We start from the raw sequence: 50,714 nt of genomic DNA, 5'->3' as shown, positions 1-50,714 counted from the left end.
TGAACGATTTCTCGTTCGTGCTTACTCACTCGTTGTTCAGTTTTCAAAGATCAATTTCTTTCGTTCACTGCCGTGTTACCGAAGCAGCGAGAAGTAATATACCACAGCTCGTTCAGCAATTGCAAGCACTTTTTTCTTGTCAATTTCTGTCGCTCTCTGTCGGAAATCTATAGTAACATAGATTGCTGTTTGAATGCAAGTTCCATTTAATGACTCATGGCGATTTGCCGCTTCAAAGCAACGAGGAATAATGTAACACGTAGAGAAACCAATTACAACCCTTTTGGAAATGTTCCACAATTGCAACTGTTTTGAATTGTTCCTACAGAAATTCCAAATGAAGAAACCTCAGGCTGCACCTTTGGCCTTAGATAAAACCCTTTTTTGTACATAAAGTAGAAATGGATGTTGGGTATAAAAGGACTACTTACTGTTCGTGGGTGTACAAGGAGCTTTTAGCGTTCTAGCAGCTGAATCCCCTAAGGGGCTTCACCAATGTTCGAGGAGAACTATTGTTCAACAGTCTAAAATAATTGCGAAAGTGCAGGTATTTTGTTAAATCTTGTTTCGGAAGTGGGAAAGCCTGCTAATATGCAGGAAATCTTAACTTTTCCATCCTGAAATTAAAAAAAGGCCTAAAAGCCTGCACAATTGCAGGAATTTAAGAATATGAGCTTTTTAAAGAAAAAATGCCTGCGCAATTGCAGGTATATCTTATATCAGAACCAAAGAATTCTAGTGTGTTAAAAAAGACCTCTCAGCTGCCGACTACGGCGCATGAGGTCTGGATTGAGGGCTGAAAAAGCTTTTTCCGACTCCTCAGCTAGGTCTCGTCGACGCGTGCTTCGCCGGAGCGCTTAAAAAGTTCACCCTAACGAATTAGCTCGGTGGAGAACTTAAACATTCTGCCCTGCAAGTTAAAATTTTCATTCGTCAGTGGTGCCGCAACGCGGCATGGAAGTCTTATCTGTCAAAAAAAGGATGCAGTCATCTGCATCCTTTTGAAGCTTATAAGAATTCCATTGTATAACAGCCATCTATCAACGAATCAACGCGTAGATTGAAAGAATTCGATACGCTCTCCGTCTAAACCATTAAAGAAGAAGTATCTGGAGCCATTCGGAAGGGGCGTAATCTCAGCATCCAACTGTTCGACTCCCAATCCTTTGATTCTTGTAAATTCCGCTTCAATATTATCCACAGTAAAAGCCAAATGATGAACTTTGCCTTCTTGCGGTAAACCCGCGTTATAACCCTCTATTAATTCAACTTCAGTTTCATTCAATGCTTCAAAGCCAAGAAAACCGAGTTTGATCACACCATTTGTATGCAGCAAGGTACTCTTGTGCTTAAGTCCAATCACATCTTCATAGAAACGAATCGATGCTTCCAAGTTCGCTACCATCACACCGACATGCTCCATTTTCAAAACTGCCATCTGTACATAACCTCCTCCATTCATCTCCTTCTATTGTAACGAAAAGAACATGAGAGGACTAGACCGATTTTAAGAGATACGAAGCGTTTCCATTTCACCATCCAACGAGAAGAGTGTTATTTCTTTATTCGTAATATTGACCAAACCAATATCATCAAAAACTTTTCTCACCTGAGCATTGGATAAATGCTTCACTATAGTTTGGGCCGCTATCTGCAAATGATCCTGATACATAGATTCAAAAAACATGAGAACTTCTTTTTCCCCGACAAGGATTTTTGCGTGCATCTTCCCATCAACACCCCCAATATCAATTGATTCAATTGTATATTTTGGAATCTAGGAAAGTGTCAGAACTTTATTAGGTTTATGTTAGGTTCGTAGATTTCGCCTTAGAAACAAAGTCAGTGTATACTAGAGTTGAAAGAAGATGAAGTAGGGGAGTACAAATATGAGATTACTAAAGCTTCTTCAAATCTATGAAGTGGATGGGATTACACCCAAGCATCGATCGGAACGATTCAATTTTGATGAAATTCAAGGGCAAACATTTCGTGAAATGAACCCTACTGAAGTTGGGTGCCCAATGATTCTATCAGGCGTCCATCACTATATACCTTTCAAAACAACTAGAGTTCAAGCAATAGATCGGGATGGAATGGATTTCCGGGTACTGACACGCAATACCATCTATCATTTTGAAGTTTACACGGAACGTCAAGCCACGTAGCCTTTGGAAGGTTACTGGCTTTTTTTGTAGATAAGAAAGTATAAGTTTTATTACACTTCGCGTCATCAGTCTTGACAAACGCGCTCGTCCCCGAAGGACGACGGAGTCGTTTATCCTTGGTTCTTTCATAATAATTTCTTCACTTCTCAAAATCTACCATTTCCCCTTATACTAATAGATGGGTTTATTAACCGCGGTTCTATTAATTTGAAGGAGGAATTTTTAACGCATGAAAAAAACATTGACTACCCGCCTTACTGCTCTCGCTCTTGTTACCGTTCTTACTAGCTCTTTCGCTAGCAGATTAGCATTTGCCGAAACAGCAGCACCCTCTTCTCCCGTTTCAATGAAATCAGATATGCGTCTTGCCATTGATAACGGCGCTGTTGAGGGCTACGGAGATACGGACTACCGTGGTGGAAATGCCGCTACTCGTGCTGAAGTGGTAACCATGATTAACCGTGCTGCCAAGCTGAAAAGTGCAGATCTTGGTTCTGTCACGTTCACGGATCTTGCGAATTGGCAAAAACAAGCGTTTGCGAACGCCGTTGCAGCTAAACTCATTAGCGGCTTTGCTGACGGTACATTTCACCCGAATGCCGCCGTTACTCGTCAAGAGCTTGCTGAGTTGATCGTTAAAGTCGTAACTGGCGGCCAACTGCCAAAAGTGAACGAGAATGTGTTGAACTACTTCAAAGATTCCTCATCCATCGCTAAAGAATCCCGCCCTTATGTCGCTTATGCCGTTATCAGCGGAATTTTCACACCTACCCTTGACGGTAACTTCAACCCTTCTGCGGAAGTAACGCGTGATGAAGTAGCCAAGGCGCTTAAACCTATTTTATTTAAAGTGGTTGATATTTTAACAACGAACGATATTCACGGCAAAATCGAAGTCGGCTTCGATAAAAAGCGCAATCAAGGTCAAGGCGGCATCGAAACACTCGGCGGTATCGTGACCGATTTCCGTGCTGTCAATCCAAAAGGAACGGTCGTTGTTGACGGCGGTGACGCATGGCAAGGTACGCTGATCTCCAATACGACGAATGGTCAATCCGTGATGGATACGATGGCGCAAGTGCAATATGATGCCGCGGCTATCGGAAACCATGAGTTCGACTTCGGTCGCGACGTTCTGATCGACAATATTAAGAAAGCTAAATTTCCTATTCTCGGGGCTAATATTATTGATGATAAAACGGGTAAACGCGTTAACTGGACACAGCCTTATGTCATCGTTGAAAAAGATGGCCTGAAAATCGGTATCATCGGCTTCGCAACGCCACAAACTACAACAACTACGAAATCAACAAACATTGAAGGCCTTTCCTTTGTAAATCCAGTTCCAATGGCTAAAGAATTGTCTGCTGAGCTTCGTGCTAAAGGTGTAGACATCATTATGGTTACCTCTCACCTACCTGGTGAGCAAAACCAAAAGTCTGCTGAAATCATTAGCGAGCTTGCTGATCTTGCAAAAGGCACTGGGAATGGTACCCTTGATGCGATTGTTGGCGGTCATTCCCACATGCGTGTTGCCGGTATCGTGAATGGCATTCCTGTTGTTGAGGCACAAAGCTGGCTATATGCGGTTGGGCATATTCAACTGTTTGTAGACAAATCCACGAAGCAAGTCGTATCCTCGAATGCAAGCTTGCTTGAAACATATACGAACCTGACGACAGCCGACGCGAAGATTCACCAAACGGTTGAAGATTATAAAGCCAAAATTTCGGCGAAATCCGGAGAAGTTGAAGTTGTTGCTGCAGAACCGCTAACTCGTAAATCTTTCCGTTTTGCTGTCAATGGCGGAGTTGATCGTGACGGAGCTTCCCAATTAGGAAACAGTATCACTGATGCTATGCGTGCTTCCGAGAAATCCGACATCGCCTTCACTAATATTGGCGGTATTCGCGCTGATGTAGACAAAGGTGAGCTGACGTACGGCAAAATGTTTGAAGTATTCCCTTTCGGCAATTACAACGTTACGGGTACAATGACTGCTGCACAAATCAAAAAAGCACTCGAAGTTACGGACAAGTATACCAATCTTCCGGCTATTCAATTCTCAGGTTTGAAAGTAGAATGGGACAGCACGAAGCCACTCGGTGAGAAATATTCCAAGATCACCTTGGTAGATGGCACTCCAATCTATGTCGATGGCAAGTTGAATACAGATCGCACATTCAAAGTAACAACCAATGATTTCATGGCAACTGGCAGTGGCGATGGCTTTACGGTATTTGGTGAAGTGAAGGATTGGAAAGACGGCGCAATCATGCTGGACGCTTGGGTGAAGTACGCCAATTCCCTAAAAGCTGCTGGTAAAGAACTGTCTGTTAAGGACGATGGTCGCGATGTGCGTTTGGATTTGAAGAAATAAAAAAAGGACCTTTGACCGCATCCAAAATGGATAGGGTCAAAGGTCTTTCTATTTGGTCAGCCATACACGCATCAGGGACAGCAATTGGCTTAAATTAAGCGGCTTGCTAATATAATCGGAGGCTCCCGCTTGCAAGCAAATGTCCCTATCCTGTTTCATTGCCTTGGCAGTCAATGCAATAATCGGCACTTTCTCAAAACGGGCATCTTTCCTAATCATTCGCATGGCTTCGTAGCCATCCATAACAGGCATCATGATATCCATTAGTATGAGGTCGATACCTTGATCTTTTTTCATGATATCCAAACATTCTTGACCATTATGAGCAACACTAACCAGTATGCCTTCTTTCTCAAAAGCATTGCTTAGAGCGAACACATTCCGAACGTCATCATCGACGACAAGTACTTTTCTTCCGCTGAAATTGTTCCTCTCTGCTGGATCAGCAGCCTTCTTATAGGCATCCCTAAGCAGAAAGTCACTTATCATCGGGGAAGACGCAGCTGCAGCTTCCTTCTGCATAGATTCAGTCTCGTTAAAGAATTGCTCTAATGATGGAACATAAAGCGTGAAGGCACTTCCAACTCCCTCTTCGCTTTGCATGATAACCCGGCCACCAAGAAGACGAGCTAATTCACGGCTTATTGATAACCCAAGGCCTGTCCCTCCGTATTTACGATTCGTTGTTCCATCCGCCTGGCGAAACGGTTCAAAGATCAATTGCTGCTTCTCAGGAGATATCCCAATCCCTGTATCTTTTACGGATATAGCCAGAACTTGTTTATGTTTAGCCAAAGGTAGAAACTCTCTAATCTGCTCCCCGCTGCACATACTCAAATTCACCTGAACGGAGCCCTTATGTGTAAATTTAAAGGCATTCGAGAGTAAATTTTTAATAATTTGGGATAATCGTTGTTCATCTGTATAGAAAATGTCTGGCACCTGTGAATCGCGTACGATGCTGAAAGTGAGATTTTGCTGTTCGGCCACCTTATCAAATTGACTTCGCAATATATCTGGAAGCTCTGATACATTCATTTCACAGACATGAATATCTAATTTGCCAGCTTCGACCTTGGATAGATCAAGAATATCGTTAATCAGATGCAGAAGATCATTCCCTGAAGAATGAATAACACGGGCATACTCTTGCTCTTCTTTGGTCAACGAGCCCTGCTTATTTTCTTGGAGCATTTGGGAAAGGATAAGCACACTATTTAATGGGGTACGGAGTTCATGTGACATATTTGCCAAAAATTCCGATTTATATTGAGAACTTTGCTGCAGCTGAATCGCATGTTCTTCAAAAGATGCTTTAATATTCTCTAGTTCCCGTGACCTTTCTTCGGCATATCGATTCTGTTCCTCTAACTGTTCATTCGTCATGTGCAGTTCTTCTTGTTGCGTTTGAAGCTCTTCCGTCATGATCTGGTATTCTTTTAGAAGCCGCTCAACTTCAACACGCGTTTGCACACTATGTACAATTGTACCTAATACTTCGAGAATATCTTCAAGCAGCTCGAGCTGCAGCGGAGTAAATTTATCAAAGGAGGCCAGCTCCATGACAGCAATAACTTCATTGTTATGTAAAATGGGTACGATTAGAACACTTTGAGCCTTCGCCGCTCCGAGTCCTGACGATAGGGTAATGTAATTATCAGGTACTTTGGTTAGGTGAAACATCCGCTTCTCTACCGCACATTGACCGACTAGTCCTTCACCCAATTGGAAGTGACGAACCCCAATGCTATCACTCCCTCCCACAGCCGCATAAGAAGCCAACTTAACCATAGAATCCTGGCCTTCATAAGAAGAACGAAGATAAAGAAGACCGAAAGAAGCATCAAACAGCTCAGCCGCTTTACTAATAAAGGACTTACCAAGTGTTTCCAGATCTGAAATCCCTTGAAGCATATGAACGACTTCCGTTAATTTTCGCTGCTGCCATTCCATCTCTTCTTGATTCTCAAGCAGAACATTCGTTGCTTCCGCAAGATCTTTCACCTCGTCATTCATGGTAACTTGTATACGTTTAGAACGATCTCTCTTCGATGAGCTTAAATGCATTATACTTCTTGTTACTTGTTTAATCGTCCCTACGATAGATCGGGAAATTAATAATGAAGCTGCCATAGAAAATATAACGACAAGCGTTAACATGACGAATAAAGACTTGGTAAGCATTTGATTCTGTGCATCTAAGTGCGCCGCTCTTTCCTTCGTAAGTCCCATTTCGACGCTGCGAAAGCGATCCAATTGTGAGCGTACATCATCAATGATTTGCTTCCCTAGTAAAAAATTATCATCAAAATACGCTTCGTTATTATTTCTCTTCGAAGATAGAGAGTTTCCTACGCTCTGCTGCAGCCACCGTTCGATTGACGCCTTAATGGAAGAAAGATTTTGCTCCTGTATAGGATTATCTCGAGTTAGCTGGCTGAGACGGCTGTAGGATTCCCTCCATTTCGACTCTCCTACATTGTATGGTTCTAAATAGCTGAGAACACCCGTAAGTAAATAGCCCCGCTGACCGCTTTCCATATCCATCACATATTTTTCGATACGATTCGTTTCATTATGGACAGCAAAATCATGCTCGATGATATAATTTCTATCTTTCTGCATAGAGATCACCTGAGAATTAACTAATACAAATGAAATGGTTAAACAGACAATGATGAACATATACCCAATCATAATCTTAGAACGGATACCGAATCTATTTTTCCCCATCTTGCTGCAGTCCCTTCCCTTAGTAAGAATTTTCTTTATACGGGTATTATACTATGTTCTCCAAAAAATGGGATATGGAGATTATATGTACTTTACTACTTTACCGAGTTAATGTACTATTATAGTAACGCGTTAAAATAATCTAATTTAAATGAAATAGGAGTGATTATGATGAGTCGGACAATTTCACACATTCGCCCTCGCAGCGTCCTTTCACGCATGAAACCTTACTCTCCCGGGAAACCCATTTGGGAAGTTCAACGAGAATTAGGTATCGAAAAGGTCACCAAGCTTGCTTCTAATGAAAATCCTATCGGCCCTTCACCACTGGCACTAACAGCCATTCAATCTTATCTGACAGATATCCATCGTTACCCCGACGCCGACACAGTTGATCTTAGGGGAGCAATTGCGGAGAAATTACAGTTTTCTTCGGATGAAGTCCTCATAACTAATGGGGCTGATGAACTCATCACGCTAATCTCGGAGACATTCTTGGAACCAGAGGATGAGATTATTGTTCCTTCTCCAACGTTTAGCGAATATGAATTCGGGGCTAATTTAATGGGCACTCGTGTTGTGCAAGTACCGCTTCGCGAAGATTACCGTTATGATGTTGACGATATTCTCGCTGCTGTAACGGAACAAACCAAGCTGCTTTATATTTGCTCACCTAACAATCCAACAGGCACTTATATGAAGAAACAGGATTTACATCGGCTTATGGATGAGCTCCCTTCTTATGTTCTCGTTATTTTTGACGGAGCTTATAGTCATTTTGTAACGGCGGATGATTATAGTGATGGATTGGAGCTTGTACGTTTGGGCTACCCCATCGTCGTCACACAAACCTTTTCCAAAATATACGGATTGGCTGGCATACGTGTTGGGTATGGCATCGCGGCCGCAAGTATTTTGCATAGTATCCGTCAGGTCAAAGAACCATTCAATGTGAATGCACTAGCACAAGTTGGCGCTGCTGCGGCGATTAAGGATGATCAGCATCTTAATGCGACACGTGAAATGAATGCTCGCGGGAGAGAGCAGTTATATGAAAGCTTGCAGGGAATGGAATTGCATTTCACACGCAGCATGAGTAATTTCCTATTGGTTGAGCTTGGACCGGACGCTAAAAACATCTATGAGAAGCTGATGAATAAAGGAATTATTATTCGTTATGGCGGAGCTTGGAACCTTCCTAATCATGTGCGGATTTCAGTTGGGACGTCGGAAGATCATACCATATTAATCGAGGCGCTTAGCGAAATCTTCATTAAGCAAACCTGATTTAATCACCATAGCTCAAAATTGCCTTGAACGGATAAGCCGAAACCTACCGCCAATTGTTTGGGTCCAATCAAATATGCTACAATACTAACAATGATTGTCTCATGGGGGTAAGCGAAGCGATGTTGAAGGAATTTAAAGATTTTGCTTTCAAAGGGAACATGGTAGATTTGGCTGTTGGGGTTATTATCGGAGGAGCTTTTGGGAAAGTCATTACTTCGATTGTAAATGATTTAATTATGCCGATTGTTGGACTGCTAATTGGCAAAGTGAAGTTCAATGATCTCTTTATTTCATTAAATGGCGTTCATTACGATACCCTTAAAGAAGCGGTTGAAAAAAGTGCGCCTACCTTTAATTACGGACAATTCATTTCGACCTTCCTAGACTTCCTAATTGTTGCTTTTGTCATTTTCCTTGTTATCCGACAGCTTAGCAAGTTCCGCAAGAAGGAAGAGCCGAAAGAAAAAGCGGCAACAACCAAATCTTGTCCGCACTGCTTGTCCGAAATTCCCGTACAAGCTACACGTTGTAAGTTCTGTACTTCAGAGCTGTCATCAAGTACTGCTGTGTCCGGCAGTATTCAATAGGTATGGCAAAAGCCCGAATCATGTTGACGATTCGGGCTTTTTTGTGCGCAGATCGGCGATCTCGCCTTGCGTGAAAGCATTAGCTCGCAGCAGGTCGAGCAGCTGCCTGGCAGTCGCTTCGGGCGATTGCAGCTCACCCTGCTCTTTGAGCTGGACGAACCGGCTCACCTGCGGGAAGTCCACTTCCGCAGCAGCGCGGATCTCCCGTTGCATATCCGTGTCAACCACACCCGGTGCGATGGAGTAAATCTCCACCGGGTGCGGTTGGTTCATTTGCTCGACGCCCACGCAGCGCGTCAGCATATCGAGCCCGGCCTTGGCGGTGCAGTAGGCACCCCAGCCGGGGTAGGGCTTCTTCCCCGCGCCCGAGGAGATGCCTACGACCCGCTTCTTGATCGGCCACGCCTGCGTGAGCCGAATGAAGCTGTTCGTCAGCAGCGCGGGCGCGATGAGATTGACCTGCAGGCTGCGCTGCAGGTCGTCAGGGTCTGCTCGGCCGATCGATGTCATCGGCTCGAGCATGCCGGCATTGTTGATGAGCGTGATGGAATCCGCTCCATCCGCCGTGCTGAGGATTCGCTCCATGAGCGAATCCAGGCCTTGCATGTCCGCCAAGTCGTAAGCGTGGAAGGTAAGTGTACCTTCCGCGCGCAGCGCCTCTTGGCGCAAAGCTTCACTTTCGCTGCGGGAAATACAGTGAATCGCAGCGCCCTGCTGCAGAAGCTGCTGGATGATCGCAGCGCCGAGTCCTTTTGAACCGCCTGTGATAATATACGTTTCCATTTACAACACCATCCCGTTGAAATTCGTCCTATACTTTAAAGATACCATTCTTCGGGAATGATGTCTTGACGTTTGAGCATGGGGAACGTACTTTTCTCTTTGCTATCACTTGCTCGTTTAGAAACCAATCCGCTATCTTCTCCTCTCTAAAGATGAAATAGGGGCTGTCGATTAATTGTGGACAGTTTTAAAGTGCACGGACACATGCAGAGAATGTATATGATTTTTCGGATATATATACAGAATCAGGGCTCAAATCACGTTTTGTATATGAAATTTCGAATAGAATCGACTGATTCTTTATGTGTGCCGCTCATTATGTATGGTTTTTCGCATACATTTTGTGGTCTCCCGCAGAATTTCCGAAGTTATGAACAGTTAATCGACAGGACCAAATATACTGTTACAGACACGATTCCACTTCCTCTCGCGACTGTAACGATGAAAAATATCTTTACAGCTTATGCACTGGGATTACGTGCAATGGAGTCATCCCGAAACCGTTTCGTAACAAGAACTTGCTACTGTTTCGATGGATAATTTCCAATAGAAGGCTCCTAAAGCGGTTAAAAAGAACTCTTCAAAAAAAGAACCCGCTGCCTGATCGCAACGAATTCTTCTCGCATTAAGCCGCTAGTTGAGCACGCCCAAACTACTTATTTCATCTTCCATCTCTCGTCTTAATGAAAGCTTATCATGCTCCTCCATAAATGCGGCATCTACGCCATTCATGATCAGCTTCACCAGCTCCGGTGTCGTAAAGCCAAAGCGGTCTTTGAGCACTCGGTATTCATTCGTAATATTCGTACCGGATACGCTAGGGTTATCTGTATTAATCGTTACGACCAGCCCTTGCTCCAAATATTCGCGAATCGGATACGTTTCCCATCCGGAAACGGCCTTCGTTTGGATGTTGCTGATCGGGCACATTTCGAGCGGGATACGGCGATCTTTGACCATTTCCAAAATAGCTTTGTTCTCCTTCAATCGAACACCATGCCCAATGCGAACAGCGCCGAGGTTCGTAACGGCTTCAAACACGTTCTTCGCTCCCGCTGCTTCTCCAGCATGGATGGTGACAGGAATACCTAGTCTTCCTGACTCCGCAAAAACCTCCCGGAAACATTCCGGCGGATACGACGCCTCATCACCGGCTAAGTCGACAGCGACTATGCCTTTCCCTACATACTTAGCAGCCGCTTCGATCACTTCTAGGTTGCTTTCGCAAGAATGATTTCTCATGCAGATCGCAATGACGCCGACTCTCACACCGAAATCCCGCTGCCCCCGCTTCATTCCCTCTACCACATAATGAATCGTTTCCTCAACCGTCAAACCGTTGTTCCTATGCAGCTGCGGTGCGAAACGAACTTCCACATATCTGCAATTATGCTCAGCAGACTGTTCGACGACTTCATAAGCAACCCGCTCCAAGGCTTCAGCAGATTGTAAAAACCGTGTGGTAAAATCAAACTTGCTTAGATATTCAATGAGACTTCCGCACTCCTCATCTACGCGCATATGTGGAATGAGTCCATCCTTATCATAAACAGGCAGTTCAATACCTTGCCTTCGAGCGAGATCCAGAATCGTCTCTGGCTTCACACTGCCATCCAAGTGCAAGTGAAGATCAACCTTGGGTAATCTCGTTAATAGATCGTTAGCCCGCATGTTATTCATCTTCCATCTCTCCTTCTTCTTTCGATATCGTAACGCACTTTTAAAGAATTTTAATAACTTTACTCGAATGTCATGATTATGTCAATATACATGACAATTATTCGTTTTATTAATATATGCGTCAGCTATAGTGACATTTCATAATTTTCCGGAAATAAAAAAAGATCCGCACAAGGATCTTTCTCCCCCTCTGTGGATCTCCAATTTCATTTCTCCTTACGATGAATCACTTTCAACGCTTCCCGCACGCTTAGCGGCGAAAGCTCCGTACTTGCAACGAATGACTGTACTGCCGCGGGGTCTGTCTTCGAATACTCACGAAGCGCCCAGCCAATTGCTTTGCGGATGAAGAATTCCTTCGAATCTGCCGTGTGCCTGATACAGCTAAACAGTAGCGGTACATCCGTCTGTTGTTTATATTTTAGTTGGAACAATATCGCGGTTCTCTGCAGCCACATATGATCCGAAGCTAGCCACTTATCCACATGGGATTGAATCAATTCAGGAAACCTCTGCAAGTGAAAGCCGATTAAGTGATCAGCGATCATATCCACGGTGTCCCACCACGATTTGGTCACGACGAAATGCTCCAAGACATCGATATGCTCCCGCTCTGCTGTTTTTCGCAGCCCAATAAGGACCAATAATGCTGTATAGGCAAACTCGCGCTCCGGCAACTCCCAGAGCTCTTTGGCAATTCTGACTCCCTCCTCACCCTTGGGGAAGCCATGTTCCTTCATGAATTGCTTGGTCAATGCTACTCGTTCTGGATTTCGGATCCCGAGAAATGGGAAATGATTTTTCATGTAGGCTTCCATACTTGACGCATTTGCTGTGTTGCGGTGAGCGCTTAACCAAGCCTCTAGCTTGTCCGTATAAGGGGATGCCATCGGTTGCGTGCCTCCTTTTTAACCTATCAACTATATGCTTTATTGTAGCAATTCCAAAGTAATTCGGGTATGCTTATAGCAGAATTTTTGATAGAGACTACTAATCGGATCGGAGAGAACTACATGACTTATAAACTAGTTGCCGCTGACTTAGATGATACGCTGCTGCGTGATGATCTAACCATCTCACAAGAGACTATTGAGGCTATGCACCAGGCTGTTGCCAAAGGCGTAACCGTAACGATTGCAACGGGAAGAAGCTTCCCATCCGCCGCCAAGATTGCTAACCAGATCGGACTCAATGTTCCGATTATCACTTATCAAGGAGCTTTAATCAAAAATCTACTTGATGAAGAAGTCCTCTACGAGCGTACAGTTCCAGTGGAAAGCGCCCGCCTTCTGCTCGATTTCTGCGAAAAGCGCAACCTTCATCTACAGCTTTACCATGGGGATCAGCTTTATGCAGGTGAAGATAACGACAAGATTAAAGCCTACGTACGTCTTTCCAAGACGCCTTATATCATTGGGGATCTGCGCCAATGGATTGATATCCCTCAGCCTAAGATGCTTATTGTCGATACGCCGGAAGTTTGCGACCAGCTGCGCGAAGAGCTGCTGCCCCTGCTAGGTGACAAGCTGCACATTACGAAATCCAAACCGCACTACTTGGAATTCATGCATAAGGAAGGTACCAAAGGACATGCGATCACTTTCCTTGCTGAGCACATCGGCTGCTCTTTAGATGAAGTTATTGGTCTGGGCGATGCTTGGAATGACCGTGAAATGCTAGAGGTCGCTGGACTTGGCGTTGCCATGGACAATGCGCTGCCGCAGCTCAAGGAGCTGGCGAACTACGTGACGAAGAGCAATAACGACGATGGCGTCAGACATGTTATTGAAAAGTTTATTTTGAATGCGTAAGAGTTGACAAGGATAAACGACTCCGTCGTCTTTCATGGACGAGCGCGTTTGTCCAGGTAGATGCGAAGCAAAAGTATAAAACTTATACTTTCTTATCTACTAGAATTAAACCGATTTCATCTGCATGGTTCACATGCGCTGGAGTCGGTTTTTTATTTCCGATCGCATGTTTTTTGGACATATCCTGTCCCTCCGGCTTATATATTACAATAGAATCAGACAATCTCCGGAGGTGCTTCACATGGAAAATTTCCCATTAACGCTGCGCTCTCTCTTTGAACGTTCACAAACCTTGTTCCCCAAAAAAGAAGTTGTTTCACGTACAAGCACTTGCATCCATCGGTATACGTACGCCGATTTCGGGAGACGAGCAAAGCAGTTATCCAGCTCCTTGCAAGCATTAGGTGTGAAGCCCGGAGATCGGATTGCCACTTTTGCCTGGAATCACCATTGGCATCTAGAGGCTTATTTCGCCATTCCCTGCATGGAGGCTGTGCTGCACACGGTCAACATCCGCCTCCCTGCTGAACATATTGCGTATATCCTTAATCATGCGGAAGATCGTTTTCTCTTCGTGGATGAAACCTTACTCCCTATTATCGAGAAGATTCAGGATCAACTTACGACGATAGAAGGCTATATTTTGATGACGGACAAAAAGGAAATGCCGCCTACTTCTTTACATCCCGTCTATTTATATGAGAACATGATAGAGGGCGGAGACCCGCACTATACATATGCTTCCGACATAAATGAAAGCGCTCCCGCAGGCATTTGCTATACATCTGCGACAACCGGCAATCCCAAAGGTGTGGTGTATTCCCATCGCGGGATCTACCTGCATTCTCTCTCCATTGGTCTGACGGATACACTAGGACTTTCTGAACTTGACACCGTTCTGCCTATTGTGCCGATGTTTCACGTTAATGCTTGGGGGCTCCCATTCGCGTCTGTCTGGTTCGGCAGCAAGCAAGTGCTTCCGGGACCTTCGCCGACACCGGACATCCTGCTTCGTTTGATCGCAGATGAGAAAGTGACGATTGCCGCTGGTGTTCCTACGGTATGGACGGCCGCACTTAAGGTGCAGGAATTACTGCAAGTGGATTTATCATCCCTTCGTGCAGTGGTCTGTGGTGGATCTGCTGCCCCGCGCAGTCTGATTGAAAGCTACGAGCAAGGGCTCAAGGTTCCATTCTATCATGCCTATGGGATGACAGAGACGTGTCCTCTCGTTACCGTTGCCCGCCTCAAAAGCTATCAAGAAGATGCCTCTTACGATGAACAGTACGATGCGCGGGCTACTCAGGGCTTGCTTGTGCCAGGGCTTGATATGAAAATCGTTGGACCTCGGGGTGAAGTAGCTTGGGATGGGAAGGAAATGGGCGAAATCCTACTGCGCGGGCCATGGGTAGCTACGGAATACTACAAAGATGCCCGAACGCAGGAATCGTTTCAGGACGGTTGGTTTTACAGCGGAGATATCGCGGTTATTGATGCTGAGGGATTTGTGAAGCTCGTGGATAGAGCCAAGGATTTGGTCAAAAGCGGTGGGGAATGGATTTCGTCTCTCGACTTAGAAAACGCCTTAATGGCGCACCCGAATGTATTCGAGGCTTGTGTTATCGGCGTGCCGCATCCCAAATGGGATGAACGGCCTCTCGCCTTCGTCGTCCTGAAAGACACTGCGTTACAGACTGATGACAATAAAGAAGATTTACTCACCTTTTTAACAAACAAATTCACGAAGTGGTGGATTCCGGACGATGTTGCGTTCCTCCACGAAATACCTAAATCGTCGGTCGGTAAATTTATGAAACGCGAGCTTCGCGAGCAGTATCAAACTTATTTTACAGGAGACTAGATAGCCATGAGCAATTTCGAATTAGAGGGCTTCCGCTTTTATACACCAACGAAAGTTCGTTTCTGTGAAACCGATGCGAACGGACACTTGAGTCATCTTTCTTCCGTCATTTACATGGAGCAAGCCCGCTGTGAGTATATGAATGGTTTGGGGTTATTTTTTGCAAATGCGGATGGTAAGCTGGCTGATAAAACCTTCTTTCTCGTCAGCCAAAGCGTCGAATACAAGTCGCAAGCGCATTTTAACGATGAGCTCGATATTTATATGAAAGTGAGCCGGATCGGCACTTCATCGATTGAAACGCAGTATGCCATTGTTAAACGGGAGAATAAGCAGCTCGTGAGCTTCGCTGCCAGCACTGGCGTTTATGTCGATGTTCATACACAAAAAGGCACCCCGCTTCCCGAAGATTTAGCAAGCCGTATCGAGCAATTCGAAGCTTCGTTCCTAGGGCAGCGGCAATAGAGCAGCATTCACAGCATTAATTATTAGCAGCGTAAATTGACGATGGAGGGCGCGATGGATATGTTCGAAGCAACCTTGCTGAAAGATAAAGTCATTCTTATTACAGGTGGCGGTACCGGTTTGGGCCGGGCTATGGGCGAGAAATTTCTGACGTTAGGCGCTAAACTCGCGATTACCAGCCGACGCGAAGAAGTGTTAGCTAAAGCAGCAGCCGAAATGGGTATTGTTGGCAGGGAAGTCTTCTACAAAAGCTGTGACGTACGTGACCCGCTTCAAATTGCCGAGATGGTGGCCGCTGTGGAACAACACTATGGCCGCATTGATGTATTGCTTAATAATGCAGCAGGCAATTTCGCCAGCCCGACCGAACATTTATCTCCGCGCGCCGTGGATGCGGTGTTGAATATCGTCCTTCACGGGACGTTCTACACCACGTTAGAAGTAGGCAAAAGATGGATCGAGCAAGGCGTCGGCGGTACGATGCTGAACATCGTCACCTCTTACGCCTCCACCGGCTCGGCCTTCGTTGTACCGTCGGCTGCGGCCAAGGCCGGCGTGCTTGCGCTGACGCGCTCACTTGCCGTCGAGTGGGCGCGGCACGGCATCCGGCAAGTCGCGATCGCGCCGGGGCTCTTCCCGACCGACGGCGCGTGGAGCCGACTGGCTCCGACGCCTGAGCTGTCGGAGAAGCTGTTGAACCGCGTGCCGCTGCGTCGGGTCGGTGAGAAGGATGAGCTCGCGAACCTCGCGGCTTATCTGATTTCCGACTACGCCGCCTATATTAACGGCGAAGTGGTCACGATCGACGGCGGCGAATGGCTGCAGGGCGCCGGTCAGTTCAACGACCTGCTCGAGGTGACCGAGGAGCAGTGGGTCGGGCTTGCGGAGATGACGCGCAAGGGCAAGTCATGAGTGGTTTAATCATTACTCACTTGCGTAATGTTGTATTTCGTACAACATTACGCACGTTATTTCACGTTTTCCCCGCAAATGTTGCAAAAAATACAACATTTTTAGCCAAAAAGCACCTTTTTAGCATGAAAAAGGCTAAATTGTTGCACGTAATGCAACATCTTCTGCTTTTTAGGGAAGAAATCAAGTAAATTGTTGTACGAAGTACAACTTGCCTTCCTAATTTCCCTACCTGTTTACCTGCACCTGCACCTGTTTACCTGCATCAACCTACTTACTCTCCTCTCCTCACTTCGCTTCACTTCTCTCTTCTCCTAACTTCACTTCTCTTCTCTTCTCTTCTCTTCTCTTCTCTTCTCTTCTCTTCTCTTCTCTTCTCTTCTCTTCTCTTCTCTTCTCTTCCTTACCCCCTATTCACTCTACCATCTTACCCATTTATTGGCTTTTCACTCGCTTTCCTATTTCCCTATTAACCTTTACCACACCTCTACCACACCTCTACCTCTACCTCTACCTCTACTACTTCACCATCTCACTTATTAACCTTTTCCTATTTTCTATTTAAATGCTTTCCTACTTCAACCGACCAGCATATACTTGGGGATTTCAAGTGAAATATTTTGCAGGTTATTCTCACGGTCGCCTTAATCACGCAGGGGTCCTTTATGCTTCGTTCAAGCCGACAAGATTCGAACAAACCAAATTCCTACCGCAGGATTTGGCTTTATACAGCGCCTTATCTGCTTCTTCTTTGATATTATCATTGGTATCAGGGTACGTAGCAACGCCCACAGATACTGTAATCTGTATGATCTTCCCCTCATTAAGCAGAAAATCATTGTTTTTGACAGCCATTCTAATTCGCTCCCCAATGATTAAAGCATGTTTATGAGGACAATCGTATAACAAGATAGCGAACTCTTCCCCTCCTATACGTGAGACGATATCGAAAGATCGAGAGACATCTTTTAGCAATTTCCCCAATTGTTTTAACACGGTATCACCATTAGGATGACCGTAGGTATCGTTCACTTTTTTGAAATGGTCAATATCAATAATCATCAAAGTCAAGGCTTCGTTCTTATCCTTTGCTTCTAGGAGTAAAGAATTGAATGCCTCATCAAAAGTACGATGATTATTGAGCTCTGTCAGAAAATCAAACGTAGCTGCCTTTTCAATCATTTGGAAATGGGTTTTCGCTTTAATCAGAAATTGTATCAAATAAGCTGTGAAAATGCCGCCTAAAGTCATCATGATCAAGTATATGAGGGATGGAATCGTACCCTTTGTACCCAGATTGATATGAAAAATGATGATCGTAAAAAGGTTGTTAACCAATAGTGAATACGTCCACTTTTTCCAATAGCTCAGGTTTCTTGTACAAATCCACCCAAGCAGGATCGAAATTATAAGAGTGTTTGAAGCAGCGAACATGGTAGCAGGACTTAGCGTACCAAAAGCCAATAAACGCATAAGGGACATAATGATCCCAGTGATAACGGCAGAGTAAACGCCACCGAATAGCGCCGCTATCGTAATGGCCAGATGTCTAAAATCTAAAATCGTACCGTTCAGCTTAACCGTGAATTCCATTAGTACAATGCCTAATACGCCAGTTAAAACGCCTATATGAATTTTTGTATACAGAGTGGTAGGCGTACCTAAGTTCCAATCCTTATAAATCACTTGGCTGGCCAAAAACAAATAAGCCGTGACGATAGAGAAGTTGGCAATCAAAGCCTCTAATGTTTCAAAAGATACGTCATTCATGCTATCCACCCCCTATAATCGTAGCATAATTTTGTTAGCAAACTATGAGGACGAGCTTGTGGGATGTCATAAACACAAAGAAAAATCGTCACCCTTAGGACTCTTTTCGGAATCCAAGGATGGCGATTTATTGATATGTGAATCAGTGAAATGTTATCCTTTGACAGTGCCAGCCGTCATTCCCTTCATAATCTGCTCCTGGAACAGCAAGAACACGATGATGGTTGGCAGTACGGCAATGGCAAGTGCAGCCATCGTCGTCTCATGGGGAATCCCTCCTTCGGTCTTGCAATGATCATTTTCACATCGTACCATGCGCATCGCCAGAAAATCATACTTTTTTTTAGTTCAACAAACTTTTTGTTTGACATTCAAATGGTTTGTGTTACCATTTTTCTCAGAATAACCTTATAAAGGGAGATGACAGGCATGGAATCAATTCAAGATGAATTCGGGTTTTTGACCGAACTTGTGACAGGACTTGCCGCCCAATTCGGAGATAACTGTGAAGTCGTGCTGCATGACCTGACAGGTCCTTACGACAGCTCCATCGTCGCGATTGCGAATGGCCACATCACAGGACGCAAAGTCGGAGATCCCGGAACGAATCTGGGTCTGGAGCTGCTGCGGGGTAATCATGTAAACGGCAACAAGTTTAACTACTTAACGCAAACCAAAGATGGACGCATTCTGCGCTCCAGTTCGATGTATATGAAAAATAAAGCAGGCGCTATCATAGGCTCGCTGTGCATTAACTACGATATCACAGAGCTGATGATCGCAGAGAAAACGCTGCAAACGCTTATACGTCCTGGGGAACAAACAGAAGTAAAGGAATCGTTCGTTACGAGTGTAAGTGATCTGCTCGATGCCCTTATTCAAGAAGCACAAGAGCAAGTAGGCAAACCCGTGGCCGTTATGACCAAGGAAGATAAAATGCGCATGATTCAGCTTCTGGATGCCAAAGGTGCTTTTCTGATTAAAAAAGGCGGCGAGAAGATTTGCACGTATTTGAATATTTCAAAGTATACCCTATATAGCCACTTAGAAGAAGGCAAAAGTGCCGTGAAAGAGAGTGTGGAGGGATGATGAACACGTTGGAGAATTTGGAGACATTGGAAACAACAGAAACATTAGAGACACCTTGCCTGCTTATTGACGCAGAACGCATGGATCGTAACATTCAAGCTATGGCTGATATTATCAGCCAAAATCATGTGAAGCTGCGTCCGCATGCGAAGACGCATAAGCTCCCTTCCATTGCACTTCAACAAATTGCGGCTGGCGCTGTCGGTATCACGGTAGCGAAAGTGTCCGAAGCAGAGGTTATGGCAGCGGGTGGCGTTGCCAATATTTTCATCGCTTACCCGCTTGTAACCGTAAGCAAGATTGAAAGAGCTATTCACTTAAGCGAGCAAATCGAGCTGATCGTCGGTGTCGATAGCTTAGCAGGCGCACAGCAATTAGAAAAGTGCGCTAGCCGACTTGGCCATTCGCTGCAAGTCCGGCTAGAAATCGATACCGGCTTTCGCAGAACGGGCGTACTCTACGAGCAGGCCCCCGCGCTCGCCGCGGAGATCGCTCGCATGCCGCACTTGCGGCTGACCGGCATCTATACGTTTCGCGGCTCCCTGCTTGCAGGCAAGCCTACCCTCGACGTGGCTGCAGCCGGTCAAGAAGAAGGCACGCTGATGGTGCAGCTGGCCGAGCGTCTTAGAGCGCAGGGCATCGCTATCACGGACGTTAGCGTCGGATCCACACCGACGGCCGCTTCCGCCGCTGCGGTAGAAGGCGTGACGGAGGTCCGCCCAGGCACCTACGTGTACTACGACCTGATGCAAGCCCGCTTAGGCCTCTGCGGCATCGAAGACTGCGCTGGCAGCGTGCTTGTCACCATCGTTAGCCGCCCGTCGGCGGATCTCGCGATCATCGATGGCGGCAGCAAAACCTTCGCTACCGATGTGCAGCCGGATACAAACCCGCTTCAGCTGCGGGGCTTCGGACACATCCTGGATCTAGAAGACGCGCTTCTCGTACGCATGTCCGAAGAGCATGGCATGCTTGAACTTGGACCTCTCGCTCAAGCGGCCAACCTACAGGTAGGCGACAAGCTGCGTATTATTCCTAATCACATTTGCAGCACCGTCAATCTGCATAATCAGGTTATAATGCAGCGCGGCGATACGTACGAGCGCCTTCCGGTGCTTGCACGCGGTATGTTGGAGTAAAAATCAGGCAGCATTACTGCCGATTTAGAGATCGCCGATTCATTTACCCAATCTTGTTCTACATTTGGGTGTTTTAAGTTGAATCCATCGTCATTTATGCTCACTTGAGGCTGCCGGATGGATGAACGGAAGAATGGATGACTGAGTGAGTGAGTGAGTGAGTGAGTGAGTGAGTGAGTGGAGGAATGGATGACTGAATCCCTATTCGCGGAAGAATGATGTTGTAGAAAATGCAACAATTGCTGCCTAGATCCCGCCTTTTCCCCTTAGATGTTGCATCATGTACAACAATTGAGCGCTATACAGGTCATTTCGCGACAAATGAGTTCGAATTGTTGTACAAACTACAACTTCTACATGCCAAATGGCCTTTGGGAGTGGGAATTGTTGCAGAAAATACAACATTGGTTACTACGAATGATCACTTTCATGTACTAGTTGCTGAATGAGTTATAACCGAAAACTGGCGTCCATGGATTATGACTAAAGAGGCATAACGAATGAATCGGCAGTCTCGATTCGATTTCATCATCATTTGACTTGGAGGTCAACACGATGTCCCAAATTGAACAACGTCTACAAGAGCTAGGCATCACGCTTCCCCCAACCCCAGAACCGCGTTTCACCTATATTCCTTGCAATCAGACAGGGAATCTCATTTATTTATCCGGTCAGGATTGCCGTATTAACGGTGAACTTATGTATGAAGGGAAAGTTGGCCGCGAAGTCACCATCGAGCAAGGACAGGCGGCAGCCCGTCAAACCATTATCAATTGCTTGGCAGTTATGAAGGGCTATCTTGGGGACTTGGACCGTGTTGTTAAAATCGTGAAGATGCTCGGTTTCGTCAACAGCGCCCCGGGCTTTGGCGATCAGCCCTATGTCATCAACGGCGCTTCTGACTTGTTAGTGGCTGTGTTCGGTGAGCAGGGCAAGCATGCTCGCTCAGCGATTGGTACGAGCGATCTGCCTTTTCACACACCGGTGGAAATTGAACTTATTGTGGAAGTGCGAGACTAGTCTCGAGCACAAAAAAATAAGGACCCGAGGCGCTGCCTCAGGTCCTTGTTTTATACTTAAAGCTACTCAGACCCTTTATAACCAGTGTGCTCGCGGAACGTAGATGCCTTATTTTAGAACAAAATCACTTATTTCACGTTTTCGCGGAACGACGATCCGTTATTTCACGTTTTCGAGGCAAAAACCCGTTAAACGGCCAAATAGAGCACTCACATTCCGTTAGAATCAAATTGCAGCACACTTTGACCGAAATAGCGGATCGTCGTTCCTCACCAAACCCCGGTTAGTAGCTTATATATCCGAATTCGCTCATGATAACTAGTAACTTCGTCTTCACCAGATGTTGAGCAGGTTCTTCCATGTCTTGCAATCACCCAAAGATGATCCACCAACTCATTACAGGCTCAAAAGGAAAGTAGCCAAACAACTAGTGTTCACTAGGATTGAAGACATTCTTGACTATTTACCTGCCCTCGCACCCGACTTTTACCACCTTCTTCACAATGGAGCACGTCACTGATCTATGACAGCCCAATTCCGAGCCACCGGCACCAGCACCGACACCGACCCTTACCAGTTCCTGCCTAATGCCATCAATGTGCTCGGAACGTAGATACCTTATTCTCGAACAAAACGACTTATTTCGTGTTTTCGCGGAACAACGATCCGTTATTTCACGTTTTCGAGGCGAAAAACCCACTAAACGGCAAATTAGTGCACTCACGTTCCGTTAGAATCAAATTGCAGCACACTTTAACCAAAATAGCGGATCGTCGTTCCCCGCCAAACTCAGATTAGCAGCTTATACGCCCGAATTCGCTCATGATTGCTCATAGTAACTCGCTTATCCCACTCAACTGCGAAACTTCCCCTAATTTCGGACTTATATTCTTCAATTTAGGCCCGCGACACCGCTAACAGCTTCTTTGCTATTATACGCCTCACACACGGAATCTTCCGATTAAGGTTTGCAAATCAGCAGCCATGCTGTTCAGCACGGTCGCCGAGGAGAATATCTCCTCCATGCTCGCGTACTGACCCTCGATGTTGGAAGATACATTCCTTGCTCCCGCAGCAGTCTGTCCGGCGACTTCATCGATCGCGCGAATCACATCCACGGCTGCGCGTGTTTTCTCGGAAATAGCGGCCGAACTTCCCGCCACTTCCTCGATCTGCTTCGCAACTTCGTCCATCGCTTCGCGAATACGTTTGAAGGTATCCCGCGCTACGCCGACCACCTCAAGCCCCGTCTGCACCTCTCGGCTCCCAGCTTCGGTGGAACTGATAACCTCTCTTGTTTCATCCTGAATACTGGAAACAAGATGAGCGACCTCCTCTGCAGCTGCCCCCGTCTGCATGGATAACTTGCGGACCTCGTCGGCGACGACCGCAAAGCCTTTACCAGCGGCTCCGGCGCGTGACGCTTCAATGGAGGCATTGAGCGCGAGCATGTTCGTCTGCCGCGCAATCCCTGCAATCATCGCATTCGCATTGACGATCTGTTCAGACCGATGACCGAGCCTCTGTACCGATTCAGCAAGTTCCATCATCTTCTGATTGATCGCATTCATCTGCTTTATCGCTGTCTCGACAGCCGCATTGCCCTCCCCAGCCTCTTGCTGCGCGAGGAAAGACTGATGGCTAGCCGATTGCGTGACGCTTGCTATTTGAATAACGGCAGCTGACATTTCCTCCATGATGGAGACTCCCAAGTGTACACTGCGCACTTGCGCATCCGTCCCCATCGAAATGTCCTGAACCGTGTATGTTATGCGTTCCGAAGATTCGCTTACTTGTTCAGAATTGCTGCTAAGCGCTTCCGATGCAGCAGCGACGTGCTGGGCACTGCTCCCTACCTGGCTAATTAAGCTATGCAAATTGGCTTTCATTTGATTAAAAGCGGTAGCCAAATGACGTAATTCATCCCTATTTTTCACGTTGATATCAATAACCGTTAAATCGCATGCTGCGATTCGTTCAGCTGCTTGTACCATAGAACGTATGGGATTAACAATCATGCGGGACAGCAAGAGGCCGATGGCCAAGGCGAAAAGAAAGGCCGCTACACTGACCCAGATCAACGTCTGAACGGTCGATACAACCAGATCATGATTGCGGGCAGAAGCTTCCTCCTGGACTTTCCTTTCCAGCTCTTCAATCTTCGCGGCAGCCTGAGTCAATGTTTCCGTTGTCGGAATAGCCCACTGCATCGCTTCTGCTTTGGCTAGAGCCACATTCCCTTTGTCAGCGTATTCCGTCACTTTCTTCACTAAGCGAGCAAACGTCATATTCGAATCTGCCATAGATTGGATAGCACTCTGCTCATCCTCGTTCTTCGAAACCTCTCCCATCTTTGTAATGATTGAAGAAAGTGCTCCATTCATTTCCGTCAAAAGCTTCTCTTTATCCTTCGTAGGGTCTAAAACGTATCCGAACAACATGCTGTTCTGTATTTGCGTTTTCTCTTTGATCTCTGAAACATTACGAAGAATAGTAACATTATCATTCAGGAGCTTGGAATAAGAACCATCCACTTTATTCAAGTATGTATACGACATGCCGCTGGTTACTGCAACGAGTAAAGATACAATAATAAATGTGCCTACAATTTTACTTCTCAAAGAAACGGAAACTATTCGCTTACTCCAGCTAGCCGAATTACGATTTGCCATGACTATGTCCCCCTCAGACGTCAGAAATCGCTTTCATTTTATACAGGATAATAGGCTGTCGCTGATTCGCGACAGCCTGCTTCACATTATAATTATTTGGAATTCATGTATTTACGCATATCGAAGGCAACAGCCGCGACGATAATGACACCTTTAATAATTAACTGCCAGTAAGGACTAATTCCAATAAACGTCAAACCATAGTTGATAACGCTGAAAATTAACACCCCTGCAAGAACACCAGGTACAGTCCCGATACCACCGGAAGTGGATACGCCACCGACGACGCAAGCTGCGATCGCATCAAGCTCGTACATATTCCCGTAGTTATTCGTCGCGCCACCTGTTCTTGCTGCTTCCAGCACCCCTGCTAGACCATATAAAGCGCCAGCAAGCGAATAGATGTAGATTAGGTAACGGTTTACGTTAATACCTGAAACAACTGCTGCGTGAATGTTGCCGCCGATGGCGTACATATATTTCCCCAGCTTCGTTTTATTGAACACAATCCAAACGATGATAGCTACGACAATGGCAATAATGACAATGTAGGGAATGGAATAAGTCGAACCGGTTCCGATTGCGCCTGTACCCAGCTGACTGAAATCTGGTCTCAATCCGCCAATCGGCTGTGACTGATTCGGTTTCATATCAAAGTATAAGGAGTTAGCACCGTATACAGCTACCATCGTACCCAAAGTTGCGATGAACGGGGGAACCTTGAATCTTGCAACAATGATCCCATTGATCAGACCTACCAATAAACCGGCTGCAATGGCAAGAAGGATCGGCACGATCAATGGCAGCTCCGGCAAATTCGGGAAAAATCTTCTTCCATACTCCTGCGTTTGCAGCATGGAAGCGGAGATAACGGCAGTCAAGCCGACGATACGTCCTGTCGAAAGGTCCGTTCCCCCTGTGATCAAGATAAAAGCCGCACCCAAAGCGATAATGACGCGTGTGGATGACTGCAGTAAAATATCACGAAGGATATTTACGGATAAAAAACGTGGATCATAGATCGTGATACCGATAATTAACACGACTAGCACGATGTAAATTGCGTATTTGGTCACGAACCCACTAAGGTCTCTGGATTTCAATGTTTCTGTCTTCGTACTCATGGTTCTTGGCCCCCTCCATTATGCCATATGCTGTGCAGCAAGGCGCATGATCTCTTCTTCAGTTGCTTTATTTCCTTCAACAATGCCTGTAAGGCGTCCTTCACACATGACCATGATTCGGTCTGACATCCCTAACAGTTCGGGCATTTCAGAAGAGATCATGATAATACTTTTCCCCTGCTTCGCAAGGTCAGCGATGATGGAGTAAATTTCGAATTTGGCACCTACGTCAATTCCCCGTGTCGGTTCATCAAGCAGCAGCACGTCAGGTTCTGTTAGCAGCCATCTGGCAAGCAGCACCTTTTGTTGGTTACCGCCTGAAAGGTTCTTGATCAGCGCATGCATATTCGGCGTCTTAACCCGAAGCATTTCGATACTTCGTTCGACTTCTACTTTACGTTTAGCTTCGTTAATGAAGCCTAGCGGATTCATATATCTGCCCAAATTCGCAATCACAGTGTTCTCAAGAACGGATAATACGGGGAAAATACCCGTTACACGACGCTCTTCCGTGAGCAAAGCGATTTTCTGCTTAATGGCATCAATTGGCGATTTGAGCTTCACTTGCTTGCCATGCATGGAAATGCTGCCGGAAGCAACACCTCTCATCCCGAACAAAGCTTCAATCAACTCCGTCCGCTGTGCACCAACAAGACCACCGACTCCAAGAATCTCTCCCTTACGAAGATCAAAGGATACATTCTTAAATGATTTAGGAATGACTGAAGTGAGTCCTTCGACTTTCATTAATACACCGTTCGGCACATTGCTTCGCTCAGGGAAACGCTCCTTCAAATCACGTCCGACCATCTTCGAAATGATCATATCAGTCGTTAACTCCGACGATGCCCACGTACCAATCTTGGTACCGTCCCGCATGATTGTAACTTCATCTGAAATCTCGAGAATTTCTTCCATTTTATGTGAAATATAGATGATCGAAACGCCACGACTTCTCAGGTCGCGAATGATGCGAAACAACTGCTCGACTTCATTGCCCGTTAGTGAAGAAGTCGGCTCATCCATAACAATGACTTTCGAATTAAATGATACAGCCTTGGCAATTTCAATGGACTGCACCTTGGAAACAGATAATGTTCCAACCAGTGTATCCGGTTTAATATCCATCTGGAGCTGTTTGAACAAATTCTCTGTATCTTTGCGCATCTTCTTGTGATCCACTAATTTCAAAGGTCCAATCCCTTTTAGCGGAAATCTGCCAAGCCAGATATTCTCCATTACATTCCGATGAGGAACGGGATGCAGCTCTTGATGGATCATGGAAATGCCGTTTGCTAAAGCATCTTTCGAACTTTGAATGGAAACGACTTCGCCATTCAATTTGATTTCTCCACCATCCGGCTTATAAATACCGAACAAGCATTTCATCAGCGTCGATTTGCCCGCACCGTTCTCTCCCATCAGCGCATGCACGCTTCCTGGGCGAACTTTGAGGGTAACGCTATCCAGCGCTTTGACGCCGGGGAATTCTTTGGAGATTTGATTCATTTCCAATAAATAGTCATGTACAGTCATGGTAACTCCCCCTACAGCTCACGATAATCCCCACAAAGTGAAGCCTTTCTTCGAAGCCTGCGATTTCTCTTTACCTTTGCATGGGTTCCCAAATAAGGAAGGCAAGAGCGCCCGCGTAGTCAACCATCGCTGCTCTTGCCCGCTTCTATTCGGATTACTTCGCTTCGTTCATGTTATCTTTTGTAATCTTTTTGTAGGAAATCCATACATATTTACCGTCTGTTACATCGTAGCCTGTTGTTTCTTTGCTAGGTGTTTTGCCATTAGCAAGTGCTGTCGCTACATTCGTTGTTGCTGCACCTTGGTTTTTCGCATCATTCAGAACGGTTCCAAGCAACGTGCCATCGCTAAGCGCTTGAAGAGCAGGAGCTGTAGCATCTACGCCTACAACTGGTAAAAATTTACCATCTTTGAAGTAGCCTTTTGCTTTCAGAGCTTCGATAGCGCCAAGTGCCATATCATCGTTGTTCGCAAGAACAGCTTCGATTTTGCTTTCACTGGAAGCTAGGAATGCTGCCATTTTTTCTTGACCTTTAACGCGGTCCCACATAGCTGTATCTTCCGCTACTTTTTCTACACCTAGACCAGCATCTGTGATCGCTTGGATGGAGAACTTCGTGCGAAGCTCAGCATCTTGATGTCCTGGCTCGCCTTTCAGCATAACGTATTGGATTTTACCGTCTTTGTTTTTATCCGCTTCTGGGTGAGCTTTGAAGTAGTCAACCAGCAGTTGGCCTTCCATCGTACCGGATTGCTCTGCTTTAGCGCCTACGTAGTAAACTTTATCCCATTTCTTCATGTCGTCAGCAAGTGGCTCACGGTTCAAGAAAACAACTGGAACGTTTGCCGCTTTTGCTTTATCGATGATAACGCCTGCCGCTGTACGGTCAACTGCGTTAATCGCTAGCGCGTTTACTTTTTTCGTAATGAAAAGATCGACTTTATCATTTTGTGTTGGTTGTGAGTTCTGGCTGTCCACGATATCAACTGTTGCTTTATCTTTAGCTGCATCAGCGATCGCGGCACGAACACCAGACATGAATGTATCATCAAATTTGTAGATAGCTACACCAATTGTTGGTTTTTTAGCAGTGTCTGCTGCTTTTGGAGTTGCTGCTGCACCTGTAGTTGCCGCTGGAGCGGGTGTTGGTGTTGCTGTTTTAGTGCCACAGCCTGCTACGGTTGCAACCAAAGCGCCTGCTACTGCAAGAGTAATCAATTTTTTCAAGGTAAGACCCTCCCTAAAAGGTGTGTTGTTTATTTACATTCCCTACTATACTGGATCAAAACACCAAAACAAATGCAATATCCTCATGTGTTCTATCGAAATTCTCATCACTTTATAAACGGGAATAACAACTTCTGATTATCCGACCAGAACATATTACCCAGGTCAATGGCTTTAATCCCTGTATCCACGCGGCTGGGCACCTTCTTCCCTTTCAAAGCTTCAACTGCGTTCTTTACACCTAAATACCCGATACTGAATGGATTCTGAATGATCGTCGCTTGGATGACACCCTCTTGCAGCAGCTCCAGCTCTTCGGACGTGCTATCAAATGTGATGATTTTCACTTTATCCTGGAGGTCCATGCTTTGAATCGCATGCGCAACGCCAATGGACGAGATTTCATTCAGAGCAACAATCCCGTCTAACTGGGGATGCTTCTCCATCATGTTATGAGTTAGCTGCGCGGCAAGCTCATAGTCCGTAAGACTGTAAACCTTTTCAATCACCTTAACATCCGGGTATTTGGATAACTCCTCCAGAAGCCCTTTTTCCCGAAGCTCTGTATTGCGCTCTCCTTGCATAAAGCTAACGATAGCAATATCACCGCTTGTCCCAGCCAGCTTGATGAGCTGTTTGCCAGCCAATTGCCCCGCTTCATAATTATTAGCCCCGATAAAGCTTTTGGCTTTGCTTGTCTCCACTTCGGAGTCGATCGTGATGACAGGAATTCCCTGCATTGACGCATCATCCACAACCTTGGACAGTTGCTTATAACTGTTAGGAGCGAGCACAATGGCGTCCGGTCCGCTGCCGATCGATTGCTCCATTAAAGCGATTTGCCCCTTCACATCCGCTTCATCGCCTGGTGCACGGAAATCCAGCGTAACATCAAACTCCTTCGCTGCCACCTCGGCGCCGATCTTCACCGTTTTCCAGTAATCGCCATTTTGACTTCGGAGGACAATCTCCAAATGTTTCTTCTGCTCGGTTGGTATCGTCTCCGTTTGTTTGGAACAGGAGGACATGGGGATGACGGCTACCAGGACGGCAAATAGAAGAGATCTTACTTTCATTGTTTTATCCATGGCTTCTCCTTCCTATTCATCTTCCAAAAATACTGGAATCCAAACCTTGACGGTAGTTCCTTCTTCCAGCTCACTTTCAACCTTGACCCCATACTCCGAACCGAAATATAACTGGATACGCTCATGTACATTTCGCAGCCCTACACCGGACCCTTTTTCACTTTTCACATGACCGGTCAGGATGTTCTTGAGCGTTTCTTCCGACATACCAACACCATTATCCCGAATCTCAAATAAGATCTTCTCATCGACCTTGCCGACCGATATGTGAATGAGGCCTTCGTCTACCATATATTCAATGCCATGATAGAGTGCGTTTTCCACAAATGGTTGTAAAATCAGCTTCAGCGTCTTGTAGGTAAGCACCTCTTCATCCACCTGAATCTCGTAATCGAACTTATCCTTATACCGCATCTTCTGGATAATCAAATAATTCCGAATGTGCTCGATCTCTTCCCCGATGGTAATGATATTCTTCCCCTTGCTCAGCGATATCCGAAAAAACTTGGACAACGACGTAATGGTTTTGACGACGTCTTCCTTCTTCCCATTACCCACCATGCGAACAACAGAATTGAGTGTATTGTACAAAAAATGCGGATTAATCTGAGATTGCAGTACCTCCAGCTCATTCTTCCGCTTCGTCTCCTGTTCATGGATGCTTTGATCCATCAGCTCACGAACCCTTGAGACCATCAGATTGAATCTCCGCGAAAGCTGCTCCACTTCATCAGCGCCCCGTACATGAATATAGGTGTCAAAATGGCCCTTTTCGACCATCTCCATCGACTTCTTTAGTCGTTTGATTGGCTGCGAGATACGTGCAGACATGAAGGACGAGATCAACAAAATGAAAACAAGGACAATGACGAGAAGCCAAATCATGAACGTACTGATTTCCTTACGTGTTGTAACCATTTCATCCATATAGGAGACGCCAATAATTTTCCAACCGATGTTGTTAACCGTCCTGACCACATTGAGCCGCGACTCGCCTTCACTGACATCCATGTATTTTCCATACGAAAATTTGAGCGCTTGCTCCACATTTTCATACTTCAAACCAATATAAATAAGCTGCTGCTGCGGGTGATAGACAATATTGCCGGCAGAGTCGTCGATGATGTAAACGTAGCCCTTTTTACCAAGAGAAACCGTACGAAACACGTCATCCAGCGTCTTGAAGTTAACATCTACGAGCAGGACAGCCTCTACCCATTTCCCATCCTTTTCAATGGAAACACCTTTGCTCATGGAAACGACCCATTTGTACGGATCCTTGAACAGATTCTGTATATGCGGCAGGGAAAAAGTGAGATGGTTCGGATTATCCAGCGCAGACTTAAACCACGACTGCTCGAGCAGTCGGGTATTTTTGCGCATCTCGGTCGTGGGAATGCCGGTAACTAGTCCGCCATCTGCTGTAAAAAGATGAATGGAGACGATATCCTCCCGCGTACTCGCGATCGTTTCCAACTGCTCTAGCAGCTTGTCCGTAGGAATGCCGCGGCTCTTCGCAATTTTCGCATCGACCACCTCGAAGGTGTCCGCCATGCCTTTAATATAGTGTTCTAAGTTAAACTGTACCTGCTCAATCACCTGCTGCGTATTCAGAAAAGCACTCTCTTCCGCTGTTCTAGAAAATTTATTATAAAGCACCAGCGAAACGATCAACATGACGATCACCGTAATCAAAATAAATGACATCGTTATCGTAAATTGAATGCTTTTCACCCTCATCGTGTCCAGCAATACGTTATACAAAGCCTCGAATAGTGCTCTCACTTTACGTTTCAAACTTTATCACCCACCCCTTTAACACTAAAGCCCTTTGGAACTGTTATTACGGTACTCTTTTGGGGAAACACCGACATTTTTGCGGAACGAAAAGCTGAAATAATTGGCATCGGCATAACCAACCTTCTCCGCGATCGTAAGCAGCTTCATATCCGTAGAACGCAAGAGCTCCTTGGCCGCTTCCATACGAATATGGTTTAAATAGTTCACAAAGGTCATTTTCGTCTCTTTCTTGAAAATACTGCTGAAATACCCCGCGCTAATATGCAGGTGGCCGCACACTTTATTAATCGTGATATCTCCTTCGTGGTAGTGGCTCTTCGTATAATCCTTGGCCATTTCGACCAAGTTTTTGTACGTATATTGACGATCCGTTGCGATATGATCCATCATGCTGGCACATAATTCGGCAAGCCAATGCTTGGCCTCCTCCAAAGATGTGAATTTATTAATTTCTGTAAAAGGAACAAAATGATCGCCAAATACCTCATCGACGTTAAGGTTAGAGTCCTTGGCCGCTTTCAGGATACAAGTCAATATTTCGAGTAAATAAATTTGGTAGTCCTTAACGGAAACACCGCCCTCAATACCTTGAAAAAGCTCATCCATCGTCTCCCGAATCTCCTGACTCGTCCCAACCTTAATGCAGCGCGTCAAGGCGTGCTCCTTCACATCGTCAAAACGAATCTTCTCCACGTTTCGCTTCTCCACATCATCAATGTAGATCATGCGATTGTTGCCCAAAATAAGCCGGTAATCCAGCGCCAACACGGCATCTTCATACGAATAGCTCATCTTGGTTACGTCTTTCATAACGGTTCCAATCCCAACGGTAAGTGTAAATTTCAAATATTTCTCTACGTTCTGACGTACTTCTTCCAGCACCTTCATCGTTTCTTGAAGCGCAGCTTCTCTGTCTATGCTCTCCCTGGCGGCTAGCACAACCACCTGATCGTTATGCATGAAAACAAGGCCAAGACGCCGTTTATCGGCGATCTCCTCCGTAATATTGAGCAGGGCAAAATATTTCAGCGCCTGATCCTCGGAATATTTCAAAGAAACGGAACTCGCCAGCTCGCTGCGATTCTCCAAATCCTCTTCATGAATGAGCACCCCATCGATGCTCAGCACCGCTACAACAAAGCTATTCCCAGTAAGCTCAATCCCGTAGTTCGCAGCCTTCTCGTACACTTCATCACGCGGGAGTTTCCGGTTCATTAGCGTTGCCAGGAAATTTTCCTTAAGCACAGGCATGCTCTTGCGGTAATGCTCCTTCAGCAGCTGTACATTTTCCCTATGAGAAACTTCCTCCTGAATCTGCTCCTTCACCTTCAGCAAAGCATTGATCAGCTCTTGCGCGGAAAAAGGCTTCAGCACATATTCATCAATGTGCAGCTTAATCGCCTTTTGGGCATATTCGAACTCATCATGCCCCGTAAGGATGATGAGCTTAATCGTTGGAAAACGCTCACGGACCGCTTCAGCTAGTTGAAGCCCATTCATGAACGGCATCTGAATATCCGTCACAACCACGTCCGGCTGCAGCCGCTCAACCATTTCCAACGCTTCCCTGCCATTCTCCGCCTTCTCTATCACTTCAAATCCAATGGCTTCCCAATTTATTTCACGGACGACACCTTCTCGCACGTCCTCTTCGTCATCTACTAATAGCAGCTTGTACATGCTCGTCCTCCTAAAGCTTTCCGTATAAAAAGCTTACTTCGTTAACGCTTCTCGTAAGCGTATTCTTAATAAACATCATTGTACTAACTGCCTATGGAATACACAACTGGTCGATGCGTGAACGAGGAATTAATGGTAAAAATCACCTTATGAATGTTAAAATTGAGTGAGAGTAGAGCAAACTGACTAAAAGGACGTCAATCCGGGATAAACCTGAGATAGACTTGGGACAAAGTGACTAAACCCATTCTGCTGCGTTGGACTGGGGTTATGACAAAACACCCTTCAGCCGTCGCTGGATGGGATCTTGTGACCAACTCCATCCGGCCGTAGCTGGGCTGGGCTTTTGCGATCAAACTCCTTCTGCTGTCGCCGGCAGGGCCTTTGCGAACAAACTCCACTCTGCTGTCTCCGGCAGGGTCTTCGCGAACAAACTCCACTCTGCTGTCTCCGGCAGGGCCTTCGCAAACAAACTCCACTCTGCTATCTCCGGCAGGGTCTTCGCAACAAACTCCACTCTGCTGTCTCCGGCAGGGTCTTCGCGAACAAACTCCACTCTGCTGTCTCCGGCAGGGCCTTCGCGAACGAACTCCACTCTGCTGTCTCCGGCAGGGTCTTCGCGAACAAACTCCACTCTGCTGTCTCCGGCAGGGTCTTCGCGAACAAACTCCACTCTGCTGTCTCCGGCAGCGCCTTTGCGAACAAACTCCACTCTGCTGTCTCCGGCAGGGTCTTCGCGAACAAACTCCACTCTGCTGTCTCCGGCAGGGCCTTCGCGAACAAACTCCACTCTGCTGTCTCCGGCAGGGTCTTCGCGATGATGAAGGGAACCTGAGTACGCTATTTCTTGCAAAATGCTTGTTTTCGTTACCCAAAGGGAACTACGATACCTTATTTTGTCAAAATTGAGGAATTCAATGCGATTTTCAAGGAATAGCGGATCGTAGTTCCGCTTAGGCCCCTGAAAACAGCTAAACGAAAGAAATAACGAATCGACGTTCCCTCAGTAAACAGGAATTGTAGTAAAAATGCTTACACTACAGGAATTACATTAAAACTGCTCAAACAAACAAGGAGGAAGATCCATTGGATTTCGCACAAATAGGACGAATCGCTTCACTAATTAAAGCAAACGTAGGTAAAGTCATTGTTGGCAAGGACGATACCGTCGAGCTTATGGTCATCGCCCTCATTGCTTCCGGGCATGTGCTGCTTGAAGATGTTCCCGGTACAGGGAAAACGCAGCTAGCCAAAGCGCTTGCCCGCTCCCTCGACGGCACAATGAAGCGCATCCAGTTCACGCCCGATTTGCTGCCGTCAGATGTAAGCGGCATCAATTTCTTTAACCAGAAGCTGGGCGAATTCGAATTCCGCCCAGGGCCGTTATTCGCTCACATCGTGCTTGCCGATGAGATTAACCGCGCGACGCCGCGCACGCAGTCGAGCTTGCTTGAAAGCATGGAGGAACGCCAGGTGAGCATCGACGGTGAAACGCGCATGCTCGAAGCTCCGTTCCTCGTCATTGCCACGCAGAACCCTGTCGAGAATCAGGGGACGTTCCCCCTCCCGGAAGCTCAGCTCGACCGCTTCCTGATGAAGCTTTCGCTGGGCTATCCGTCCGCAGCCGAGCAGGTCCAGATCTTGAAGCGCTACCAGCAGCATGATCCACTCGATCAGCTGCTGCCGGTTGTGGGCCGTTCTGAGCTGCTCGAAGCTCAGCACTTGTTCACGCAGGTGCGCGTCAGCGACGAGCTGCTGCAGTACATCGTGCAGCTCGCGGAAACGACGCGCACGCATGCGGATGCCGCGCTTGGCGTCAGCCCGCGCGGCGTTCGCGCCTTGATGAAGTCGGCGCAGGTGTACGCGGCGCTTCGCGGCCGCGACTACGTGCTGCCAGACGACATCAAGGCGCTGGTACGGCCCGTCTGGGCGCATCGCATCCTGCTGCGCACGCGATCGCGCCAACAGGACCAGCAGGTTCATGCCCTGCTGGTCAGCATCCTTGCAGCTACCCCCGTTCCTACGGAAGTGAAGCTGGGGTAGCCGATGAGCATTAGCTGGATTCTCATCATCACTGTCGCTCTGTTCCTCCTCCAGCACTTGCTATTTGCCCGCTGGGGGTTTCGCGGGCTTCGCATTGAGCGAGCCTTCAGTACAACCCATTGCCATGCAGGGGATGACATTGTCTTGATCGAAACGATCGTCAATCGTAAGTTGGCTCCCATTCCTTGGCTTCGCTTGGAATCAACGATTCACGCGGGACTCCACTTTGCGATGATGAGCAATCTCGCAGTGAGCAGCGGAGCTCTTTTCCAGAATCATCGCAGTCTGTTCAGCCTTATGCCTTATACAAGAATAGTCCGACGCCACGGGGTACACTGTGCGAAGCGAGGCTGGTATAAGCTCGAAACGGTTGCCGCTTCAATCGGAGATTTGGTTGGTGTGCAAGCTGCTTCTTCCATTCACCGTATGCAACTTGAGCTCCTTGTTTACCCTCACTTGGTGAGCAGAGATGACATCCCGCTCCTCTCCAGCCGATGGCAGGGCGATATCACCGTCAAACGCTGGATCATGCCAGATCCGTTCCTCGTTTCCGGCGCACGGGAATACCGCTTTGGGGACACGATGAACAGCATTCACTGGAAGGCGACAGCACGCAGCCAGAGACTCCAAGTATATAATCGAGATTTCACTGCTGACCCTAGGCTTCTTTTGGCCGTAAATACGCAAATAACAGAAACGATGTGGGATGCTGTGACCGATCCTGAGCTTGTTGAGAAAGCTCTCTCATATGCAGCTACACTTGCTGAATATGCCGTGAGCCAAGGTATTCCTGTTGGTTTCGGCTACAATGGCTCTCTGCAGGGCCAGCCTGGAGTTCCCGTGTACCTCGCACCCGAAGGTGGTTGGCCACATTTGGAACACCTATTCGAAACGATGGCGAAGCTTGCCATCTCCTGCTCTCGCTCCTTTGAAGACTTCCTGGATTATGGAATCGAGCAAGAAGGGACCGCGTTGGACATCATCCTGTTGACTTCTTTCGTCTCTAAAGGGATCGAAGAAAGTATTGAGCGACTTGAATCGTTAGGACATTCAGTTTTTATCATCCCCTTACAGCACGACCTTCTTGAGCTGAACAGAGAGGAAGTAGGTGTTTCCAATGTTAGCGCCCATCCAAACGCCTTCTCGACGAGCTAATCTTAATTTTCTTGTGAGAGAATTCAGCTTAGCGATCTTGTACGGTTTACTCGAACTCATTATCTTCTTTCCGATTATAGTTCTAATCCAGGTCTATGTGTCTGATACCTTATTCTGGATGACTTGCTTACAGTTTTTGATCTGTTATGTATTGGGCTGCTTCTTTGGCCGTATAAAATGGTTGACTCGTACTCTTTACGAGTTATTGCTCAGTGCAGGAACAGGTTTAACGATAGCCTACCTCCTGCAAGGCAACAACTGGCATAGCTGGACCTATGCAGTCATCGGGTTAATATTTGCATATCGCGGAATTCGCTGCACCAAGGATGGATGGCTCTCGCTCTTCCCTGCTAGCATATTTGTTACCGCAGGTTTGGTTTATTTCGTAGGTGTCCCCATTATGGGACGGTTGGTTCTTTTCCATCCGTATATAGGTTGGCTGAATGGATTCGGGTTCTGTTCGCTGGTCATTTTTCTCTTAGCTGCGAATCGCACTCAACTACTCAGTGCTACATTAGCAGGCAATGAACGAGCTGCAGCATCATCACTATCTGAGTCAGTGAAGCGTTCAAGCCGTATTTGGTTAATCACATTAATTGCTTGCATCGCAGCTGTTGCCTATTTTCAACAAGTACAACAAGGAATCAGCTCCCTTCTTCGTGCTTCGATCGCTTGGCTGCTGCGCCTTTTGCTGTCTGAGCCATCGTCAGATCTGCCGCTAGAGCCAAGTCCTTCAGCACAGCCATTGCCGCTTCCGTCTCCTGCTCCATCTGACGAACCGAGCTGGTTTGACATGCTGCTGCACTATGCCCAGATTATTATCGGATATCTCATTGTTATCACCCTTATCCTTTGCGCCATCTATCTCATCATTGCCAAGCTGGCACCTGCTCTGGTCTCGCTTATCCGACGCTTGATGAACCGTTCATTTAGCCGCATTAATGGCGAAGGGACCGATGGATTTACGGATGAAAAAGAGAATCTTCTTGCATGGAAAGAACTACCACGCAGGTGGTGGCAGCAAACGATGAAGAGCTGGTCGAGGGGGAAAGCAAATGAGCCAAAATGGTCACATTTACCGAACAATCGGGAGCGCATCCGTTACCTTTATCGTGTTTTGATCCAGCAAGCCGCTGAGGGAGGCTATACTTACAATAAAGCCCATACCCCAAATGAAACAGAACAGGAGCTATCCAACCAATATCAGCTGTCCAGCCATGCCGTTCATGCTATCACATCAGCTTATAACCAAGCACGATATAGAGATGAGGACGTATCTGATCTAGAACTTGATCACGTACTGCAAACTCTTGACCCTCTCATTCGCAATCAATTGAAATGAACACCTTATTCCCTAGCTGTAAGCATGTTTTTCATCACTAACGTGACTAATCCGAGCACTCCCAACACTTTAACGATGTTAAACATCGTCTCAACTTAACAAGCTCACACCGTTTCGCCATTGCCTATTTCCCATACCTGCCTCGCTAGCACAGCTAGCTTACTCACCCCAAAGTACTCCCAGCAAAATAAAAAGGCTGCGCAGCAAACCACTGCTCAGCCTCTTCCTTTTATATGTATGCACCATTTTTCCGCTTCTTCACAATCCCAATCCGCATCCCATCATCACATTCAAAAAAATCATGCACATTTTTACACACGGCTGCATATACATAATTGTTTGAATACATTCGACTGAGGTGGTTTTGAGATGTTAGCATTAAAAACCGGTTGTGAAAAAGAAGAAGTCGTTCACACATTATGCGAAATGGGATTGGATCAAATCGCAAAATGGATCATGGTATTACCCGAAGACAGGTGGGAAAACATGTTTCTCTCAACATGGCCAACACTTGCCAAAAAATGCGGCTTCAACAGATAAGCTGCTTTCTTTTACATAAACATACGAAAGACCATGTTGGCATTCGCTCTGTGCAATCCTTGCATAGGGCCTTTTTGTCGTCATGGCAGTCAAACTCCATTATTTGTTTGGTGACCATCTTTTTAGCTTGTGAATATTTCGTGTAAAGAGGCCTGTAAGAAATCGCGGAAAACCAAACTCAACCAGTTTCTGCTTCACCCGATCCTTCATCTGCTCTGCGGTTAAATCAGGCATTGTGAATTCACCGTTTTGGTAGCAATGACTGCAGTATACCTTGCTCTTCATGCCAGACTTCTCTGTTCCACCGCCTTGCTCATCACGAGCGAGCGGCATCCCGCAGCTTTGACAGTTTTTGTAGGTGTCCATGTTTTTTTACTCCTCCTAAAGCTTCTCCTATTATCATACCAACAAAGCATGCAATTGTAACGAAAAGCTGACTTTTATCTATTCAAGCGCTTTCATAGCAGGATAGTAGCCATTCGCAAGCGAATCTACTAGAGATAGATTGTCAATTTCAATTAGACTAGTAAAAGTAAAACTTTAAGGAGGACTGTTGTGAAGCCCGTCACAGTGAAAGATTTGGCCCAGCGCTTCTCGCTCGAAGTACTTGCCGGACATTCGGAACTGCACCGTCCGATTACCAAAACAAAGGCACATCGCCCTGGCCTTGAATTTGTCGGCTATTTTGAATATTTCCCGCAAGCGCACGTTCAGCTTTTAGGAAGGAAAGAAATTACCTATTTGCACAGTCTCAGCGAGAACGAAAGAAATCTTCATATCGGTAATATTGTCAAATATCACCCGCCTTGTTTCGTCGTGACAAGAGACCAGGAAGGTTTGAAATATTTAACCAAATATTGCGAAGAAGAGAAAATCCCGCTCCTCCGTACGGCTTCCCCTACGAGTAAGTTTCAGGACTTAGTGGATTTATTTTTGAGTAAATCGCTCGCTCAGGAGATTGCCGTTCACGGTGTTTGCGTCAATGTCTCAGGGATTGGCATTTTGCTACGCGGTAAGTCTGGGGTTGGCAAGAGTGAAACCGCCCACACCTTAATTCGCAGAGGGCATCGCCTCGTTGCCGATGATATTGTCGTACTGAAGAAGATCAGCCCCGAGACCCTGCTCGGTACCCACAATGGGAAAACGAAGGAATTCCTGGCGCTGCGCAGCATCGGACTGATTAACGTCTCGCGCCTTTACGGCCGCAAAGCTTTCCAGGACGAAACACGGATCGTGCTCGATATTGAGCTTACGAAGTGGCAGGAGCATGCACTCAACAATGATTTGGAGCTTGAACCCTGTTTCACCGAGTATATGGATATTAAAATCCCACATATTGAAATCCAACTTCAGCCTGGACGTGATGTTGCCGGACTCGTTGAAGCCGCAGCCAACAATTGGTATTTGCGTCAGCAAGGGTATCGTGCAGCCGAGGAATTCATGCAGCGTCTGCAAAATGACACCGATTAAAAGAAGCCGCCCATCCTAAGATGAGGCGGCTTCTTTATTTAGCTTTTTCTCTTTTCGTTGACCAAGTCGGAGTATTGATCCTGACCGTGATATCATCGTGGTCGCCTTGGTCCAGATTTTCCCATCCTTTCTCTTGCCATAGCTGATACGGATACAGGATAAATGAGACCCCCATCATGAGAAGAAATATATGGTAGTGTTTGACACCAACTAACACCACTGTCCCCAATGTCTCGCCAATCCGTAGATACGCAAAGGCAAAAAAAGCATCCAACAACAGATTAACAAGAACATATAACCAAAATCTGCCAAAGGTAAAATGAAAGACCCACATCGTTCCGACCATAAAAGCCCCATAGGCAAAGGCCCAATCCGTCACATAGCTCCATGGAATAATAGCATCCTTCAATATCCACCACTTATATCTATAGGCTATCTCATACACCATTGTGACCAAAAGAGCTGAGAAAATGCTGACAGACATGTACCTATATCTACTTTTTCTTTTTATCAAAAAAAACGATAACCAGGGCACTATGAACCCTGACCAATGTAAAAATTTACTAAGCATTAGGACTACCCCCCTATGGTTTGGTTACTTCTACCATGCCCCAGGTTCATCCGTCATATGCATGTTTCAGGCTCTAACCATAGAATGGCTGACAGCTCGAAGCTTATGGGTACCGTCCTAAAACATCATTTGGTATCGAAAGCTGTTAGTGGAGGTGCTTCTTATGCGCAAAAGAATAACAATCACGATACTATCTATTACCTTAGTCGTTTTGATGCTTTGTGGGTGGACGGCCTATGCGGCGACTTCACCTAACACATCAACTTCGACTTCCGTCCTCGGGACTTTCAAATCCATCGCTACGGATGCTGTCACTGTAAACACAAATACAGGTGAACAAACAATTCCATTAGCCAAATCCGTGTGGGTTTACCGTAATGATCAAAAAGCCCAACTGGCTGATTTAAAGCCTGGGGATCAGATCGAATTAATCGTCAATAGCAAGCAGCAGGCTGCTTATGTGAAAGCGACCTCGACTGGTGCTGAAGCACCCGTGACTGGAGCCGCGCCAGCAACGCCAGTGACTCCTGTACCTACGTCGACACCAACTACGGGAACGAGCCAGCAATCTGCAGCAGCAGTGCCAAGTCAACCTGTATCTAGTACACTACCCCCTTCTCAACAGAAGAATGAGGTTTATCCCGAACTAGAGGACATCGATCTGAAGGTGGATGGCAAGCATTTTAAACTGCATATAACACAAACCAAGGGTGCGAATGGCATCATGTATGATTTGAATATTAAGCCTGAAAATAGCGGTACGATTCATCTCAAAGGGGACCAAGCCGCCGCTTGGATCAAAATGCTGCTTGCTTCCGTCGACCTCAAATCTTCAAACGCTGAACAGGCATTAACACAGCTGCTTGCCGAGCACTATAACTTGGATGCAAGTAAACTTAATGTCCAAATGAAAACGAAATGGGACGAGAACGGACAAAAAGATGATGACGAAGATGAGGATAAAAACAAAGATAAAGTCAAAGTCAACAATAACAACAACAACAACAATAAAAGCAACATAGAAAATAACAAAGAAGAAAATGACAATAAAGAAAATCACAACACTAAATCCAAAACGCACGGTAACAATGAACATTCAGAAAAAAACGATGATCACAAAAAGAGTGAAAAGCAGAATCGCAGCAACCACAATGATGATTAACTTATAACACCGTCTCGCTGGTAACGATCACTGCTCCCGATTGATGACGCAAAACAATAAAAGCCGCCGATATCCAATAAGGATGTCGACGGCTTTTTGCTGCATTATCTTTTCTTCCCTTTGCCATGTCCGTGCTCACTTTTCACTGCCTCGTCGATCATATTGGAAAAGTCCGGAGAGTTCGATTCCTCCGTTGTTAGGGTCCCTGCCCCCACAATCGGCATATCAAAAGGAACAATGGGGGTATGGGCCAAGGCCCGACTCATCATCTCGCGAAATAAAACTGCAGGAACCGCACCCCCGGATGTCGTTAAGTAATGCTCTTTATCCGTACGGTCATAACCGACCCACACTGCAGCCGTTAGCTCTGGCGTGTAACCAACGAACCACGCATCTTTAGCACTTCCGCTGCTTAAGCCTTCGAATTCCTTCGTCTGCGGCAGCTGCGTTGTGCCAGATTTACCAGCAACAGGGCGATTCATAGCGGCGTTCTTGCCTGTTCCTTGCGCAACAGCCACTTGCAGCATTGTCGTCATCGCATAGGCTGTTTCCGGCTGCATCACGGCAGTCCCCTTCGGGCTTGCCCCAACGAGCAAATGACCGCTGCTCGTCTCGATCTTCGCGATCGTATGCGCTGGATGCAGAACCCCTTTGGCGGCGAAGGCGCTGAATGCTTGCGCCATCTGCAGCGGTGATACCCCTTCAGAGAGTCCGCCAAGTGCGATGCCAAGCTGACGATCCTGAGCCGGTAAAGTAATGCCCAGGGATTTAGCAAATTGGAGTCCCCGATCAATTCCTATCTCGTGAAGCAGCCACACGGCTGGCACGTTCCAAGAAGAAACAACCGCTTCCTGCATCGTTACCTGCCCTCTTGTCCGATGATCCCAATCTTGTGGCTGGTAGCCTTCGATGTTCAATGGACCATCATATAAGATGGAAGATGGCTTATAGCCGTTGTCCAACGCGGGTCCATAGACAACTATCGGCTTGAAAGATGACCCAGGCTGCCTCTTCAACTGCGTTGCACGACTGAACCCACGGAAGACTCCTTCTCCTCGTCCGCCAGCTAAGGCGCGAATCCCACCAGTTCGCTGATCTACGATGGCAGCACCGCTTTGAATGAGCTGATCTTGCTTGCTTTCCGGAAATAAACTATCGTCTTTAAAAACATCCGCAACTGCATTCTGCACCAAGGGATCTAGCTCCGTCGTGATTCGCAAGCCCCCCGTCAATAACTGTTCTTCTGTAAAACCATACTCATGAACAGCTTCATTAATGACCGCGTCAACATAAGCCGGGTAGCGTCCCTTCAAGTCGTTGCTTTTATCGGACTTAACGACACCAAGCGGTGAAGATTTGGCTTTCTCGTAGTCCTGCGCAGTGATTTTACCTTCATCACGCATCAGTACAAGCACAGTATTCCTTCGCTCGAGTGCCTGACCTTCATCCTGAAAAGGTGAATACCGGCTAGGAGCCTTAGGAAGAGCGGCAAGAACGGCTGCCTCAGGCAAGGTTAGATCCTTTACATTTTTATTGAAATACGTTCTAGCAGCTCCCTGTACCCCCCAGCTCCCTTCCCCGAAATAAATGCTGTTTAAGTACAACTCCAGAATTTCATTTTTACTGTAGGTTGTATCTATTTTAATCGCATAAGCGGCTTCTTTCAGCTTTCGACCCACTGTTTTGTCCGCATTGAGAAACAGATTACGAGCCAGCTGCTGTGTGATCGTACTGGCTCCCTCCGAATAGCTGCCTCGCAGTACGTCGCGAGCGACTGCACGGAAGATGGATCTCATATCAATTCCCGTATGCTCATAGAATCTTCTATCTTCTACAGATACAACTGCATCTGTTAACACCTTCGGCAATTGTGAAAACTGGACAGGCTCAATTTTTGAAGCTGATAACTGTGAAGCCGGTTTACCGTACTTATCCAGCACCAGTGTTGCCTCTGGCAGCGGCTGGTTTAACTTCGATACATCGAGTCCACGAATGTAGGAATAGCTGGCCACGAATACGGTCACACATCCAATCAGCACAATACCGCAGCAAATTTGCCAAAACCTTTTTTTCTTCCAAAATGATTTGAACATTTACCTTCCTCCTTAAGTACGCTATATATATTCGCAGGATTCCTACAGTTAGCGACGCACGAGGAAAAGGAACTCTTACCCATTTATGCGATGTAAAAAGCCCTCCAGTACATAAACAACTGAAGGGCCCTTCATTTAGAACATATTATTTTTTAAGCGATTGAGGTCGGCGCTCCGAAAATACTGGTGTATCCGTTAATGCTGCTCAGAATACGCTCCGCTTCCTTATCGTTCATGGAACCATATCGTTCCACGGCATCGACGATTTTGGGAAACAAATGAATGTCGCCTGCGCTTGCAAATCCACTCACACCAGGGAACGACAACACAAAATGCACACAAGCATCTATAATCTGCTGCTGATCAAAAGGTTCATACCACGTCGAGTAAGGGCGCTTCTCCCCTTCCACCCACGGAGCCTTAGCAATCGCTTTGATGACCCTGACAGCCGCATTTTGCTTATTGGCCTCTTCCATGAGTGCATCGAATGCTTCGCGATACTCCGGCAAACCATACATAAAATAATTGAGCGGCAGGAGCACGGTAGCGAAAGGAAATCTATGTAACGCTTCCAAATGTACAATCGGTGCATCATGCCCATGTCCAGTTATGCCAATCTCCTTAACAATACCTTCAGCTTGCGCTTCCAAGGCTGCCTCCAAAGCACCGCCTTTTTCTGTGCAAAGGTCTAACTCCTCCATAGAGCCTACGGCATGCAGTTGAAGTAAGTCTACAGAATCAACCCGCATCCGTTCCAGTGAGCGATAAATTTCTTCTTTCGCTTCCTTCTTCGTTCTTTGCCCTGTTTTCGTAGCTAGAAAAATATCCTTGCGAATTTGACTGATCAAAGGACCCATACGTACTTCGGCATCCCCATAACTGGCTGCTGTATCAAAATGGTTTATCCCATGCTGCAAGGCAAAAGAGATGGATGCATCCGCTTCCTCTTGTGACACATTTCCGAGACTTGCTGCACCAAACATAACGACTGAGCTTTCGTAATTCAAACGACCTATTGTTCGTTTCAACATGAATGAAGTGCTCCTTCCTTATTGTTCTTACTCTTCCTCACCATATCATTTACTGGGCCAAGAATACAGCCTTCACTGATCCAGATGCAAAAAAAGCTTTTGGATACAAACATCCAAAAGCTTTTTACTCATACGCATTTTAATACGTTGCCCCTTGCAAGAACTTAACGCGTTCACCCATTGGCGGAATTTCGTTGCCATCCACAATAATTTCAACAACCACAGGACCTCCATGAGAAAGCCACTCTTGCACATGCTCTCCCTGTAGTTGATCCAGAGAACTAACCTCGGCATGACGCAAGCCAAGCGATTGGGCAACACCTGCAATACTAACTCTTTCTTGCGAGAAGTCTTCAAGGCACCTTTTGTATTGCAGCATATGTCCATGATAAACCATCCCGAGACGGGCATTGTTTATGACGACAAATAGGATCGGAAGATTGTATTCCTTAGCGGTTAGCACTTCGAGACCATGCATGAAGAAACAGCCATCGCCTGTAATACAAATTGTTGGTCGAGCCGGTTCCGCTAATTGTGCTCCTAATGAACCTCCGATTCCCGATCCCATGCCTCCGAAATTAATATCAATATCGAACTCTTGTCCGCTCTCAATCAATAAGTTTTGGATCGAATAGGTCATGAATTCTCCGATATCTAGGAAGAACCGAGCATTCTTCGGTGCTGTTGCACTGAGACGACGGATCGCCGACAATGTGTTCCATTTCTCATCGGCTTGTTCAGAAGCTGCCGCTGCTTCGCCTAGCCCTTGGAATGCCTCGCTTGCATACAATTTATCTTGTCCATCAGCGGAAAGCTGAGCTAATAATTCGGCAATGACAAGCTTTATTTCACCATGTACAGGATACTGGGTTTCGTAGCACTTACCTAATTCACTTTGATCGTAATCGATATGAATGAGCTCTCTACCCGCAACCAATCGCTTTTCCCAGTTGCTTGTTGCTAGCTCGCCTAAGCTTGAACCGATGACCAGCAATACCTCATGATCATTACCGTTCAAATAATCACTCGCTTTGATATTCGCTGATAAGCCATATATCCCTAAGGAAAGCGGGTGATTTTCAGGAAAGGCTCCCTTGCCGCGAGGTGTTGTTGCCACTCTCCACTCAAGTGTTTCAGCCAACTGTACGATACTGTCAGAGGATGCTTTAGCGCCGTTCCCCAGCAGAATCGCTCCACGTAGACCAGCTGCTTTGATCCGCTCAACAGCCGCCTGCGTTGCTGCCAAATCCATCGTTGGCGGCTGTTCTGGAGGTAACACCGGAAGCGCTCTTTCGCCAATATCCGTCATTTGAATATCAATAGGAATCGCCAAATGCACAGGACCCGGCACGCCGCTAATCGCGGTCTGATAGGCCTCTGCCAGAATCTCTGGCAGTTGATTCGGGTCTAGAACCGTTCGGCTCATCTTCGTAATCGATGCAAAGATCGGCTCCGCATACAGCTCTTGCGCGCCGCCCTTGCCCATTTTGCCAGAAGGCACTGAGCCAGTGATGAATATAACAGGAAGCTTCTGCTTCCAAGCATTCGCAGCGGGAGTCACGAGGTTCGTCGCTCCCGGTCCGCTAGATGCCACGCAAATCGATGGAAGACCGGTAATTCTCGTATAAGCACCTGCCATGTAACCGGAGCTATTCTCATGCTTAGCTACAATCGGCTTAAGCTCAGGAATGTCCAAAAGGGCGTCATAGATCGCATTGATTGAGCCTGCTGGAATACCGAACACATATCGCACACCTTGCTGCACTAAAAATCTCAATCCTACTTCAATCGCCCGCATATTTGGTTACTCCCTTCCTTTAGGTAAAGTAAATTTGAATACCGAACCTTGACCTTCTGTGCTCTCAAACCAAATCCGGCCGCCATGCAGTTCGATAAGCTGTTTCGAAATCGCAAGACCTAGGCCTGTCCCGTTAATTTGATTATTGGCTTGATAAAATTTCGTGAAAATATTTTTCTGCTTCTCATGAGGGATGCCGATGCCACTATCATGTACTTCAACCGTAAGTACCGTTTCTTCGAAAATCGTTTTGATTGTAATCACTCCCATAGGCGGTGTAAATTTAATCGCATTGGAAAGTAAATTCAATAGAATCTGCAGAATGCGTTGCTTATCGACACTTACGACCGTATCCGTTTCTGCATCTGATTCAACAATCAGAATTAATTTCTTCTTATTAATCAAAGATTGCACAATATGAACGGATTCCTTGATGATTTCTTTGAAGTCAGCTTCGGTATAAACCAGTTCAAATTTACCGTTTTCCATTTTAGCGAAATCCAGCAATTCATTCACTTGATCCAGCAAACGCTCGATCGACTTAGACGCAATATCAAGTAAATCCTTCTGCGAATCGTTGAGACCACCGAGTATCCCTTTGCTAAGGATATCTACAGACCCTTTAACCGCTGTAATCGGCGTACGCAGCTCATGTGAAAGTGTCGCGATGAAATCGCTCTTCAACTCATTCAGATGCTCTAGCTCTCGTACTAGACCCTCTAGCTTGAAGTTAGCATGCTGCAGCTCTATGGAACGTTCATTGACCGAGTGATCCAATGTCTCCGTATGCTGGGCATTCGAAAGCGCGGTAGCTGTAGCATCAGAAATCGATTGGCAGAACTCCAGGATGCTCGCCTCATACTTCCTCGGCTTCCCGATTGAGGGAATCGCTACGACACCATAAACGGAGCCTTTGGCTACGAGCGGAAACACCATAATACTTCGAATATCAAAAGAGACGAACGCTTTATGATTAGGACGCGGATCCGCGTACACATCCTCGATTGCCGCTGATTTTTTTTGGGTAATGACTTCATACAATAGGCGATCATTTTCAATCGTTAACTTGACTTCTCTATGCTTAACCTTCCATTCGTCAACCGTTACATTCACAGAAGATAATTGATAGGGTTCAATCGTATGCTCTTTTTCATTATATAAATGAATACCGATATCCTTAGACCCACTGGCTTTGCGCATGTAATGGAAAAAAGTGTTCAGAACATCTTTAACCGACAATGACTCCGATAAAGCTTTCGTCGCGTCAAGTAGCAGCTGCTGCTTCTCCATCAGAAGCTGCCGTTGTTCGAACATGCGAATGTTCCGAATCGCCACACTGGCCATGTTAACAAAAGCTTCCGTAACTTCCATCTGCTCTTGGGTAATATTCATCGGTTTTCCGAAATCGTGAACGAAGACAAGCCCAAATACCTCATTTTCTACAATGACGGGAATCCCGAGGATCGATTTAATTTTTAACAATTGTCTCTTGGATTGATCCAATCTCAGATCAATACTCGTATCCGAGATATAGTCGCTGGCTTGATTGCGTAAAATATCCCTAACAAACTCATCTTCTCTAGGATCAATGAGCAGCTCCGTTATATCTACAGGCAATTTATTGCCTTTATATCCTTGAAAAGTACCATCAGGCTGTTTCAAGAAAAAACCAACAAGATCCGCTTGCGTAATCTCTCCTGCGATCGCGTCAACGAAGACTTGCAGGATTTCAGACATTTCAAACTGAGAATTAATGACCTTCGTCATTTGAAACAATTTTTGAAAACTTTTCAATTCCATGACCATGCCCCACCCATTCTCCTTTTATTAGCGAATCTTTATTTGATGTCTTCCGTTATTCTTAGCCCCAAGAAGCGCAGAATCAGCTTGCATAATGATTTGGTCGAACGAAGTAGGGTCGAAATTATTCGTTAACCCAATGCTCACTGAAAATTGTGACTTATGCGGTGCCAAACTAACCTTTAAACCGTCGACAGCCTTAATAATGCTGTCAGCAATTTCGACACAGTTCTCTTCATTTTGGAGTAGGACCAAGTACTCATCCCCGCCATACCGAAAGGCTAGATCATGCTCGCGAGAGATTTTGGACGAAATGATCGTTGCTACTTCCCTCAAGACTTGATCCCCAACCAAATGACCATAGTTATCATTAATGTCCTTAAAATAATCCATATCGACCATCATAGCGGCTTGAAATTTCTTGGTTCCCTCTTTGATCATCCGAATGGTAATATCCAAGTATGCTCGATTATATAAACCAGTTAGAGCATCCACATACACCAATTTGGCTAATTGTTTATTGTCTCTCTTCAAGTTTATAACCTTCGCTTTTTGGTGGAGGGCAATTTCAACCTTACGTTCCAGCACATCCAGATCGAATGGCTTGGTCAAATAATCAATGGCTCCTAAGCGTAGTCCTTGTAAAATATCTTCTTTCTGTGCATTTGCGGATAAGAAAATAATCGGAATATCAAAATCGCTTTCGGATATTAATTGTTTGCATATTTCAAATCCAGTCACTTCAGGCATCATCACATCAAGTAAAATAAGATCAGGTGCCGTCTCTTTGACCATGGAGAAAGCTTCTTTACCATCCTCAACCGTGATGATTTCATAGTTTAACGAATTTAAAAATATACGGAGTATATTTAAATTATGGGGTTCGTCATCGACGATAAGAATGCGACATTTCATTAATCTATCCCAGCTTTCATTACAAAAATAGTTGCAAGTTAATAAGTTATTATTTTTTATCCATTCATTTTCATCTGCTCATCGATGATACTTAAGAAAATTCGCACCAATTCCTCATCAAACTGCTGGCCCGCGTGAATAAGAAGTTGTTCCCTAACTTCATGCACGTGCAGCGAATCTCGGTATACTCTCGTAGAAGTCATCGCATCAAAGGCATCTGCAATACTTACAATGCGTACAAGCAAGGGAATCACTTCTCCTTGCAGATTGTCCGGATATCCTCTCCCATCCATGCGTTCATGATGCCATTTTACAATTGGCAGAAGGTGCTCAACATCCGGTAAATCTTTTAGCAGCTCATAGCCAATTACAGGATGCTGGCGAATGACGTTAAATTCTTCATCTGATAATCGCCCAGGTTTCATCAAAATATGATCGGGAATTGCTATTTTACCAATGTCATGCAAAAGAGCCCCTAACTTCAGTCGTTCCAGTTCGGCCTCACTTACACCCGCTTTCGCTCCAAGCAAAGTAGAATAGAAAGCGACATTATAACAGTGATCAACCGTAAAGCTATCTTTAACCCTTAACGTATTAAAAAGATTCTCGTAAGCTTTCTGTTTCAGCACTTGTCTCCGGAATTGAATTTTTTTAATCAATTGCTCCATATGCAGTTTAATGAGGCTGCACAGATGCAATTGATCCTCCGTAAGTTGAATATCAGAAGGAAATGAGAATAATAAAGCCCCGTAAGATGGACCATGCTTTATATGAAAACCGTATATACACTCATATTTGCTCAATATAAGATAATTTTTTATATGGGCTTCTGCCTTATGTACAGATAAATGTATACCATCGGGATTTCGGGAAAAAAACTGCATTTGGAGCACAATTTGTTGTAACTGTTCCATGACTGCCGTACTAATATTAACCGAATAAGATGCTGGGGTGTTCTGATGTTTCTCGTCTATAAGAAAGAGCGAGATATGCTCGCAGCCAATTGTTTTCTTGGCGATATCACTCAATTGTCCGATCGATTCGAAGATGGAATCAGAATTTATCACATTTTTAAAAAACAATGAATTCTGCATAGATGTACCTCTTATTCTTCTCAAATAAACTTCCCCAACTATATAATTAGTACTAGTTCTTCTTATTAAGGAGATTCTCCTCTATTATAAATAAAAATTCCCATTATTTTAATGTTTTTTTACTATTTTCGCTATATAATTACTCACTATTTGTTAATTTCTTGGATTATTCTCTCGATTTCTGTCAGATCACTTGCATATATCCTACAACAAAAGGAAAAAGACCAGCCTATTTCTGATGAAATAGACTGACCTTATATAGTCATAAAGTTCTAGTTCGCTGAGATAATCGGCTCAATGAGTGATAACAGGAGCTGTGTGTCATCTTTACTAATTTGGGAGAAAGGGTTGGACGGATAACGTTACCTACCTAATCTTGATAAGGTTTCTGCTGCGGTTTTGCCGGGTGGCGCAGGTGTTTCAGATACTTCTAACACTCAGCAGCTCGGGAGTGAACCTCGATCACCTTCATTTATCCTGAAATTGTCTGCTTCGCTTCCTTAACGCTATTAACCTTCATCCAAACAGCCGCTCCAAGCAATGCTCCACCTGTAATAAAAAAACAACTGTATCCCTACCCATCCGCCGAGGAAACCGCCTATCAAAGGACCAACCATCATACCAAATTGGCTCGAGGTTTGATTTAAGCTAATCGTTAAATGCCTATTTGGAGCGATGATTCCGAGCTTACGGACTTCAGCGCTGTTATTCGGTTTCAATCTATCTTATTTTCATAATTTGAAGTAGCTTAAGGGCTGTGGAGTCCATTAGATTTTCAAATTCATCTAACGATGAAAGTCGATTAGGGGACAAAATAAAGACTGCTTCGAACAGCGTGTCGGAGAGGGGAAACCGTTCGTCTCGTCTCGACTGGGTCCGCCTAT

General features: G+C 45.8%; 40 protein-coding genes and 1 pseudogene. 17 read left to right on the top strand and 24 right to left on the bottom strand.

Translation table 11 applies throughout. The features are described from left to right. Positions 1-1,048: 1,048 nt before the first annotated feature. Together ASG93_RS21850 and ASG93_RS21845 are read right to left on the bottom strand one after the other, a co-directional pair. Entirely contained in the window at positions 1,049-1,438 is a 390-nt protein-coding gene (locus ASG93_RS21850; RefSeq protein WP_056835261.1) for a VOC family protein, read from the bottom strand. 69 nt (positions 1,439-1,507) lie between these two features. Further along, a complete protein-coding gene (locus ASG93_RS21845) occupies positions 1,508-1,726 on the bottom strand; it encodes a hypothetical protein (RefSeq protein WP_056835259.1) in 219 nt (72 codons plus the stop codon). Positions 1,727-1,889: 163 nt separating this feature from the next. Here ASG93_RS21845 and ASG93_RS21840 point away from each other — a divergent pair, with 163 nt between their 5' ends. Then, on the top strand, positions 1,890-2,168 hold the full coding sequence (locus tag ASG93_RS21840; RefSeq protein WP_235550938.1) for a hypothetical protein: 279 nt from the start codon (positions 1,890-1,892) through the stop codon (positions 2,166-2,168). A 229-nt stretch (positions 2,169-2,397) separates the two neighbouring features. Then, a complete protein-coding gene (locus ASG93_RS21835; RefSeq protein ID WP_056835257.1) occupies positions 2,398-4,548 on the top strand; it encodes a 5'-nucleotidase C-terminal domain-containing protein in 2,151 nt (716 codons plus the stop codon). A 48-nt stretch (positions 4,549-4,596) separates the two neighbouring features. On the opposite strand, the gene ASG93_RS21830 is transcribed toward ASG93_RS21835, so the two are convergent. After that, the gene (locus tag ASG93_RS21830; protein WP_056835255.1) at positions 4,597-7,281 is read right to left on the bottom strand and encodes a response regulator; all 2,685 of its coding nucleotides are present in this window, start codon (positions 7,279-7,281) and stop codon (positions 4,597-4,599) included. A 168-nt stretch (positions 7,282-7,449) separates the two neighbouring features. Between ASG93_RS21830 and hisC the strand changes: the two genes are divergently transcribed. Both hisC and mscL read left to right on the top strand, forming a co-directional pair. Then, positions 7,450-8,568 (top strand): histidinol-phosphate transaminase, encoded by a 1,119-nt coding sequence (hisC, locus tag ASG93_RS21825; protein ID WP_235550937.1) that lies wholly within the window; start codon positions 7,450-7,452, stop codon positions 8,566-8,568. 122 nt (positions 8,569-8,690) lie between these two features. Then, complete coding sequence (gene mscL, locus ASG93_RS21820) at positions 8,691-9,158, top strand: large conductance mechanosensitive channel protein MscL (RefSeq protein WP_056835251.1); 468 nt, start codon at positions 8,691-8,693, stop codon at positions 9,156-9,158. An 18-nt stretch (positions 9,159-9,176) separates the two neighbouring features. Here mscL and ASG93_RS21815 read toward each other — a convergent pair whose 3' ends face one another. The 3 genes from ASG93_RS21815 to ASG93_RS21805 form a co-directional block, all read right to left on the bottom strand. Continuing rightward, positions 9,177-9,941: a (S)-benzoin forming benzil reductase gene (locus ASG93_RS21815; protein ID WP_056835248.1), complete on the bottom strand. Its 765-nt coding sequence runs from the start codon at positions 9,939-9,941 to the stop codon at positions 9,177-9,179. A 633-nt stretch (positions 9,942-10,574) separates the two neighbouring features. Then, complete coding sequence (gene add, locus ASG93_RS21810; RefSeq protein WP_056835246.1) at positions 10,575-11,621, bottom strand: adenosine deaminase; 1,047 nt, start codon at positions 11,619-11,621, stop codon at positions 10,575-10,577. 206 nt (positions 11,622-11,827) lie between these two features. Next, a complete protein-coding gene (locus tag ASG93_RS21805; RefSeq protein WP_056835244.1) occupies positions 11,828-12,511 on the bottom strand; it encodes a DNA alkylation repair protein in 684 nt (227 codons plus the stop codon). A 123-nt stretch (positions 12,512-12,634) separates the two neighbouring features. Here ASG93_RS21805 and ASG93_RS21800 point away from each other — a divergent pair, with 123 nt between their 5' ends. The 4 genes from ASG93_RS21800 to ASG93_RS21785 all read left to right on the top strand — a co-directional run bounded on the left by ASG93_RS21800 (position 12,635) and on the right by ASG93_RS21785 (position 16,670). Then, positions 12,635-13,432, top strand: coding sequence for a Cof-type HAD-IIB family hydrolase (locus ASG93_RS21800; protein WP_056835242.1), 798 nt, complete (start codon positions 12,635-12,637; stop codon positions 13,430-13,432). A gap of 241 nt (positions 13,433-13,673) precedes the next feature. Beyond that, on the top strand, positions 13,674-15,293 hold the full coding sequence (locus ASG93_RS21795; protein WP_056835240.1) for a long-chain fatty acid--CoA ligase: 1,620 nt from the start codon (positions 13,674-13,676) through the stop codon (positions 15,291-15,293). A 6-nt stretch (positions 15,294-15,299) separates the two neighbouring features. After that, positions 15,300-15,758 carry an acyl-CoA thioesterase gene (locus ASG93_RS21790; protein WP_056835238.1) on the top strand — a complete coding sequence of 153 codons (459 nt, stop codon included), beginning with the start codon at positions 15,300-15,302 and terminating at the stop codon, positions 15,756-15,758. A gap of 60 nt (positions 15,759-15,818) precedes the next feature. Continuing rightward, positions 15,819-16,670 carry an SDR family oxidoreductase gene (locus ASG93_RS21785; RefSeq protein WP_056835262.1) on the top strand — a complete coding sequence of 284 codons (852 nt, stop codon included), beginning with the start codon at positions 15,819-15,821 and terminating at the stop codon, positions 16,668-16,670. 663 nt (positions 16,671-17,333) lie between these two features. Here ASG93_RS21785 and ASG93_RS21780 read toward each other — a convergent pair. Both ASG93_RS21780 and ASG93_RS35305 read right to left on the bottom strand, forming a co-directional pair. Then, positions 17,334-18,440 (bottom strand): GGDEF domain-containing protein, encoded by a 1,107-nt coding sequence (locus tag ASG93_RS21780; protein ID WP_056835236.1) that lies wholly within the window; start codon positions 18,438-18,440, stop codon positions 17,334-17,336. 153 nt (positions 18,441-18,593) lie between these two features. Then, positions 18,594-18,701 (bottom strand): annotated as a pseudogene (locus ASG93_RS35305) (carbohydrate ABC transporter permease); the annotation flags it as partial. Between the two features lie 168 nt (positions 18,702-18,869). Between ASG93_RS35305 and ASG93_RS21775 the strand changes: the two are divergent. The 3 genes from ASG93_RS21775 (at position 18,870) to ASG93_RS21765 (ending at position 21,688) form a co-directional block, all read left to right on the top strand. Then, positions 18,870-19,529, top strand: a complete 660-nt coding sequence (locus ASG93_RS21775; RefSeq protein WP_056835234.1) for a transcriptional regulator — start codon at positions 18,870-18,872, stop codon at positions 19,527-19,529. Next, positions 19,526-20,668 (top strand): alanine racemase, encoded by a 1,143-nt coding sequence (locus ASG93_RS21770; RefSeq protein WP_056835232.1) that lies wholly within the window; start codon positions 19,526-19,528, stop codon positions 20,666-20,668. The genes ASG93_RS21775 and ASG93_RS21770 overlap by 4 nt, the downstream gene beginning before the upstream one ends. A 555-nt stretch (positions 20,669-21,223) precedes the next feature. Next, positions 21,224-21,688 carry a RidA family protein gene (locus ASG93_RS21765; RefSeq protein WP_056835230.1) on the top strand — a complete coding sequence of 155 codons (465 nt, stop codon included), beginning with the start codon at positions 21,224-21,226 and terminating at the stop codon, positions 21,686-21,688. A gap of 941 nt (positions 21,689-22,629) precedes the next feature. Here the strand turns inward: ASG93_RS21765 and ASG93_RS21760 are convergent. The 8 genes from ASG93_RS21760 to ASG93_RS21725 all read right to left on the bottom strand — a co-directional run bounded on the left by ASG93_RS21760 (position 22,630) and on the right by ASG93_RS21725 (position 33,606). After that, positions 22,630-24,360 (bottom strand): methyl-accepting chemotaxis protein, encoded by a 1,731-nt coding sequence (locus tag ASG93_RS21760; RefSeq protein WP_056835228.1) that lies wholly within the window; start codon positions 24,358-24,360, stop codon positions 22,630-22,632. Positions 24,361-24,452: 92 nt separating this feature from the next. Beyond that, a complete protein-coding gene (gene mglC / locus ASG93_RS21755) occupies positions 24,453-25,484 on the bottom strand; it encodes a galactose/methyl galactoside ABC transporter permease MglC (RefSeq protein WP_056835225.1) in 1,032 nt (343 codons plus the stop codon). Between the two features lie 18 nt (positions 25,485-25,502). Beyond that, positions 25,503-27,020 (bottom strand): sugar ABC transporter ATP-binding protein, encoded by a 1,518-nt coding sequence (locus ASG93_RS21750; RefSeq protein WP_056835223.1) that lies wholly within the window; start codon positions 27,018-27,020, stop codon positions 25,503-25,505. A 154-nt stretch (positions 27,021-27,174) separates the two neighbouring features. Then, entirely contained in the window at positions 27,175-28,248 is a 1,074-nt protein-coding gene (locus ASG93_RS21745) for a galactose ABC transporter substrate-binding protein (protein WP_056835221.1), read from the bottom strand. Positions 28,249-28,355: 107 nt separating this feature from the next. Continuing rightward, a complete protein-coding gene (locus ASG93_RS21740; RefSeq protein ID WP_056835219.1) occupies positions 28,356-29,336 on the bottom strand; it encodes a substrate-binding domain-containing protein in 981 nt (326 codons plus the stop codon). A 12-nt stretch (positions 29,337-29,348) separates the two neighbouring features. Further along, positions 29,349-31,076 carry a sensor histidine kinase gene (locus tag ASG93_RS21735; RefSeq protein ID WP_156410998.1) on the bottom strand — a complete coding sequence of 576 codons (1,728 nt, stop codon included), beginning with the start codon at positions 31,074-31,076 and terminating at the stop codon, positions 29,349-29,351. Positions 31,077-31,157: 81 nt separating this feature from the next. After that, complete coding sequence (locus ASG93_RS21730; protein WP_056835215.1) at positions 31,158-32,816, bottom strand: response regulator; 1,659 nt, start codon at positions 32,814-32,816, stop codon at positions 31,158-31,160. Between the two features lie 352 nt (positions 32,817-33,168). After that, positions 33,169-33,606, bottom strand: coding sequence for a hypothetical protein (locus tag ASG93_RS21725; protein WP_056835213.1), 438 nt, complete (start codon positions 33,604-33,606; stop codon positions 33,169-33,171). Positions 33,607-33,902: 296 nt separating this feature from the next. On the opposite strand from ASG93_RS21725, the gene ASG93_RS21720 reads away from it, so the two are divergent. The 4 genes from ASG93_RS21720 to ASG93_RS35300 all read left to right on the top strand — a co-directional run bounded on the left by ASG93_RS21720 (position 33,903) and on the right by ASG93_RS35300 (position 37,896). Next, the gene (locus ASG93_RS21720; protein ID WP_056835210.1) at positions 33,903-34,859 is read left to right on the top strand and encodes an AAA family ATPase; all 957 of its coding nucleotides are present in this window, start codon (positions 33,903-33,905) and stop codon (positions 34,857-34,859) included. Positions 34,860-34,862: 3 nt separating this feature from the next. Next, positions 34,863-36,014, top strand: a complete 1,152-nt coding sequence (locus ASG93_RS21715) for a DUF58 domain-containing protein (RefSeq protein WP_056835208.1) — start codon at positions 34,863-34,865, stop codon at positions 36,012-36,014. Further along, positions 35,977-37,356: a DUF4129 domain-containing protein gene (locus tag ASG93_RS21710; RefSeq protein WP_056835206.1), complete on the top strand. Its 1,380-nt coding sequence runs from the start codon at positions 35,977-35,979 to the stop codon at positions 37,354-37,356. Before ASG93_RS21715 ends, ASG93_RS21710 begins: the two co-directional genes overlap by 38 nt. 369 nt (positions 37,357-37,725) lie before the next feature. Further along, positions 37,726-37,896 (top strand): hypothetical protein, encoded by a 171-nt coding sequence (locus ASG93_RS35300; RefSeq protein WP_156410997.1) that lies wholly within the window; start codon positions 37,726-37,728, stop codon positions 37,894-37,896. A gap of 99 nt (positions 37,897-37,995) precedes the next feature. Here ASG93_RS35300 and ASG93_RS21705 read toward each other — a convergent pair whose 3' ends face one another. Beyond that, positions 37,996-38,262 (bottom strand): zinc ribbon domain-containing protein, encoded by a 267-nt coding sequence (locus ASG93_RS21705; RefSeq protein ID WP_056835204.1) that lies wholly within the window; start codon positions 38,260-38,262, stop codon positions 37,996-37,998. Between the two features lie 189 nt (positions 38,263-38,451). Here ASG93_RS21705 and hprK point away from each other — a divergent pair, with 189 nt between their 5' ends. Continuing rightward, positions 38,452-39,366, top strand: coding sequence for an HPr(Ser) kinase/phosphatase (gene hprK / locus ASG93_RS21700; RefSeq protein WP_056835202.1), 915 nt, complete (start codon positions 38,452-38,454; stop codon positions 39,364-39,366). Positions 39,367-39,400: 34 nt separating this feature from the next. On the opposite strand, the gene ASG93_RS21695 is transcribed toward hprK, so the two are convergent. After that, a complete protein-coding gene (locus tag ASG93_RS21695) occupies positions 39,401-39,850 on the bottom strand; it encodes a hypothetical protein (RefSeq protein ID WP_156410996.1) in 450 nt (149 codons plus the stop codon). 250 nt (positions 39,851-40,100) lie between these two features. On the opposite strand from ASG93_RS21695, the gene ASG93_RS21690 reads away from it, so the two are divergent. Then, positions 40,101-41,099 carry a hypothetical protein gene (locus tag ASG93_RS21690; RefSeq protein WP_056835199.1) on the top strand — a complete coding sequence of 333 codons (999 nt, stop codon included), beginning with the start codon at positions 40,101-40,103 and terminating at the stop codon, positions 41,097-41,099. A 104-nt stretch (positions 41,100-41,203) separates the two neighbouring features. Here ASG93_RS21690 and ASG93_RS21685 read toward each other — a convergent pair whose 3' ends face one another. The 6 genes from ASG93_RS21685 to ASG93_RS21660 form a co-directional block, all read right to left on the bottom strand. Further along, the gene (locus ASG93_RS21685; protein ID WP_056835197.1) at positions 41,204-43,192 is read right to left on the bottom strand and encodes a transglycosylase domain-containing protein; all 1,989 of its coding nucleotides are present in this window, start codon (positions 43,190-43,192) and stop codon (positions 41,204-41,206) included. A gap of 152 nt (positions 43,193-43,344) precedes the next feature. Beyond that, on the bottom strand, positions 43,345-44,223 hold the full coding sequence (locus tag ASG93_RS21680; RefSeq protein WP_056835195.1) for an aldo/keto reductase: 879 nt from the start codon (positions 44,221-44,223) through the stop codon (positions 43,345-43,347). Between the two features lie 139 nt (positions 44,224-44,362). Beyond that, complete coding sequence (locus ASG93_RS21675) at positions 44,363-46,021, bottom strand: thiamine pyrophosphate-binding protein (RefSeq protein ID WP_056835193.1); 1,659 nt, start codon at positions 46,019-46,021, stop codon at positions 44,363-44,365. Positions 46,022-46,027: 6 nt separating this feature from the next. Next, on the bottom strand, positions 46,028-47,821 hold the full coding sequence (locus ASG93_RS21670; protein ID WP_063891937.1) for an ATP-binding protein: 1,794 nt from the start codon (positions 47,819-47,821) through the stop codon (positions 46,028-46,030). A 27-nt stretch (positions 47,822-47,848) separates the two neighbouring features. Beyond that, on the bottom strand, positions 47,849-48,736 hold the full coding sequence (locus tag ASG93_RS21665; RefSeq protein ID WP_056835188.1) for a diguanylate cyclase: 888 nt from the start codon (positions 48,734-48,736) through the stop codon (positions 47,849-47,851). Between the two features lie 56 nt (positions 48,737-48,792). After that, positions 48,793-49,830: an HD-GYP domain-containing protein gene (locus ASG93_RS21660; protein WP_056835186.1), complete on the bottom strand. Its 1,038-nt coding sequence runs from the start codon at positions 49,828-49,830 to the stop codon at positions 48,793-48,795. Positions 49,831-50,714 lie beyond the last annotated feature (884 nt).

Source organism: Paenibacillus sp. Soil787, from assembly GCF_001429545.1.
Lineage (GTDB): Bacteria > Bacillota > Bacilli > Paenibacillales > NBRC-103111 > Paenibacillus_E.
The sequence above is the reverse complement of the archived record's forward strand: the minus strand, read 5'-3'. Positions and strand labels throughout refer to the sequence as shown.

Excerpts from the sequence above, each read along its gene's own strand:
- ASG93_RS21690 (WP_056835199.1), top strand. The coding sequence starts at position 40,101 with ATGCGCAAAAGAATAACAATCACGATACTATCTATTACCTTAGTCGTT.
- ASG93_RS21780 (WP_056835236.1), bottom strand. The coding sequence starts at position 18,440 with ATGAATGACGTATCTTTTGAAACATTAGAGGCTTTGATTGCCAACTTC.
- ASG93_RS21845 (WP_056835259.1), bottom strand. The coding sequence starts at position 1,726 with ATGCACGCAAAAATCCTTGTCGGGGAAAAAGAAGTTCTCATGTTTTTT.
- ASG93_RS21730 (WP_056835215.1), bottom strand. The coding sequence starts at position 32,816 with ATGTACAAGCTGCTATTAGTAGATGACGAAGAGGACGTGCGAGAAGGT.
- ASG93_RS21800 (WP_056835242.1), top strand. The coding sequence starts at position 12,635 with ATGACTTATAAACTAGTTGCCGCTGACTTAGATGATACGCTGCTGCGT.
- mscL (WP_056835251.1), top strand. The coding sequence starts at position 8,691 with ATGTTGAAGGAATTTAAAGATTTTGCTTTCAAAGGGAACATGGTAGAT.
- hisC (WP_235550937.1), top strand. The coding sequence starts at position 7,450 with ATGATGAGTCGGACAATTTCACACATTCGCCCTCGCAGCGTCCTTTCA.
- ASG93_RS21715 (WP_056835208.1), top strand. The coding sequence starts at position 34,863 with ATGAGCATTAGCTGGATTCTCATCATCACTGTCGCTCTGTTCCTCCTC.
- ASG93_RS21710 (WP_056835206.1), top strand. The coding sequence starts at position 35,977 with ATGTTAGCGCCCATCCAAACGCCTTCTCGACGAGCTAATCTTAATTTT.
- ASG93_RS21670 (WP_063891937.1), bottom strand. The coding sequence starts at position 47,821 with ATGGAATTGAAAAGTTTTCAAAAATTGTTTCAAATGACGAAGGTCATT.
- ASG93_RS21835 (WP_056835257.1), top strand. The coding sequence starts at position 2,398 with ATGAAAAAAACATTGACTACCCGCCTTACTGCTCTCGCTCTTGTTACC.
- ASG93_RS21765 (WP_056835230.1), top strand. The coding sequence starts at position 21,224 with ATGTCCCAAATTGAACAACGTCTACAAGAGCTAGGCATCACGCTTCCC.
- ASG93_RS21785 (WP_056835262.1), top strand. The coding sequence starts at position 15,819 with ATGTTCGAAGCAACCTTGCTGAAAGATAAAGTCATTCTTATTACAGGT.
- ASG93_RS21675 (WP_056835193.1), bottom strand. The coding sequence starts at position 46,021 with ATGCGGGCGATTGAAGTAGGATTGAGATTTTTAGTGCAGCAAGGTGTG.
- ASG93_RS21680 (WP_056835195.1), bottom strand. The coding sequence starts at position 44,223 with ATGTTGAAACGAACAATAGGTCGTTTGAATTACGAAAGCTCAGTCGTT.
- ASG93_RS21695 (WP_156410996.1), bottom strand. The coding sequence starts at position 39,850 with ATGTCTGTCAGCATTTTCTCAGCTCTTTTGGTCACAATGGTGTATGAG.
- ASG93_RS21685 (WP_056835197.1), bottom strand. The coding sequence starts at position 43,192 with ATGTTCAAATCATTTTGGAAGAAAAAAAGGTTTTGGCAAATTTGCTGC.
- ASG93_RS21660 (WP_056835186.1), bottom strand. The coding sequence starts at position 49,830 with ATGCAGAATTCATTGTTTTTTAAAAATGTGATAAATTCTGATTCCATC.
- ASG93_RS21850 (WP_056835261.1), bottom strand. The coding sequence starts at position 1,438 with ATGGCAGTTTTGAAAATGGAGCATGTCGGTGTGATGGTAGCGAACTTG.
- ASG93_RS21790 (WP_056835238.1), top strand. The coding sequence starts at position 15,300 with ATGAGCAATTTCGAATTAGAGGGCTTCCGCTTTTATACACCAACGAAA.
- mglC (WP_056835225.1), bottom strand. The coding sequence starts at position 25,484 with ATGAGTACGAAGACAGAAACATTGAAATCCAGAGACCTTAGTGGGTTC.
- ASG93_RS21795 (WP_056835240.1), top strand. The coding sequence starts at position 13,674 with ATGGAAAATTTCCCATTAACGCTGCGCTCTCTCTTTGAACGTTCACAA.
- ASG93_RS21770 (WP_056835232.1), top strand. The coding sequence starts at position 19,526 with ATGATGAACACGTTGGAGAATTTGGAGACATTGGAAACAACAGAAACA.
- ASG93_RS21815 (WP_056835248.1), bottom strand. The coding sequence starts at position 9,941 with ATGGAAACGTATATTATCACAGGCGGTTCAAAAGGACTCGGCGCTGCG.
- ASG93_RS35300 (WP_156410997.1), top strand. The coding sequence starts at position 37,726 with ATGTTAGCATTAAAAACCGGTTGTGAAAAAGAAGAAGTCGTTCACACA.
- ASG93_RS21665 (WP_056835188.1), bottom strand. The coding sequence starts at position 48,736 with ATGAAATGTCGCATTCTTATCGTCGATGACGAACCCCATAATTTAAAT.
- ASG93_RS21750 (WP_056835223.1), bottom strand. The coding sequence starts at position 27,020 with ATGACTGTACATGACTATTTATTGGAAATGAATCAAATCTCCAAAGAA.
- ASG93_RS21775 (WP_056835234.1), top strand. The coding sequence starts at position 18,870 with ATGGAATCAATTCAAGATGAATTCGGGTTTTTGACCGAACTTGTGACA.
- add (WP_056835246.1), bottom strand. The coding sequence starts at position 11,621 with ATGAATAACATGCGGGCTAACGATCTATTAACGAGATTACCCAAGGTT.
- ASG93_RS21735 (WP_156410998.1), bottom strand. The coding sequence starts at position 31,076 with ATGAGGGTGAAAAGCATTCAATTTACGATAACGATGTCATTTATTTTG.
- ASG93_RS21760 (WP_056835228.1), bottom strand. The coding sequence starts at position 24,360 with ATGGCAAATCGTAATTCGGCTAGCTGGAGTAAGCGAATAGTTTCCGTT.
- ASG93_RS21705 (WP_056835204.1), bottom strand. The coding sequence starts at position 38,262 with ATGGACACCTACAAAAACTGTCAAAGCTGCGGGATGCCGCTCGCTCGT.
- ASG93_RS21830 (WP_056835255.1), bottom strand. The coding sequence starts at position 7,281 with ATGGGGAAAAATAGATTCGGTATCCGTTCTAAGATTATGATTGGGTAT.
- ASG93_RS21740 (WP_056835219.1), bottom strand. The coding sequence starts at position 29,336 with ATGGATAAAACAATGAAAGTAAGATCTCTTCTATTTGCCGTCCTGGTA.
- ASG93_RS21805 (WP_056835244.1), bottom strand. The coding sequence starts at position 12,511 with ATGGCATCCCCTTATACGGACAAGCTAGAGGCTTGGTTAAGCGCTCAC.
- ASG93_RS21840 (WP_235550938.1), top strand. The coding sequence starts at position 1,890 with ATGAGATTACTAAAGCTTCTTCAAATCTATGAAGTGGATGGGATTACA.